51 protein-coding genes and 2 pseudogenes (1 of these 53 cut by a window edge) are annotated in these 57671 nt (G+C 68.8%); 24 read left to right on the top strand and 29 right to left on the bottom strand.

Features of this window, described 5'->3' with window-relative positions; all coding sequences use genetic code 11:
* From AC5W7N_RS19550 to AC5W7N_RS19560, 3 genes are all read right to left on the bottom strand, one after another.
* Positions 1–320, bottom strand: the 5' end (the start) of a protein-coding gene (locus AC5W7N_RS19550) for a hemolysin family protein (protein ID WP_163814068.1). Its footprint begins 1015 nt before the window's first position; the window shows 320 of its 1335 coding nt (coding positions 1–320); the start codon lies at positions 318–320; its stop codon lies off the left edge, out of view.
* Positions 317–865 carry an rRNA maturation RNase YbeY gene (gene ybeY, locus AC5W7N_RS19555; RefSeq protein WP_163814069.1) on the bottom strand — a complete coding sequence of 183 codons (549 nt, stop codon included), beginning with the start codon at positions 863–865 and terminating at the stop codon, positions 317–319. The genes AC5W7N_RS19550 and ybeY overlap by 4 nt, the downstream gene beginning before the upstream one ends.
* A gap of 65 nt (positions 866–930) precedes the next feature.
* Entirely contained in the window at positions 931–2019 is a 1089-nt protein-coding gene (locus AC5W7N_RS19560; protein WP_163814131.1) for a PhoH family protein, read from the bottom strand.
* A 582-nt stretch (positions 2020–2601) separates the two neighbouring features.
* On the opposite strand from AC5W7N_RS19560, the gene hemW reads away from it, so the two are divergent.
* Complete coding sequence (gene hemW, locus AC5W7N_RS19565; RefSeq protein ID WP_495924156.1) at positions 2602–3762, top strand: radical SAM family heme chaperone HemW; 1161 nt, start codon at positions 2602–2604, stop codon at positions 3760–3762.
* 232 nt (positions 3763–3994) lie between these two features.
* Here the strand turns inward: hemW and AC5W7N_RS19570 are convergent, their stop codons facing one another.
* Positions 3995–4972 (bottom strand): GlxA family transcriptional regulator, encoded by a 978-nt coding sequence (locus AC5W7N_RS19570; RefSeq protein WP_495924158.1) that lies wholly within the window; start codon positions 4970–4972, stop codon positions 3995–3997.
* Between the two features lie 70 nt (positions 4973–5042).
* Here AC5W7N_RS19570 and AC5W7N_RS19575 point away from each other — a divergent pair, with 70 nt between their 5' ends.
* Positions 5043–6008 carry an NADP-dependent oxidoreductase gene (locus AC5W7N_RS19575; RefSeq protein WP_163814071.1) on the top strand — a complete coding sequence of 322 codons (966 nt, stop codon included), beginning with the start codon at positions 5043–5045 and terminating at the stop codon, positions 6006–6008.
* 243 nt (positions 6009–6251) lie between these two features.
* Here the strand turns inward: AC5W7N_RS19575 and AC5W7N_RS19580 are convergent, their stop codons facing one another.
* Positions 6252–6725, bottom strand: coding sequence for a YbaB/EbfC family nucleoid-associated protein (locus AC5W7N_RS19580; protein WP_495921954.1), 474 nt, complete (start codon positions 6723–6725; stop codon positions 6252–6254).
* A gap of 254 nt (positions 6726–6979) precedes the next feature.
* On the opposite strand from AC5W7N_RS19580, the gene hrcA reads away from it, so the two are divergent.
* From hrcA to AC5W7N_RS19595, 3 genes are all read left to right on the top strand, one after another.
* Positions 6980–8011: a heat-inducible transcriptional repressor HrcA gene (gene hrcA / locus AC5W7N_RS19585; protein WP_138457013.1), complete on the top strand. Its 1032-nt coding sequence runs from the start codon at positions 6980–6982 to the stop codon at positions 8009–8011.
* A 174-nt stretch (positions 8012–8185) separates the two neighbouring features.
* On the top strand, positions 8186–9337 hold the full coding sequence (dnaJ, locus tag AC5W7N_RS19590; RefSeq protein ID WP_036534748.1) for a molecular chaperone DnaJ: 1152 nt from the start codon (positions 8186–8188) through the stop codon (positions 9335–9337).
* Positions 9338–10087 (top strand): 16S rRNA (uracil(1498)-N(3))-methyltransferase, encoded by a 750-nt coding sequence (locus tag AC5W7N_RS19595; RefSeq protein WP_194989778.1) that lies wholly within the window; start codon positions 9338–9340, stop codon positions 10085–10087.
* Positions 10088–10114: 27 nt separating this feature from the next.
* On the opposite strand, the gene AC5W7N_RS19600 is transcribed toward AC5W7N_RS19595, so the two are convergent.
* On the bottom strand, positions 10115–10543 hold the full coding sequence (locus AC5W7N_RS19600; protein ID WP_194989779.1) for an SgcJ/EcaC family oxidoreductase: 429 nt from the start codon (positions 10541–10543) through the stop codon (positions 10115–10117).
* Between the two features lie 211 nt (positions 10544–10754).
* Between AC5W7N_RS19600 and AC5W7N_RS19605 the strand changes: the two genes are divergently transcribed.
* The 6 genes from AC5W7N_RS19605 (at position 10755) to AC5W7N_RS19630 (ending at position 16616) form a co-directional block, all read left to right on the top strand.
* A complete protein-coding gene (locus AC5W7N_RS19605; RefSeq protein WP_369008998.1) occupies positions 10755–10847 on the top strand; it encodes an Ms4527A family Cys-rich leader peptide in 93 nt (30 codons plus the stop codon).
* 153 nt (positions 10848–11000) lie between these two features.
* Positions 11001–12782, top strand: coding sequence for a nitrite/sulfite reductase (locus AC5W7N_RS19610; protein ID WP_163814076.1), 1782 nt, complete (start codon positions 11001–11003; stop codon positions 12780–12782).
* A gap of 31 nt (positions 12783–12813) precedes the next feature.
* Positions 12814–13533: a phosphoadenylyl-sulfate reductase gene (locus AC5W7N_RS19615; protein ID WP_163814077.1), complete on the top strand. Its 720-nt coding sequence runs from the start codon at positions 12814–12816 to the stop codon at positions 13531–13533.
* Positions 13512–14459 (top strand): sulfate adenylyltransferase subunit CysD, encoded by a 948-nt coding sequence (cysD, locus tag AC5W7N_RS19620; protein ID WP_171048372.1) that lies wholly within the window; start codon positions 13512–13514, stop codon positions 14457–14459. The genes AC5W7N_RS19615 and cysD overlap by 22 nt, the downstream gene beginning before the upstream one ends.
* Before the next feature lies 1 nt (position 14460).
* Entirely contained in the window at positions 14461–15756 is a 1296-nt protein-coding gene (locus tag AC5W7N_RS19625) for a sulfate adenylyltransferase subunit 1 (RefSeq protein WP_194991441.1), read from the top strand.
* 2 nt (positions 15757–15758) lie between these two features.
* Positions 15759–16616 (top strand): sirohydrochlorin chelatase, encoded by an 858-nt coding sequence (locus AC5W7N_RS19630; RefSeq protein WP_495921955.1) that lies wholly within the window; start codon positions 15759–15761, stop codon positions 16614–16616.
* A 68-nt stretch (positions 16617–16684) separates the two neighbouring features.
* On the opposite strand, the gene AC5W7N_RS19635 is transcribed toward AC5W7N_RS19630, so the two are convergent.
* Positions 16685–17650 carry a helix-turn-helix transcriptional regulator gene (locus AC5W7N_RS19635; RefSeq protein WP_495921956.1) on the bottom strand — a complete coding sequence of 322 codons (966 nt, stop codon included), beginning with the start codon at positions 17648–17650 and terminating at the stop codon, positions 16685–16687.
* Positions 17651–17739: 89 nt separating this feature from the next.
* Here AC5W7N_RS19635 and AC5W7N_RS19640 point away from each other — a divergent pair, with 89 nt between their 5' ends.
* Positions 17740–18159, top strand: coding sequence for a VOC family protein (locus AC5W7N_RS19640; protein WP_163814081.1), 420 nt, complete (start codon positions 17740–17742; stop codon positions 18157–18159).
* Between the two features lie 66 nt (positions 18160–18225).
* Here AC5W7N_RS19640 and AC5W7N_RS19645 read toward each other — a convergent pair whose 3' ends face one another.
* The gene (locus AC5W7N_RS19645) at positions 18226–19029 is read right to left on the bottom strand and encodes an HAD family hydrolase (protein WP_194991444.1); all 804 of its coding nucleotides are present in this window, start codon (positions 19027–19029) and stop codon (positions 18226–18228) included.
* Positions 19030–19117: 88 nt separating this feature from the next.
* Positions 19118–19699 (bottom strand): QsdR family transcriptional regulator, encoded by a 582-nt coding sequence (locus tag AC5W7N_RS19650; protein ID WP_194991445.1) that lies wholly within the window; start codon positions 19697–19699, stop codon positions 19118–19120.
* A 159-nt stretch (positions 19700–19858) separates the two neighbouring features.
* Between AC5W7N_RS19650 and AC5W7N_RS19655 the strand changes: the two genes are divergently transcribed.
* Together AC5W7N_RS19655 and AC5W7N_RS19660 are read left to right on the top strand one after the other, a co-directional pair.
* Positions 19859–20830: a phosphotriesterase family protein gene (locus AC5W7N_RS19655; RefSeq protein WP_495921957.1), complete on the top strand. Its 972-nt coding sequence runs from the start codon at positions 19859–19861 to the stop codon at positions 20828–20830.
* Positions 20831–20868: 38 nt separating this feature from the next.
* Positions 20869–22410 (top strand): class I adenylate-forming enzyme family protein, encoded by a 1542-nt coding sequence (locus AC5W7N_RS19660; RefSeq protein ID WP_228816055.1) that lies wholly within the window; start codon positions 20869–20871, stop codon positions 22408–22410.
* Between the two features lie 230 nt (positions 22411–22640).
* Here AC5W7N_RS19660 and AC5W7N_RS19665 read toward each other — a convergent pair whose 3' ends face one another.
* Entirely contained in the window at positions 22641–24944 is a 2304-nt protein-coding gene (locus AC5W7N_RS19665) for an Hsp70 family protein (protein ID WP_495921958.1), read from the bottom strand.
* A gap of 497 nt (positions 24945–25441) precedes the next feature.
* On the opposite strand from AC5W7N_RS19665, the gene AC5W7N_RS19670 reads away from it, so the two are divergent.
* A complete protein-coding gene (locus AC5W7N_RS19670; protein WP_194992594.1) occupies positions 25442–26203 on the top strand; it encodes an SDR family NAD(P)-dependent oxidoreductase in 762 nt (253 codons plus the stop codon).
* Positions 26204–26389: 186 nt separating this feature from the next.
* Here the strand turns inward: AC5W7N_RS19670 and AC5W7N_RS19675 are convergent, their stop codons facing one another.
* The 3 genes from AC5W7N_RS19675 to AC5W7N_RS19685 all read right to left on the bottom strand — a co-directional run bounded on the left by AC5W7N_RS19675 (position 26390) and on the right by AC5W7N_RS19685 (position 30236).
* Entirely contained in the window at positions 26390–27976 is a 1587-nt protein-coding gene (locus AC5W7N_RS19675; RefSeq protein WP_495921959.1) for an FAD-dependent oxidoreductase, read from the bottom strand.
* 7 nt (positions 27977–27983) lie between these two features.
* Positions 27984–28994, bottom strand: a complete 1011-nt coding sequence (locus AC5W7N_RS19680) for an AurF N-oxygenase family protein (RefSeq protein ID WP_163814088.1) — start codon at positions 28992–28994, stop codon at positions 27984–27986.
* A 156-nt stretch (positions 28995–29150) separates the two neighbouring features.
* The gene (locus tag AC5W7N_RS19685; RefSeq protein WP_495921960.1) at positions 29151–30236 is read right to left on the bottom strand and encodes an Hsp70 family protein; all 1086 of its coding nucleotides are present in this window, start codon (positions 30234–30236) and stop codon (positions 29151–29153) included.
* Between AC5W7N_RS19685 and AC5W7N_RS19690 the strand changes: the two genes are divergently transcribed.
* Positions 30229–30585 (top strand): hypothetical protein, encoded by a 357-nt coding sequence (locus AC5W7N_RS19690; protein ID WP_194989916.1) that lies wholly within the window; start codon positions 30229–30231, stop codon positions 30583–30585. The two genes, AC5W7N_RS19685 and AC5W7N_RS19690, sit on opposite strands and share 8 nt — an antisense overlap.
* Here AC5W7N_RS19690 and AC5W7N_RS19695 read toward each other — a convergent pair.
* The 5 genes from AC5W7N_RS19695 to AC5W7N_RS19715 form a co-directional block, all read right to left on the bottom strand.
* On the bottom strand, positions 30543–31538 hold the full coding sequence (locus AC5W7N_RS19695; RefSeq protein ID WP_036534722.1) for a sulfate/molybdate ABC transporter ATP-binding protein: 996 nt from the start codon (positions 31536–31538) through the stop codon (positions 30543–30545). The two genes, AC5W7N_RS19690 and AC5W7N_RS19695, sit on opposite strands and share 43 nt — an antisense overlap.
* Positions 31539–31587: 49 nt before the next feature.
* Positions 31588–32394 (bottom strand): sulfate ABC transporter permease subunit CysW, encoded by an 807-nt coding sequence (gene cysW / locus AC5W7N_RS19700; RefSeq protein WP_194989914.1) that lies wholly within the window; start codon positions 32392–32394, stop codon positions 31588–31590.
* Positions 32391–33239, bottom strand: a complete 849-nt coding sequence (gene cysT, locus AC5W7N_RS19705; protein ID WP_178127973.1) for a sulfate ABC transporter permease subunit CysT — start codon at positions 33237–33239, stop codon at positions 32391–32393. Before cysT ends, cysW begins: the two co-directional genes overlap by 4 nt.
* A gap of 98 nt (positions 33240–33337) precedes the next feature.
* Complete coding sequence (locus AC5W7N_RS19710) at positions 33338–34384, bottom strand: sulfate ABC transporter substrate-binding protein (protein ID WP_163814091.1); 1047 nt, start codon at positions 34382–34384, stop codon at positions 33338–33340.
* A gap of 187 nt (positions 34385–34571) precedes the next feature.
* Positions 34572–34796 (bottom strand): Ms4533A family Cys-rich leader peptide, encoded by a 225-nt coding sequence (locus AC5W7N_RS19715; RefSeq protein ID WP_375139397.1) that lies wholly within the window; start codon positions 34794–34796, stop codon positions 34572–34574.
* Here AC5W7N_RS19715 and AC5W7N_RS19720 point away from each other — a divergent pair.
* On the top strand, positions 34731–35798 hold the full coding sequence (locus AC5W7N_RS19720) for a M48 family metallopeptidase (protein WP_495921961.1): 1068 nt from the start codon (positions 34731–34733) through the stop codon (positions 35796–35798). The two genes, AC5W7N_RS19715 and AC5W7N_RS19720, sit on opposite strands and share 66 nt — an antisense overlap.
* 66 nt (positions 35799–35864) lie before the next feature.
* On the opposite strand, the gene AC5W7N_RS19725 is transcribed toward AC5W7N_RS19720, so the two are convergent.
* Positions 35865–36140 carry a hypothetical protein gene (locus tag AC5W7N_RS19725; protein ID WP_194989912.1) on the bottom strand — a complete coding sequence of 92 codons (276 nt, stop codon included), beginning with the start codon at positions 36138–36140 and terminating at the stop codon, positions 35865–35867.
* Positions 36141–36235: 95 nt separating this feature from the next.
* Here AC5W7N_RS19725 and AC5W7N_RS19730 point away from each other — a divergent pair.
* Both AC5W7N_RS19730 and AC5W7N_RS19735 read left to right on the top strand, forming a co-directional pair.
* Positions 36236–36891 (top strand): annotated as a pseudogene (locus AC5W7N_RS19730) (class I SAM-dependent methyltransferase).
* Between the two features lie 80 nt (positions 36892–36971).
* Positions 36972–38942, top strand: coding sequence for a glycoside hydrolase family 15 protein (locus AC5W7N_RS19735; protein WP_163814095.1), 1971 nt, complete (start codon positions 36972–36974; stop codon positions 38940–38942).
* Positions 38943–39011: 69 nt separating this feature from the next.
* On the opposite strand, the gene AC5W7N_RS19740 is transcribed toward AC5W7N_RS19735, so the two are convergent.
* The 3 genes from AC5W7N_RS19740 to lepA form a co-directional block, all read right to left on the bottom strand.
* Positions 39012–40817 (bottom strand): dynamin family protein, encoded by a 1806-nt coding sequence (locus AC5W7N_RS19740; protein ID WP_163814096.1) that lies wholly within the window; start codon positions 40815–40817, stop codon positions 39012–39014.
* Positions 40818–40922: 105 nt separating this feature from the next.
* Complete coding sequence (locus tag AC5W7N_RS19745; protein ID WP_495921962.1) at positions 40923–43238, bottom strand: hypothetical protein; 2316 nt, start codon at positions 43236–43238, stop codon at positions 40923–40925.
* 223 nt (positions 43239–43461) lie between these two features.
* Positions 43462–45339 carry a translation elongation factor 4 gene (lepA, locus tag AC5W7N_RS19750; RefSeq protein WP_130919267.1) on the bottom strand — a complete coding sequence of 626 codons (1878 nt, stop codon included), beginning with the start codon at positions 45337–45339 and terminating at the stop codon, positions 43462–43464.
* Positions 45340–45501: 162 nt separating this feature from the next.
* Between lepA and AC5W7N_RS19755 the strand changes: the two genes are divergently transcribed.
* Complete coding sequence (locus AC5W7N_RS19755; RefSeq protein ID WP_163814098.1) at positions 45502–46083, top strand: type II toxin-antitoxin system PemK/MazF family toxin; 582 nt, start codon at positions 45502–45504, stop codon at positions 46081–46083.
* Positions 46084–46135: 52 nt separating this feature from the next.
* Here AC5W7N_RS19755 and AC5W7N_RS19760 read toward each other — a convergent pair whose 3' ends face one another.
* Positions 46136–46924: an aquaporin gene (locus AC5W7N_RS19760; RefSeq protein ID WP_163814099.1), complete on the bottom strand. Its 789-nt coding sequence runs from the start codon at positions 46922–46924 to the stop codon at positions 46136–46138.
* A gap of 395 nt (positions 46925–47319) precedes the next feature.
* Between AC5W7N_RS19760 and rpsT the strand changes: the two genes are divergently transcribed.
* Positions 47320–47580 carry a 30S ribosomal protein S20 gene (gene rpsT / locus AC5W7N_RS19765; RefSeq protein WP_014349721.1) on the top strand — a complete coding sequence of 87 codons (261 nt, stop codon included), beginning with the start codon at positions 47320–47322 and terminating at the stop codon, positions 47578–47580.
* A 135-nt stretch (positions 47581–47715) separates the two neighbouring features.
* Positions 47716–47961, top strand: coding sequence for a hypothetical protein (locus AC5W7N_RS19770; protein WP_163814100.1), 246 nt, complete (start codon positions 47716–47718; stop codon positions 47959–47961).
* 130 nt (positions 47962–48091) lie between these two features.
* On the opposite strand, the gene AC5W7N_RS19775 is transcribed toward AC5W7N_RS19770, so the two are convergent.
* A complete protein-coding gene (locus AC5W7N_RS19775; RefSeq protein WP_194989909.1) occupies positions 48092–49054 on the bottom strand; it encodes a helix-turn-helix domain-containing protein in 963 nt (320 codons plus the stop codon).
* Positions 49055–49172: 118 nt separating this feature from the next.
* On the opposite strand from AC5W7N_RS19775, the gene AC5W7N_RS19780 reads away from it, so the two are divergent.
* Together AC5W7N_RS19780 and AC5W7N_RS19785 are read left to right on the top strand one after the other, a co-directional pair.
* Positions 49173–50237: an aldo/keto reductase gene (locus AC5W7N_RS19780; protein WP_194989908.1), complete on the top strand. Its 1065-nt coding sequence runs from the start codon at positions 49173–49175 to the stop codon at positions 50235–50237.
* Positions 50238–50375: 138 nt separating this feature from the next.
* The gene (locus AC5W7N_RS19785) at positions 50376–50639 is read left to right on the top strand and encodes a DUF2798 domain-containing protein (protein ID WP_163814102.1); all 264 of its coding nucleotides are present in this window, start codon (positions 50376–50378) and stop codon (positions 50637–50639) included.
* Positions 50640–50759: 120 nt separating this feature from the next.
* Here AC5W7N_RS19785 and holA read toward each other — a convergent pair whose 3' ends face one another.
* The 5 genes and pseudogenes from holA to octT all read right to left on the bottom strand — a co-directional run bounded on the left by holA (position 50760) and on the right by octT (position 57538).
* On the bottom strand, positions 50760–51728 hold the full coding sequence (gene holA / locus AC5W7N_RS19790) for a DNA polymerase III subunit delta (protein WP_280499110.1): 969 nt from the start codon (positions 51726–51728) through the stop codon (positions 50760–50762).
* Between the two features lie 1032 nt (positions 51729–52760).
* Positions 52761–54638, bottom strand: a pseudogene (locus tag AC5W7N_RS19795) (ComEC/Rec2 family competence protein); the annotation flags it as partial.
* Positions 54635–55306 carry a ComEA family DNA-binding protein gene (locus tag AC5W7N_RS19800; protein ID WP_324191401.1) on the bottom strand — a complete coding sequence of 224 codons (672 nt, stop codon included), beginning with the start codon at positions 55304–55306 and terminating at the stop codon, positions 54635–54637. The gene AC5W7N_RS19800 and the pseudogene AC5W7N_RS19795, both read right to left, overlap by 4 nt.
* A 651-nt stretch (positions 55307–55957) precedes the next feature.
* Positions 55958–56797, bottom strand: coding sequence for a DegV family protein (locus AC5W7N_RS19805; protein ID WP_163814103.1), 840 nt, complete (start codon positions 56795–56797; stop codon positions 55958–55960).
* Between the two features lie 3 nt (positions 56798–56800).
* Positions 56801–57538, bottom strand: a complete 738-nt coding sequence (gene octT, locus AC5W7N_RS19810) for a diglucosylglycerate octanoyltransferase (protein WP_194989881.1) — start codon at positions 57536–57538, stop codon at positions 56801–56803.
* Between the last annotated feature and the right edge of the window lie 133 nt (positions 57539–57671).

Here is a 57671-nt window from a genome sequence, read left to right on the forward strand (position 1 = left end):
ATCACCACGTAATCGACCAGCACCATGATGACCGCCGTCAGCAGCAGTGCCATCGCGTCGGACAGCATCGTGGCCAGCGCGGCCGCGAGCAGCACCGTCGCGGTGATCTCGCACAGGATGCGCAGCAGCACCATGAGATTCACATAGCGCGGCCGGTCGTCGACGATGCGGCTCAACCGTGCCGCGCCCGCCCGTTCGGCGCGCACCATATCGTCGAGGCGAGCAGGGGAAATCGTGTTCAGCGCGGAATCGACGGCAGCGAACACACCACCGACGGGAACCAGCAGGACCGCCAGGACGATCAGAGTCAGCGCGTTCACGCCTGAGCATCACCCGGCGTCGTGAAGCCCGCTTTCCCCAGCAGGCGGGCATCGCGTTCGGCGAGTTCGGCGCGGCGCGCGGCCTCGCGCAGGCTTTCGTACCACTCCTCGAGCAGCCGGGCCTGCAACGCGAACATCTCCTTCTCCTCCTCCGGCTCGGCGTGGTCGTAGCCGAGCAGATGCAGCACACCGTGCACGGTGAGCAGCGCGAGTTCATGATCGAGGGAATGGCCGGCCTTGCGTGCCTGACCGAGCGCGAACTCGGGGCACAGCACGATATCGCCGAGCATGGAGGGGCCGGGTTCGGGACTGTCGGGCCGCCCACCCGGCTCGAGCTCGTCCATCGGGAACGACATCACGTCGGTCGGACCGGGCAGATCCATCCAGCGCATGTGCAGGTCGGCCATGGTGTCGAGATCGACGAGCACCATGGACAGCTCCGCGGCCGGGTGCACATCCATTCGCGCGATCACGAACCGTGCGACACCGACCAGATCTTCCTCGGGCACGTCCATGCCCGACTCGTTGGCGATCTCGATACTCACCAGGTCAGCCTAATGGGTGCGGCCGGTCACCGTCCGACCGCAACCCCGCGAGGTGCGCGAGAGGTTCAGCGGCGTCCGGTGCGGTTGGCGGCCCGGCGCTGGGCCCGGTTGCCCGGCATGTGCGGGCCGACCGGGCGGGTTTCGGCCTCGAACCGGTCGTAGGCGTCGACGATGTCGGAGACCAGGCGATGCCGGACGACGTCGCTGCTGGTGAGCTCGGCGAAGTGGATGTCCTCGATCTCGGTGAGGATCTCACTGGCCGCCCGCAGCCCGGAACGTGAGCCGTTGGGCAGATCGACCTGGGTGACGTCACCGGTGACCACGATCTTCGAACCGAATCCGAGCCTGGTCAGGAACATCTTCATCTGCTCGGCCGTGGTGTTCTGCGCCTCGTCCAAGATGATGAACGAATCGTTCAGCGTGCGACCACGCATGTATGCCAGCGGCGCGACCTCGATGACTCCGGCCGCCATCAGCTTCGGGATGGCTTCGGGGTCCATCATGTCGTGCAGGGCGTCGTAGAGCGGGCGCAGGTACGGGTCGATCTTCTCGTTGAGGGTGCCCGGCAGGAAGCCGAGGCGTTCACCCGCCTCGACCGCCGGCCGGGTGAGGATGATGCGGTTGACCTGCTTGGACTGCAACGCCTGCACGGCCTTGGCCATGGCGAGGTAGGTCTTGCCGGTGCCTGCCGGGCCGATACCGAACACGATGGTGTTGGCGTCGATGGCATCGACGTAGCGCTTCTGGTTGAGCGTTTTGGGGCGGATGGTCTTGCCGCGCCGGGACAGGATGTCGAGGCTGAGCACCTCGGCGGGCGATTCGGCGGTGCCCTCGGTGAGCATGGACACGGTGTGACGCACGGCCTCGGGGGTGACCACGCGGTTGCGGCCGGTCAGCGCGACGAGCTGTTCGACGACACGCTCGGCCAGCGCCACATCGGCGGCCTTACCGGTGAGGGTGACGGAATTGCCGCGCACGTGGATGTCGGCGTCGAGCAGGTCTTCGAGTTCGCGCAGGTTCTGGTCGGCCGATCCGAGGAATGGGAAAACGGACTCCGGTGCGAGTTCGATACTGGAACGTACGGTGCGTGCCGCGGGACCCGTGCTGCTGACGTCTGCACCATTGCCGGCCGCGGGGGTCGCCGGGTCGCCGATCTCACCTTGGGTTCTCACGTAGTGGCCTTAGCCTGCTTTCCGGTCTCGGAGCCGCCGCATCACCCGCCCCACACCCGTGCCGACCACCGCCCGTTCGGCGGCATCGGCGCTGCTCCGGCGCGGTGGAGATGATGCGCTGTGGATGACCAAAGTTTAACGCGCGGCACCGACACCCGCCCACCGATTAAGCGGGCCCCGGTTACCCTCAGGCGGCCTACCAGCAGCTATGGGGATGCTCCCCGCGGTTGGGCAGGGGTCGCACGGGCATCGCCAGGACCGGCGGCGCACCGTGGGACCCGTCCACATCGCGGAATCGCCGGAAGCCGAGATCGCCGGCGCGGCCCGGCTCAGCCGCATAAGCAGCCCAGCGTCGGCAGCGCAGGACGGCCTGCACGAGCGCAGCGCACGATCGGGCGGCGCGGCCGCATCCTGACCGCCCGCACTGATTCCCCGCCGGGCCCGATAGGTGGGGAAGTGGCGGTAAACACCCAGGTCCCGTGCGATGGCACGGACCGGGACGGGCACACTGGAGCAGTGAGTTCGCCCGCCGCCACCGCCAAGCACACCGATGCCGCCACCCCGGTGCTGCGCGATTTCGGCGGCGGACCGTTCGGCATCTACGTGCACGTACCGTTCTGCGCGACCCGCTGCGGGTATTGCGACTTCAATACCTACACCGCCGGTGAGCTGGGCAGTTCGTCCTCGCCGCAGTCCTGGATGACGGCGCTGCGCGGCGAGCTGGCCACGGCGGCCCGGCAGTTCGCGGCACTGCCGAGCGCGACGCCGGAAGTATCGACGGTGTTCGTCGGCGGCGGCACGCCCTCGCTGCTCGGCGGCGACGGCCTCGCCGAGGTGCTCGACGCGATCCGAGCCGAGTTCGCGCTGGCCGCCGACGCGGAGGTCACCACCGAATCGAACCCGGAGTCGACCTCGCCGGCGTTCTTCGAGCAGATCCGCTCCGCCGGGTACACCCGGGTATCGCTCGGCATGCAGTCGGCCGCCGAGCACGTGCTGGCCGTCCTGGACCGCACCCACACGCCCGGCCGGGCAGTCGCCGCCGCGAAGGAGGCCCGCGCGGCCGGATTCGAGCACGTCAACCTCGACCTGATCTACGGCACCCCCGGCGAACGCGACAGCGACCTGGACGCCAGCCTGGACGCGGTGCTCGAGGCCGGCGTCGACCACGTCTCGGCGTACTCACTCATCGTCGAGGACGGCACTGCCCTGGCCCGGCGCGTCCGCCGCGGCGAACTACCCGCACCCGACGACGACGTCCTCGCCGCCCGCTACGAACGCATCGACGCCCGCCTGTGCGGCGCCGGGCTCACCTGGTACGAGGTCTCCAACTGGGCGTCCTCGGACGCCGCCCGCTGCCGCCACAACCTCGGCTATTGGGACGGCGGTGACTGGCTGGGCGCGGGCCCCGGCGCGCACAGTCATCTCGGCGGAGTGCGCTGGTGGAACGTCAAACATCCGGCGCGGTACGCCGATCGGGTGGCCGACGGCGGACTGCCCGCGGCGGGCTGGGAATCGCTCACCGACGATGAGCGCTACCTCGAGCGGATCATGCTCGTGACACGGTTGCGCACCGGACTGTCGATGGAGGATCTGAACGAGACCGGAATCGCCGCGGCCGAACGGATTCTCGCCGACGGGCGGGCCGAACGGCACGGCGATCGTCTGGTGCTCACCGATCAGGGCCGGCTCCTGGCCGATGGTGTGGTGCGAGATCTCCTCGGGTGAATCCGGTTGCTCCGCTGGTCGCGAGCCGAATCGGACAGGCGAACCAGAACCTCGGTGCTCGCCGGTGCGCACCAGGTTCCAGCCCGCCGCGTAACCTCGCTACGGCCGGAGCCGCGTACGGCCGGAATCGACGCTGATCACAAATCCTCGTCTGATCTCCGACCCATGGTCGACAGCCGTGCGCCTGCCCAACTCGGCTGGTCGGAACCGAGTACCAACGGGGACCGACACCTCATGCCGGGGCGGTCGAGGTGGCAGTACGGAAGGTTCGGCGGTAAGCCAGCGGGTAGACGCCGATGGCGTCGTGCAGGTGTCGGCGCAGGGATGCTCCTGTCGCGAAGCCCACCTCGCCGGCGATGCGATCCACGGAAAGCTGCGTGGTTTCGAGGAGTTCACGGGCGCGGAAAATCCGTTGTTGCGTGAGCCAGCGGCCAGGACTCATCCCCACCTCCTCCTGGAATCGGCGGGCGAAGGTCCGGCCACTCATGTGAGCACGTTCGGCCAAGTCCGACATAGTGATCGGGTGGTGCAGATTTTCCAGCGCCCATTGGCGGGCGGAAACGGTGCCCGCCATCGCGACCGGAGGCACCGGCCTTTCGATGAACTGCGCCTGCCCGCCCTCACGCCATGGCGGGACCACGCAACGGCGCGCGACCATATTGGCGACCTCACTGCCATGGTCATTGCGGATCAGGTGCAGGCACAGGTCGACGCCGGCAGTCGCGCCCGCCGACGTGAGGATGTCCCCGTCGTCGACGTAGAGAACATTCGGATCGAGCTGCACCTTCGGAAACGCCCTGCGAAAGCGGTCGGCATAGTTCCAGTGAGTGGTCGCGGGACGGTTGTCGAGGAGTCCAGCCGCTGCGACCACGAATGCGCCCGTACAGATGGAGACCAGGCGAGCTCTCGGGCGGATCAGTGCCAGCGCGTCCGAGGTAGCGTCCGGCAGCCCACTGTCGAGGATCGGAGCAACGTCACACGGTGGAATCACCACGGTATCAGCGGTTTTCAACATATCTGCGCCGTGTGCGACCGCGATGTCGAAATCGGAGTTGCTGCGAACCGGCTGCCCGTCGAGTGAGCAGGTGATCACGTCGTATCGCCCATCCGCGGTCCCGAAGACCCGGTTCGGGATGCCCAGCTCGAAGGGATAGGCGCCATCGAGCACCAGAACGACAACTCGGTGTCGCTGCTTCGACTCGGACCGCATGGCATGATCGTATCGAATGATGGCAATTCTGCCATTTTGCGGCCGGGCGATCGGCGGCAAGCTGACAGCCATGAGCGATGACATCAGCATCCCCACCACTATGCGGGCCATTCGGCAGGATGTGCTCGGAGGACCCGAAGTACTGCATGAGGTGGAGATGCCCGTGCCGCAGCCGGGTCCGAGCGAGATCCTGGTGCGGGTACGTGCCACGGCACTCAATCCGACGGATTGGAAACACCGCGCGATCAAGGGGCTGTTCCTCCCGGACCCGCCCTTCACACTCGGCTGGGACGTCTCCGGCGAGGTGGTTGCCATCGGATTCGGTGTCACCGTGTTCAAGCCGGGTGACGAGGTCTTCGGCATGCTTCCCTACCCTCACGGCCACGGCGCCGCCGCCGAGTACGTCACCGGGCCGGCCCGGGCCTTCGCCCGCAAACCGACAACCCTCGACCACATCCGATCTGCCGCCGTCCCGCTGGCCGCTCTGACCGCCTACCAAGCCCTGGTCGACACAGCTGATGTACAAGCGGGGCACCGTGTTCTGATTCATGCCGCCTCCGGCGGCGTCGGTCACTTCGCCGTCCAGATCGCCAAGGCCCGCGGCGCACACGTGATCGGCACCGCCAGCGCCGCCAACCACGATTTCCTGCGCGGGATCGGTGCCGACGACGTGCTCGACTACCGCACAACCGATTTCGCCGAAACTGTCCGCGATATCGATATGGTTCTCGACCCGATCGGCGCCGACCACGCCATCCGCTCGCTGCGCACGCTTCGCCCGGGCGGCATCGTGGTCTCGATTCGCGCCGGCAGCAACGAGAAGCTGTACGCGGAGGCCGAAAAACTGGGTGTCCGAGCTGTCTCCATGCTCGTCGAGGCCGATCACGAAGGCATGAACGCCATCCGAGACCTGGCCGAATCCGGAGCGCTTCGCCCTACGATCGCCGGTACCTTCCCGCTGACCGATGCTGCGAAAGCTCACACCCTCGGTGAGACGGGCCGCACGGTCGGCAAACTTGTCCTCACCGTGGACTGATCGCCACGGGCGCTCGTCGGTGCGCGGAGTCTGCGGCCTCGGTGATCGGTGCACCCGATCCACCGATCGAGGTTCCCATGGCATTCGAACGGGCGCGGAAACGCGCCGGAACCCGTCATCGGCGGTCGCGATGTAGCTCGCGGCGTGCAACGCCGGCTCGGTGCGTTTCGGACAGGCCGGCCGCGGTCCGCGCGTGCCGTCGCACAATCATCGGGCTCGACGGTGAGAGCGGACCCGTCATCCTCACACCAACCAGGACCGGCCGCGGTAGAACTGATCGTCCGGATCATCGGAGTCCGGGCCACGGAGTTCCCCCGGCGGTCCCGACGGCGCGGGCGGCTCGGGTTCGCTCTCCTCGTCGGCGAACCGCTGCGTGTACTGCTCGATGATGCGTGCCCCGGCTTCGTCCTCGCCGACCACTTCCTGCACGGTCGCGGTGACGTCGCGGCGCAGCTTGGCCTGGGCCTGGTGCAGGCAGGACATCAGCTCGGCCGACAGTGCGGCGGGGCCGAGGCCGCGGATGCCGTCGGAGAAACGGATATCGGTCGGCAGGCCGTTACCGTCGACGGTCACGGTGACGCGCCCGCCCGGCGAGGTCTCGGTGACCGACATCGCCGCCATCCGGCCGTGCAGCGCCTGGTACTGCTGCGCCTTGCGCTCGAGATTCTGCGCCCACCGGTCGAGATCGCCGGCAGCCCCGGCAGCGTCGTCGAACATCCGGATCCCCCTCGTTCCGTGTCGTCATGGATTCGAAGCCGCCCAGGAAGTTACCACCCGGACCGGGGCGTCGACGGGCGCGCGGGACGCACTGGCCGCACCGGACGAGCGCCGCGCCGATGCGCAGCCAGGGACAACGCGCGGGCGGCCACTAAAATGGATGGGTGAGGTCCGGCGGAAGCCGGCCGGGCCCAGTATGGTGGCGCGCTGAAAGGCCGCGACTGCGTGCCCACGCGAGCGAGGAGGTGGGGCCGATGTCGAGCACCGAGGACAGACGGTTCGAGGTCCTGCGGGCGATCGTTGCCGATTACGTCGCGACCAAGGAGCCGATCGGCTCGAAAACCCTTGTCGAACGGCACAACCTGGGCGTGTCCAGCGCCACCGTGCGCAACGATATGGCCGTGCTGGAGGCCGAGGGCTACATCACCCAGCCGCACACCAGTTCCGGGCGGGTGCCCACCGACAAGGGCTACCGGCAGTTCGTGGACCGGATCGCCGATGTGAAGCCGCTCTCGGCCGCCGAGCGCCGCGCCATCCTGGAGTTCCTGGAGTCCGGCGTCGACCTGGACGATGTGCTGCGCCGCGGCGTGCGTCTGCTGGCCCAGCTGACCCGTCAGGTCGCTGTCGTCCAGTACCCGACGGTGTCGGCGTCGACGGTGCGCCATATCGAGGTGGTCGCGCTCAACCCGGCCCGACTGCTGCTGGTGGTGATCACCGACACCGGTCGCGTCGATCAGCGCATCGTGGAACTCGGCGCACTCGTCGACGACGAAGATCTGGCCGCCTTGCGCGGCATGCTCGGTGGCGCCATGGACGGCAAGCGGCTCGCCAACGCCTCCGCCGCGGTCGCGCAGCTGCCCGAGCAGGCGCCGCCGCGGCTGCGTGACGTGCTGGTGCGGGTCGCGACGGTGCTGGTCGAGACCTTGGTGGAACACCCGGAGGAACGGCTGGTGCTCGGCGGTACCGCCAACCTCACCCGCAATGCCGCCGACTTCGGATTCCCCGGCTCGCTGCGCGCGGTGCTGGAGGCACTCGAGGAGCAGGTGGTGGTGCTCAAACTGCTCGCGGCCGCGCAGCAGCCCGGCACGGTGACAGTGCGCATCGGCGAGGAGACCCAGGTCGAGCAGATGCGCGGAACCTCGGTGGTATCCACCGGTTACGGTGCGTCCGGGGCGGTCCTGGGCGGTATGGGTGTGCTCGGCCCCACCCGGATGGACTACCCGGGCACGATCGCTTCGGTGGCCGCGGTGGCCAAGTACATCGGTGAGGTCCTGGCCGAACGCTGACGACCGAGCCCGGTCCTCGCCTCCGCTGATACGCTCGAATCTCCGGCCGGATAAAGTTGAGTGAACCCGACTAATGCTGTGCGGTTGGAGCAGTACGGGCCAGGGACGAGCCCAACAGCCTCCGGCGGTACGCAGTCGGAACTGTGGACAGCGATCAAGGACTAGAGAACTCAAGTGGCACGGGACTACTACGGACTGCTCGGCGTCGCGAAGAACGCGACCGACCAGGAGCTCAAACGCGCATACCGCAAGCTGGCTCGCGAACTGCATCCCGACGTCAACCCCGACGAGGCGGCCCAGGCACGCTTCAAAGAGGTCTCGGCGGCCTACGAGGTGCTGACCGATCCGGAGAAGCGGCGCATCGTCGACATGGGCGGCGATCCGCTCGAGTCGGGCGGCGGCGGTGCCGGCTTCACCGGCGCCGGGTTCGGCGGCCTCGGCGATGTGTTCGAGGCCTTCTTCGGCGGCATGAGCGGTACGGGCGGTGCTCGTAAGCCGCGCGGGCGGGTGCAGCCCGGCGCCGATTCGCTGGTGCGCACCCGGCTCAGCCTCGCCGAATGCGCTGTCGGCGTCACCAAGCACCTGACCGTCGACACGGCCATCCTCTGCGACAGCTGCCACGGTGCGGGCACCAACGGCAATTCCAAGCCGGTGCGCTGTGAGACCTGTGGCGGCGCCGGTGAAGTCCAGTCGGTGCAGCGTTCGTTCCTCGGCCAGGTGATGACCTCCCGGCCCTGCCCCACCTGCCGCGGCGCCGGTGAGACCATCCCCGATCCGTGCCACAAATGCGGCGGTGACGGCCGGGTGCGCGCCCGCCGGGAGATCGCCGCGCCGATCCCGGCCGGCGTCGCGAACGGCATGCGGGTGCGGTTGGCGGCCCAGGGTGAGGTCGGTCCCGGTGGTGGTCATGCGGGCGATCTGTACGTCGAGGTCGTCGAGCAACCGCACGATGTGTTCGTCCGCGACGGTGACGATCTGCACTGCACGGTGCGGGTCCCGATGGTCGACGCGGCCCTCGGCACGACGGTCGTCATCGACACCATCCTCGACGGGCCCACCGAGCTCACCATCGCCCCGGGCACCCAGCCCGGCGAGGTGTCGGTACTGCGCGGGCACGGTATGCCGCGGCTGCGGTCGGGCGCGCGCGGTGACCTGCTCGCCCATCTCGACATCGTCATCCCGACCAAGCTGGACAGCAAGCAGACCGATCTGCTGCGCAAGTACAAGGGCATGCGCGACCGGGAGCGGGCCGAGGTGATGTCGGCGCAGTCCGAGCACAACAGCGGCCTGTTCGCCCGGCTGCGCGCCTCCTTCAGCGGACGCTGAGTGGCCGCGACCGTCTTCTATCTCGACGAGATCCCCGCACCAGGGGGTATCGCCGTGCTCGACGGACCCGAGGGCAGGCATGCCGCCACGGTGCGCCGCATCCGGGTGGGCGAGCAGATCACCCTGTCCGACGGACGTGGTTTGCTCGCCGAATCCGAAGTTGTTGCCGCACAGCGCGATCGACTCGAGCTCGCGGTCCGGTCCACCACGGTCGCGGCACCGGCGCAGCCGCCGGTCACCGTGGTGCAGGCGCTGCCGAAATCCGACCGGTCCGAATTGGCCGTCGAGCTGATGACCGAGGCCGGCGCGGACGTCATCGTGCCGTGGCAGGCCGCCCGCTGCGTCGCCAACTGGGAGGCCAAGGCGGACAAGGGCATCGGCAAATGGCGGGCCGCCGCCAAATCGGCGGCCCGGCAGTCCCGGCGGCCCTATATTCCCGAGGTCACCGGCCTGCACCGGACCGCCGATCTGCTGACGGCGGTGCGCGCGGCCAAGGCGGACGGCGCCGTGGTGGCGGCTCTGCACGAGTCCGGCGAGTCCCGGTTCACCGCGCTACCGCTGAGCGACGCGCCCGCGATCATGTTGATCGTCGGGCCGGAAGGTGGACTCGACGACGCGGAGTTGTCGGCATTGGCCGAGGCCGGCGCCGAGGTGGTGCTGCTGGGGCCGACCGTATTGCGGACCTCCACCGCAGCCGCTGTCGCCCTCGGAGCACTGGGGGCCTTGACGGCGCGGTGGAGTCGGTCATGACCGGCCGCCCACGCGGCTACGTCCCGATCACTCGGCGACGACCGACGTGTTCTGGTTCGCGGTGAGCATCCAACGCCCGTCCTCCTTGCTCATCACGTACATCGGGCTGCCCTCGCTATCGAGTTCGCCATCGAGGGTGAAGTAGCGCTGCCGGATCTTGACCGCCGCAACATCCGGTCGGATGAACATGATGTGCTCCACCTCGTAGCTCGCGGAGCCGTGCGCGGTGGCGCCGGGCAGCACTTTCGCGGTGAACTCGGCGATCGCCGCGCGCCCGAACAGGCGCTTGCCGTGGCCGGTGGTCCAGATGGCGTCTTCGCGGAACAGGCCGACGAATTCGTCGACGAGTTCGTTTGCCTGTGCGTGGGCGACGGTGTCGACCACGGCGCGGATCGCGGCGAGTTCGGTGTCGGTATCGGCAGGACGGTAGTGGGTCTGCGTTGTCTCGATGCTCATGCCGATGAGCCTGCGACCTCGAGCAAGGTCGAGGTCAATACCGTTGTGGGCCGAGTCACAGCCGACATCGGACACTTCCCCCATCCGGCCCGGATCGGAACTATGAGAGCGGTCACAATTGACCCTCGGATCCAGGGAATTTCCCCCTTGTGAGCGGAAAATACTGGCAGGACGGTCGGAACGTAGGTTCTGACATGGCACAATGAAGCCCATGCGCGAAATCGGAGTACGACTGGTGGCACGTCGCCACGTCGACTTCAAGCGCGTCTGCAGCGCCTGTTGTCTGCCCGGTTCTTCCCGGTAGCTCAGCTGCGCCCGTTCCCGGACCCCCGGCCATCCCCATTCTCCCGGCCATTCCGATATCGAGGACTTCGGCCCGCTGACACCGCGGGCGTGAGCACAGCCCATCTCACGCCTTCAGCACGGACGTACGACACACCCAGCAGGAGCAGCCCCCATGACGTCGAGCACCGACGCCGGCCCCGCCGATCAGCCCGAAACCGCCACGCCCGCTCGTGAGCGCCGGGTCCGCCCGGACCGCCCGCGCGCCGACGCGGCGGCCGCCCCGCGCGCCCGCACCGGTAAGCCGGTGAAGCGGCGCGCCGAGGGTCAGTGGGCGCTCGGGTACCGCGAGCCGCTGAACCCCAACGAACAGTCCAAGAAGGACGACAACCCGCTCAATGTGCGGGCACGTATCGAGAACATCTACTCCAAGACCGGCTTCGACGGCATCGACAAGGGTGATCTGCGCGGCCGGTTCCGCTGGTGGGGCCTCTACACCCAGCGCGAGCAGGGCTACGACGGCACCTACACAGGTGACGAGAACATCGACCTGCTCGAGGCCAAGTACTTCATGATGCGGGTGCGCTGCGACGGCGGCGCGCTCAATGCCGCGCAGGTGCGCACCATCGGTGAGATCTCCACCGAGTTCGCCCGCGACACCGCCGATCTCTCCGACCGGGAGAACGTCCAGTACCACTGGATCGAGGTGGAGAATGTCCCGGAGATCTGGCGGCGGCTCGAGCAGGTGGGCCTGCACACCACCGAGGCCTGCGGCGACTGCCCGCGCGTGATCCTCGGCTCGCCGCTGGCGGGTGAATCGCTGGACGAGATCATCGACCCGACACCGGCGATCGAGGAGATCGTGCGCCGCTACATCGGGAAGAAGGAGTACTCCAACCTTCCGCGCAAGTTCAAGACCGCGATCTCCGGCCAGCAGGACGTGGTGCACGAGATCAACGACGTCGCCTTCGTCGGCGTCGAACATCCCGAGCACGGGCCCGGCCTGGATCTGTGGGTCGGCGGCGGTCTGTCGACCAACCCGATGCTGGCCCAGCGCGTCGGCGCGTGGGTCCCGCTGGACGAGGTGCCCGAGGTGTGGGAGGCGGTCGTCGCGGTGTTCCGCGATTACGGCTACCGCCGCCTGCGCACCAAGGCCCGGCTGAAGTTCCTGATCAAGGACTGGGGCATCGAGAAATTCCGTCAGGTGCTCGAGGACGAATACCTGAAGCGCAAGCTGATCGACGGACCTGCGCCCGCCCAGCCGGACAAGCCCATCGATCATGTGGGCGTACAGCGGCTGCGTAACGGACTCAATGCCGTCGGCTTCTCCCCCATCGCCGGTCGCGTGTCCGGCACGATCCTCACCAAGGTCGCCGAGGCCGCCGAGCGCATCGGCTCCGACCGCATCCGCTTCACCCCGTACCAGAAGCTGATCATCCTCGACGTCGCCGACGACAAGGTCGAGGAACTGATCGCCGAGCTGGAACCGCTCGGGCTGCAGGCGCGTCCGTCGATCTGGCGCAAGAACCTGCTGGCGTGCAGCGGCATCGAGTTCTGCAAGCTGTCGTTCGTCGAGACCCGTAAGCGCTCCCAGGTGCTCGCTCCCGAGCTGGAGCAGCGGATGGCCGACATCAACGCCGAACTCGACGTGCCGATCACCATCAACATCAACGGCTGCCCCAACTCCTGCGGCCGGTCCCAGATCGCCGATATCGGCTTCAAGGGCCAGCTGGTCGACGACGGCGAGGGGAATCAGGTCGAGGGCTACCAGGTTCATCTGGGTGGCAGCCTCGGGCTCGACAGCGGTTTCGGCCGGAAACTGCGCCAGCACAAGGTGACCAGCGCCGAACTCGGCGACTACATCGAGCGTGTGGTGCGCAATTTCGTCAAGAACCGCGACGCGGGCGAGCGTTTCGCACAGTGGGCAGTGCGCGCCGACGAGGCCGACCTGCGATGAGCACGCCTGATCAGGTGACGGGAGATCAACAGTGACAACACAACTCGCGAACAAGCTGTCCGAGGACGAGCTGCGCGCCATCGCCGAACGCGGTGCCGCCGAGCTCGGCCAGGACGCGTCGGCGCTCGACCTGCTGCGCTGGACCGAGGAGACCTTCGGCACCGGCTACATCGTGGCCTCGAACATGCAGGACGGTGTGCTGGTCCATCTGGCCGCGCAGGTGCGTTCCGGCGTGGACGTGCTGTTCCTCGACACCGGGTACCACTTCGCCGAGACCATCGGCACCCGTGACGCGGTGGAGGCGGTGTACGGGGTGAACGTGATCAACGTGCGCCCCGAGCATTCGGTCACCGAACAGGATCAGCTGCTCGGCAAGGACCTGTTCGCGCGCGATCCGGGCGAATGCTGCCGGTTGCGCAAGGTGGTGCCGCTGAAGAAGTCGCTGGCCGGCTACAACGCCTGGGTGACCGGCATCCGCCGGGTGGAGGCGCCGACCAGGGCCAACGCACCGCTCATCTCCTTCGACGAGGCGTTCGGCCTGGTGAAGATCAACCCGATCGCGCCGTGGTCCGACGACGAGATGCAGGACTACATCGAAAAGCACTCGATCCTCGTCAATCCTCTGGTGGAAGAGGGATATCCGTCCATCGGCTGCGCTCCGTGCACGCGGAAGCCGGAGCCGGGATCCGATCCGCGAAGCGGCCGTTGGGCCGGCCTCGCCAAGACCGAATGCGGGTTGCACAGCTCATGACCGAAACAATCAGCGAACGTTCCCTCGGCCTCACCGATTTCGACACCCTCGCGGCGCTGGAATCGGAATCGATCCATATCTTCCGCGAGGTGGCGGGCGAATTCGAGCGTCCGGTCATCCTGTTCTCCGGCGGTAAGGACTCCACGGTCCTGCTGCATCTGGCGCTCAAGGCCTTCTGGCCCGCGCCGCTGCCGTTCGCGCTGCTGCACGTGGACACCGGGCACAATCTGCCCGAGGTGCTGGAGTTCCGCGACAAGGTGGTCGAGCGCTACGGCCTGCGCCTGCATGTGGCGAAGGTGGAGGACTACCTGGCCGACGGCAGGCTCACCGAGCGTCCCGACGGCATCCGCAACCCGCTGCAGACCGTTCCGCTGCTGGACGCGATCAGCGAGAACCGTTTCGACGCCGTCTTCGGCGGCGGCCGCCGCGACGAGGAACGCTCGCGCGCCAAGGAGCGGATCTTCTCGCTGCGCAATGCCTTCGGCCAGTGGGACCCGAAGCGGCAGCGCCCGGAACTGTGGAACCTCTACAACGGCCGCCACGCACCGGGTGAGCACGTGCGGGTTTTCCCGCTGAGCAACTGGACCGAGCTCGACATCTGGCGCTACATCGCCCGCGAGAACGTCGACCTGGCCAGCATCTACTACGCCCACGAGCGCCCGGTCTACCAGCGCGACGGCATGTGGATGACGCCGGGCGTGTGGGGCGGCCCGGCCGAGGGTGAGGTGCTCGAGACCCGCTCGGTGCGCTACCGCACCGTCGGCGACGGCTCCACCACCGGCGCCATCCTGTCCGACGCCGCCGACAACGAGGCGATCCTCGCCGAGGTCGCCGCATCACGACTCACCGAACGTGGGGCTACTCGCGGTGACGACCGCGTCTCCGAGGCCGCCATGGAAGACCGCAAGCGAGAGGGATATTTCTGACATGTCCGACCTATTGAGGCTGGCCACCGCCGGTTCTGTCGACGACGGTAAGTCCACCCTGGTCGGACGTCTGCTCTACGACACCAAATCCGTGCTGGCCGACCAGATCGACGCCGTCACTCGCGCGTCGGTGGACAAGGGTCTGTCCACGCCGGACCTCTCGCTGCTGGTGGACGGTCTGCGCGCCGAGCGCGAACAGGGCATCACCATCGACGTCGCCTACCGGTACTTCGCGACGCCGAAGCGTTCGTTCGTGCTGGCCGACACCCCCGGCCACGTGCAGTACACCCGCAACACCGTGTCCGGTGCGTCGACCGCGCAGCTGGTGATCCTGCTGGTGGACGCGCGTAAGGGCGTCATCGAGCAGACTCGCCGCCACGCCGCGGTGCTCGCGCTGCTCGGTGTGCCGAAGCTGGTGCTCGCGGTGAACAAGATCGACCTGGTCGACGACGCGGCAACGGTGTTCGCCGAGATCTCCGCCGAGTTCAACAAGCTCACCAGCACGCTCGGCTGGTCGAGCGAGGACGTGCTGGAGATCCCGGTCTCGGCGTTGCACGGCGACAATATCGCCACTCGGTCGGACAACACCCCGTACTACGACGGGCCCTCGCTGATCGAGCACCTGGAATCGGTGCCGGTCGACGCCGACAGCTCGGGCACGCATTCGCTGGGCCTGCGGTTCCCGGTGCAGTACGTCATCCGGCCGCGCACCGCCGAGTACCCCGATTACCGCGGCTACGCGGGCCAGATCGCGGCCGGTTCGGTCGCGCCCGGCGACGAGGTGGTGGTGCTGCCCTCCGGCATCCGCACCAGCGTCGAACGCATCGACACCCCCGACGGTGAACTGGCCGTCGCACAGCCCGGTCGCAGCGTCACGCTGATCCTGGCCGACGAGGTGGATATCTCGCGCGGCGATCTCATCGCCTCCCCCGCCGACGCGCCGGAGCCGATCGATACCTTCGACGCCACCGTCTGCTGGCTGGGTGACAAGCCGCTGCGCCCCGGCGCCCGGCTGCTGCTCAAGCACGGCACCAAAACCACCCAGGCGATCGTCGGTGAGCTGATCGAGCGCTTCGACGAGCAGCGGCTGTCGGCTGCGCCGAGCCCGGAATCGCTGGAGCTCAACGACATCGGGCGCATTTCCGTGCGAGTCGCCGAGCCGATCGCGGCCGACGACTACCGGGTCAACCGGCACACCGGCAGCTTCCTGCTGATCGATCCGGCCGGCGGCAACACCCTGGCCGCGGGGCTGGTGGGCGACGCGCTCACCGCGGTCGAGGTCGGAACCGGGGCCTGACGATGCCTGCGGCTACCCACGCGAGGATCGGGCACGGTGCGGGCTTCCGAGCGCCCGCACTGATCGCGGTCGCGCACGGTAGCCGCGACCCGCGCTCGGCCGCCACCATGACGGCGGTCACCGAGCAGATCGCGGCAGCCCGCCCGGATCTGGATGTGCGACTTGCCTTTCTGGATCTGAACGCACCGTCGGTGGATCAGGTGATCGATGCCGTGGCGGCGCAGGGGCATACGCGCGCGATCATCGTGCCGTTGTTGCTCGGCAACGCCTTTCACGCCCGGGTGGATCTGCCCGGGTTGCTCGCGGTCGCGGCCGCACGGCATCCGCGGCTCGAGCTGATCCAGGCCGACGTCCTCGGAGCCGACGCACGGCTCGTCTCGGCCTTGCGGGACCGGGTCATCGCCGCGGATCACGCGGTTGTCGGCGCAGCTCGGACCAGCGCTGTGCCCATGCGCGGCCCGCGCGGCAGTGGCGAGGGCACCAGTCACGCCGGCGCCCTGCCCGATTCCCGGCTCGGCATCGCCGTCGCCGCCGTGGGTTCGTCCTCGGCCGCGGCGAATGTCCGAACCGCCGAGGTCGCTCGATCGCTGGCGGCGATGACCGGCTGGTCGACCGAGATCTGCTTCGCCACCACCGGGCCCTCGGTCACCGAGGCGGCGGCCCGGTTGCGTGCACGCGGCGCGGAACACCTACTTGTGGCTCCGTGGTTCCTCGCACCGGGCCTGCTCACCGATCGACTGATGAAGCAGGCGCCCGACCTTGTGCACGCGCAGGTCCTCGGACCACATTCGGCGCTGATCGACATCGTGCTCGACCGCTACCACGCGGCGGCCGATGCGTCCGTTCTGCGCACAGCCTGAACCGCCCGGCAGTTCGTGCGGCAGAACGGCGCTTCGGTGGTGTCACGGATAGCCGCCTCGAGTAGCTCTCACGGCAGGGCGCCGGCACCGCCCCCGGCGTAGCGGCCGACCAGTTGCGCGCCGATCCGGGCCAGCTCGGCGCGGACGTCCGCAGGCCCGATCACCTCGATCGAATCGCCCCATCCGGCCAGCTGCTGAGCGACCATCCACGCCGTCGGCGCGGTGACCCTGGCCCGAACGCGCCCGTCCTCGATCGGGCCGTCGACCACGCAGTGCCGCCCCTGCTGGTCCTGCAGGATCGGGAGCAGCCGCTCGCTGATGAGCACGGTCGCGGCGACGGTCGAACGCTGCCGCTCCACCTCCTCGACCACCTGTTCCCAGGCCTCGGCAAGGTCGAAGTCCGCCGGCCGCTCGGCCGGCTCCGCGGTCACCACCATCGCGCCGATCCGGTCGACCCGGAAGGTGCGCCTGCCGCGTTCGGTGCCCGCGACGAGGTACCAGATGCCGTCCTTGTCGACGAGACCCAGCGGATCGACCGAGCGCTCGAACTGTTCACCGGTGCGGGTGCGGTAATCCAGGCGAACCTTGGTGCGCTGCACCACCGCTCGCTGCAACGTGCGGACCTCGGCGGGCAACGTCCGTTCGGTGGCGCCCCAGCGCGAGGGGTCGATGACGACGGCGTCGGCGGCGGCTTCGGCCTCGCCACGGAAGGTCTGCGGCAGGGCACGCACGAGCTTGCGCAGCGCGGCCTTCGCCTCGGGCTGCGCCCCCGCCGACGGTCCCGCGAGCAGGAACAAGGCTCGGGCCTCCCCTGCGGTCAGCCCGCTCAGGTCGGTACGCGCACCTCCGATCAATTGCCATCCGCCACCACGCCCCGGTTGCGGATACACCGGGATACCGGCCGCGGACAGAGCTTCGAGATCCCGGCGGGCGGTGGCCACCGATACCTCGAGTTCGGTGGCGATCTCGGCGGCGGTGACCCGCCCCCGGCTCTGCATCAGCAGCAGGGTCGCCACCAGTCGATCGGCTCGCATGAATCTCATTCTGCCGCTAAAAGTGCTCATTTGGTGCGCACTTTGACCGCGAGGATGGATTCATCGACACCGAACCGAAGGAGAAGACGATGTTGCGAGGCATGGCGACGGTGAATTTCTACGCCGACGATCTGGAGGCCGCGAAGGACTGGTACACCGAGGTGTTCGGCATCCCACCGTATTTCCACGTTCCCGGCGGCTACTACGAGTTCCGGATCGGCGATTACCAGCAGGAGTTCGGCCTCATCGCCGGGGCCTACGCACCCGGCGGCAAGCAGGCCCCCGGCGGCGCGATCTTGCACTGGCACGTCGACGATCTACAGGCCGCTTTCGACCGGCTGCTCGACCTCGGCGCCACCGTCTACGACCCGATCACCGAGCACGGCGACGGCAGCGGATTCATCACCGCGTCGGTGGTCGACCCCTTCGGCAATGTGCTCGGCATCATGTCCAACCCGCACTACCTCGAGGTGCTGGCCGAGACCGGGCCGGCGACGGCGCCGGCCTGACGCCGGGGGTCTCCCTACGCGGCGCCGGCTCGCGCTACTGATGGGTGCGGGCCGGGCCGCAGCGGTCTAGGGACGGAACCAGCGTTCGAGAATCTTCGCGACACCGTCGGCGGTGACGTCGGCGGTGACTTCATCGGCCATATCCCGGATTTCGGCGGGTCCGTTGGCCATGGCCACCGAATGCGCTGCCCAGCTCAGCATTTCCCGATCGTTGTAGCCATCGCCGATGGCCAGCGTGGCGCAGGCGGGCACGCCGAGTGCGGTGCGCAGCCGTTCCAGCGCCCAGCCTTTGGACACCCCGAGCCGCGAGACCGTCAGCCAGGGGCCGTATTCGCCGTACACCCAGCCGGCGTCGGGCACGCGCAGGAAGGTCAACAGCCGGCGCAGCTCCTCGGTGGAGCCTTCCGGCCACCAGCCGTTGAGCCGCGGGGTCGGTTCGCTGCACAGGGTGTGCTCGTCGACGACCAGGTATTCGCCGCCGACGTCGTATTCGCCGGGGCTGAATCCGGTGGCCCAGGTACCGATCCCGACCCGTTCCACAGCCAGGATCATCTCGGGGAACAGATCGCGCAGCGCCCGGACCGCGGGCCGGGGATCGAAGGCGTGCACGGCCACCGGATCGCCGGCGGCGACGTCGACATGCACGGCGCCGTTGGAGCACAGGGCGTGGCCCTCGGTCAGGCCGAGTTCGGCCAGTACCGGCCGGGTCTTGAGCACGGTGCGGCCGGTGCTGATGACGACGTGCGCGCCCGCGTCGACCGCTGCCCGAACCGCGGCGACGACCCGTTCGCTGATCGGCTCGCCGGTGGGCATGAGCGTGCCGTCCACATCCAGCGCGATCAGTTCCGGCGCTCCCCCATTGGCTTCCACTTACCTATTGTGCCGTCCGAGTACGCATTTGACATCCGAAATCGCACGGCAGTACCGAAACTCGTGACCCAGCAGCACAATCGGCCCTTCAGTCGGCAGACCCTTCGCGGGGCAGACGTTCGTACCCGAGGAGCAGGGCGACGATGTCGAGAGCGGTGTCGATCTGCGGCACGTCCCCACCCAGCAACGGCGCGTAGAGGTGCACATCGCAGATGCGGACGATGGCATCGGCCAGCACCCGGCTCGACATGCGCAACCGCAGATGCCCCAGCTGCTGCTGTTCGTCGAGCATCTCCGCGATCAACCGGGCCGAGGTGGATTCGATGACGCCGGGCAGCAGCGCCAGCCGGATGAACACCTGCGGTTCCCGGCGGGTCAGCGCGAGCAGTGGTTCCGAACCGGACACCGCCCGCATCAGCCGTTCCAGCACATCGAGGATGAGTTCGGCCCCGGTGCCGGAGCCGGCCGCAATCGCCTTGCGGTAGGTGCGCTCCGTGGCCTCGGCCAGCACCGTCGCGATCAGCTCGTCGCGATTGCCGACATGCCGGTACAGCGTCGCCCGGCCGATCCCGAGGGTGCGGGCCAGCACCGACATGTCCAGCGGTTCGCCCGCCAGATACAGCTTCGTGGCGGCATCGATCGCACGACGCCCTTCGGAAGTAGCGATCACCCGTCCATCTCCTCATATCCGGGGACAGACCGCGAACCAACGCCCCGAGTGGGGGTTGACGGATCCCGCCAGGTGAGACACACTCCTTCAGTGTCTCACGAAGCGTGGTGCGCATCACACCAGCACCCCTTCGACCGGCGATAGCGCAGAGGAATCCCGATGCCCACAGTTGAAACCGTCCGCGGCCCCGTCGACACCGAAGCCCTCGGTCAGGTGTTGATGCACGAGCACGTCTTCGTTCTCGGCAGCGAAATCCAGCAGAACTATCCGGACTACCCAAACCACTGGGATGAGGACGCGCGGGTCGCGGATGCCGTGGAGAAGTTGCGGCAGTGCAAGGCGCGCGGCATCGATACGATCGTCGACCCGACCGTGATCGGCCTCGGCCGCTACCTGCCCCGGATCCAGCGCATCAACGAGCAGGTCGACATCAATATCGTCGCGGCGACCGGCATCTACACCTACAACGAGGTGCCGTTCCAGTTCCACTACACCGGCCCGGGGCTGCTCTTCGATGTGCCCGAACCGATGGTGGAGCTGTTCGTCAAGGACATCCGCGAAGGCATCGCGGACACCGGCGTGAAGGCGGCTTTCCTCAAATGCGCGATCGAGGAGCAGGGTTTGACGCCGGGCGTGGAGCGCGTCATGCGCGCGGTGGCCCGCGCCCATGTCGAAACCGGTGCGCCGATCACCGTGCACACCAATCCGCACACCCGCTCCGGGCTGGTGGCACAGAAGGTCCTCGCCGCCGAAGGCGCCGATCTGACCAAGGTCGTCATCGGGCATTCCGGTGACAGCACCGACCTGGACTACCTGTGCGAAATCGCCGACGCGGGCTCCTATCTCGGAATGGACCGTTTCGGACTCGACGTGCTGCTGCCGTTCGAGGAACGGGTCGCCACGGTGGCCGCGCTGGCCGAACGGGGTTACGCCGAGAAGATGGTGCTCGCCCACGACGCGGCCTGCTTCATCGACTGGTTCAGCGAGGAAGGCAAGGCCGCCGCGGTGCCGAACTGGAATTTCACCCACATCAGCGATGACGTGCTGCCCGCCCTGCGGGCACGCGGCGTCACCGAGGAGCAGATCACCACCATGCTGGTCGACAACCCGCGCCGCTACTTCACCGCGTGAGGCCGCCGACCGGTCACCGACGAATTCCGGCAGACACCATGACCACTGAGACCACCGTGATCGAGATCCCGCGCGCCCACAACCCGTTCGACACCACAGGCGTCACCCTCGACGCCGACGGCGTGCCGCACTACACCGACCTACCCGCGACCCTGCTCGACCTGTTGCGCCATCGAGCCGAGACCAGCCCTGGCACCGAGGCGGTCGTGGAAACGGGCGCGCAACGCTTGACCTACCGCCAGTTGTGGGACCGGGCCACCCGCATCGCCGGCGGCTTACACGCGGGCGGGCTCACCCGCGGCGACCGGGTGGCCATCCGCTACCCGGCCGGCGCGGACTGGGTGCTCGCCTTCTGGGGCGTGGTGCTGGCCGGCGGGATCGCCGTCGCGGTGAACACCCGCTCGGCCGAGCCCGAAATCGAATTCGTCCTCGCCGACGCGGGCGTGCGGGAGGACCTGTCACCCGGCACCCCGCTACCCGATGGCGAGCCCTATGTCGCCGAAGGACTTCGCCACGACGATCTCGCCGCGCTGTTCTACACCTCCGGCACCACCGGAAAGCCGAAGGGTGTGCCGACCACCCATGAGGCGTTCCTGACCAATGCCGAGAACATGGTTCGCTGCCTGGGCCTGCCCCGCGATATCGGCGCACAGTTGCGGACACTGATCTCGGTGCCGCTGTTCCACGTCACCGGCTGCAATTCCCAACTGCTGGTCGCCGCGTATCTCGGCGGCACCTCGGTGATCATGCCCGGACGGGACGTGCCAGGGATGATCGCCGCCGTACCCGCCGAACGTATCTCGTTCATCGTGACGGTGCCCGCCATGTACGCACTCATGCTGCGGCACGCGGATTTCGCCACCACCGATATGTCCGCGGTGCGCTGGGTCGGTTACGGCGGTGCGCCGATCGCACCGGCACTGGTCCGGGACGTGCAGGCGGCGTTCCCGGCCGCGACCGTCTTCAACGGTTACGGCATGACCGAGACCGCCTCACTGATGACGCTACTGCCCGATGACGACGCCGTCGCCCACGCCGATTCGGTCGGCTACGCGGTGCCGTCGGTGCGGCTCGCGGTGGCACCGATCGATGGTGATCCCGCGGTCGGTGAGCTGCTGGCGCGCGGCGCGAATGTCACCGGCGGGTACTGGAATCGACCGGAAGCCACCGACGCGGCTCTGCTGCGGGGCTGGCTACGCACCGGTGACGTCGTGCGGGTCGACGATGCCGGGCGCGTGCACATCGTCGACCGGATCAAGGACATCATCAATCGCGGCGGAGAAAACGTCTCCAGCGTCGAGGTCGAGGCCGCCCTGCTGGCGGCACCGCGGGTCGCGGACGCGGCCGTACTCGCCGTACCCGATGACGTCATGGGTGAGAAGGTGGGTGCGGTGCTCTTCGCCGACGGCGCGGCGATCGATATCGACACCGTGATCGCGCATTGCCGGAAGCAGCTGGCCGACTTCAAAGTCCCGCAATACGTCACCGTGGTCGACCAGCCCCTCCCCCGCAACGCGGGCGGCAAATTACTCAAGGCGCAACTGCGCGAACAGGTTCGGTGGGGCGCGCCCCTGCGCTGACGCCTCAGCGGCAGCGCAGGCGCGCCGAACAGGGCTACATCACCGTCGACGGGGTCGATGCCGCGCGGCGGGTACCTACCGGGACCTGAGAAGGGTCCTGCTTCCCCGTTGTGGCGACAACCCGGCTGCCACAACCAGAACCCCTCGACGCTGGAGCCGGAGCCAGCGGCCGACGGTGCGCTACCGGAACCGGTGCGGCACCGTCGGCGCCTGCTGCGGGTGTTCAGGACTCAGCGGCCGCCCGAACCACCGCCCGAGCCGCCGGAACCACCCGACCCACCGGAGCCACCGGAGCCACCCGAACCACCCGAGCCGCCGCGTGAACCGCCGGAGCCGCCCTTGGACCCACCGCCGCGCGAACCGCCCGATGAGCTGCTGCCGTCCGAATCGCCGCCCGAGCTCCGCGACCCTCCGCTGCGCGATCCACCCGACGAGCTGCCGCCGTCCGAATCACTCGAGCCACCGCGCGCGCCGCCGCTGCTCGACCGGCCAGAACCGCCGCCGGAAGAGCTACCGCCAGTCGAACTTCCGCCGGTCGAGCCGCCTCCCGAGGCACCGCCGCCCGAGCCCGAGCCACCCGCTGCGCCACCGGAAGCCGCACCCCCGGAGGCAGATCCGCCGGTGGCCGAACCACCCGACGCGGACCCGCCGGAAGCAGAACCACCCGAGGTCGAACCGCCGGAGCTCGAACCGTCCGAACCCGATCCCCCGGACGTCGAGCCACCGGCGCCCGCACCCGACGCTGCGCCGGTCGAACCACCCGACGCCGCGCCGCCCGCGGCCGAATCACCGTCGGCCGCACCACCTGACGTGCCCGAACCGCCATCGGTGGACGCACCGCCGCCCGATCCGATGCCGCCGGAAGCATCGCCCGCTCCGCTCCCGGTGCCGGCCGAGCCACCCGGAACACCCGCCCCGCCGGCGGCGGGATCGCTCGCCGGAGTACCGGTCGAACCGCCGGGCGCGGTGCCGCCGGGCACCGTCGAATCGTCCGGCGCACCTGGTGTGGTGCCCGCAGGCGTTCCCGGCACTGTAGCGCCGGGATCGGTGGCCCCGCCGGGTGTCGTACCAGGCGTTCCGGGAACAGGACTCGACCCGTCGCCGACGCCGGGAACTCCCGGAATCGTTGGGGTGCCGTCGGCCGGATCGCTCGGCGGCCGCACCGTGCGGTCGGGCTGGGCGAACGGCAGTGGATTGCGGAACCGTGCGGGGTCGGCGTAGGTGCCGGGCGACTCGTCGGTCCGATGACGCCATTCTCGGGTGTCGGAGTGGGAATCGCCGCGGCTGCCACCGTGGCTCTCGGCCCTGGTCGGGCCGTGCGGACGGGAGTACGCCGAGGGCGAGACCATCGCGGCGTAGCCGGTCGACCGGGCGGGCGAACCCGAGACGGCCCTGGCGAGGCCGGACGCCGCGTAGCCGACGGCATGCAGATGCCGGGCGAGGCCGTGGTCGGTGAGGGCGCTGCCGTCGAGTTCCACGAGCAGTGCGTCGCGCGGGATGTCCAGGCGGGGGAACCGGTCGAGCACCGGGGAGAGCTGAGTGTCGACGGTGCCGCTGCCGAACATGGTGGCCGCCGACATGGCGATCGCCGAAACGATTGCGGCGCCGGAGAACACCGGCGGATGGAAGCTCGCGCCCGGCGCTGCCGGCGTCGCGGTGCGTGCGGCGAGATAGGCGGCGCCCGCCGCCACGGTCTGCCCAGGGTCGGCCGACATGATCACCGGCTTGCCGAGTTCGGCGAGCGTGCGCGCCACTTCCGGTGGCCGCGCCGCACCGCCGACGACCAGGATGCGACCGATGTCGGACATGCCGATTCCCGCGGCGCTCACCGCGGCCCGTACCACTTCCAGCGAATCACGGATCTGCTCGACCCGCAGGCCGTCGGTGTCGACGATGGAGGTCATCGCGACCGTGCCCGCCGCCTTGGTTCTACTTCCGGCGTAGCGGGCGATCATCGCGCCGAGCGGGCGGCCGCCGAAGTCATAGCAGCGCACCGGTTTCCCGACCATCGGATGATCCGGCCAGTCGGGGCCCACGCGCACGACGGTGATATCGAGGCTGTTGCCGCCGAGGTCGTAGACCAGTACGAATTCCGATGGCAGCGGGCCGTGTTCGCGTTCGAGCCATTCGGCGGCAGCCACCGGTTCGGGCACCAGCTCGACGTGGCCGATGCCGGACAGCTCCAGCGCCTGCCGCAGCAGGGCGACCTGCTTGTTCGAATACGCCGCCGGATAGGTGGCGACCACACCGGCCGAGGGCTCCGCGGCGGCGAGCAGGCTGTGCACCACGGCCGCGATCATGTTCGCCGGCGACCAGATCCGGCCGCCGATGGTCACCGAGTCTGGGTCGCGGGCCAGGTCGGCGAAATCGGTGACCGCTCCGGCGAATTCGGGGATCGCGCCGAGCCGGACACCGCTGCCGTCGAAGGCGGCGGTGGTGCGCCTGGTACGCGCCGATGGTCGTGGTTGCTCGGCGGTCGCCACCGCCGATACGGAGTTCACTGTGCCGATGCTGAAGCCCAGCCCTGTAGTCATTCGCTATCCCGTCAACGCACCGAGACCACGTCCCTCATGTGAAGAACCATGGGCCGCGGTCGTCTTCCAAACAGCTCCCACAGGTTAGCTGTTTCGACTCCATTCGGATGCCTGTTTGATATGAAAGATTCAACCGATCGCGACCTTTCGACAAAATTGCTGGTCACAGCATCGCGCTCGAGGAGTTCAGACCCCTGGATCGATGCGATTCGGAGATCTCGTGTCGCATTCCGCAATCATTCGGCGATCTCGACACCTGAACGCGCACAAGGGGACCGGGTGCACGGGTCGGTCGTTCGGTACACACCTACCAGTCGGTAACCACCGCGTTGCCCGGGCATCGAAATTCGACCGAGCGGTCGCTTCCGCCGTGTTGGGTGACACGTCAACGCAACGGCCGATTCCCGCCAGCAGAGGCCGCGGGCAGCGGGTTGACTGGTCATCACGACGTCGTAGCGCACATCAAAAGGCAAGTACCAGAAGGGAAACCGAATTCCATGGCACAACGATTCGCCGACCGGGTCGTCCTGATCACCGGAGCGACCTCGGGCGTGGGCGAGGCAGTGGCCCGGCGGGTGGCCGCGGAGGGTGCCGCGGTGGTCCTCGGAGCGCGCGGAAAAGAAGCGGGCATGCGGGTGGCCGAGCAGATCCGCACCGACGGTGGGCGCGCGGTCTTCGTACCCACCGATGTCCGGAATGAGGAGGAAGTCGCCGCGCTGACGCGGGCGGCCGCCGACGAGTTCGGCCGGCTCGACGCCGCATTCAACAATGTCGGAGCCGTCACCGCGTACGGGCCGGTCGCCGACATCGATGGCGCGGCCTGGCGCGATGAGCTCGAACTCAACCTGACCAGCGTCTTCTACGGTCTGCGCCATCAAGTTCCGGCCATGGCGGCCTCGGGCGGCGGCGCGATCCTGAACAACGCGTCCAACCTGGGCGTGGTGGGGATGGCGTCGGTGGCGCCGTACGTCGCCGCCAAGCACGGCGTCGTCGGATTGTCCCGCGCGGTCGCGCTGGAGGCGGCCGATCAGGGTGTACGGGTGAACGCGCTGGTTTCCGGGGCCGTGGATACCCCGGCTTTCCGCAACTCGATGGGCGCCACCCCGGAAGGGGAGGCGGCGATCGCGGCGCTGCATCCGCTGGGCCGGATCAGCCGGCCGGAGGAGATCGCGTCGCTGTGCGCGTACCTGCTGAGCCCGGAATCGAGCTTCGTCACCGGCGCCGCCCTCACCATCGACGGCGGATTCACGGCGCGGTGATCAGCGACCGCATCGCACGCACCGGCCCCTCATCGGCCGATGCGTGCGATGCGGGCCTCGGACCTCAGGAACGTGAAAGGTACGGCACCGCACCACGGGCCGCGTGTTCCGGCACTCCCGAGATCGACAACGAGCGCGCCGGAGCACACGGCTCCGGCACGCTCGTCGGTATCGGTTCGGATCGCGTCAGATCCGGTTGAGCAGGCGCCGCACCGGTCCGGCCGGGCGCAAAACCGCGCCCCCGGGCCGGAGATCGGGCTGCCTGCTGCGAACCAGGCGGTCGAATCCGTCCGCACCGCCCGACGGCGCGCGCAGCCGCCCGGCGTTGAAGTCGTCGGCCAGCTGCTGCACCGTCTGCTGGGCGCAGGACTTGTTGGTGCCGATGAATCCGGTGGGTCCACGCTTGATCCAGCCGGTGACGTAGGTGCCCGGCAGCACCGAACCACCCGGCTGATCGAGCACCCGGCCGTCCAGGTTCGGGATCACACCCGCCCGCTCGTCGAACGGCAGACCAGGCAGCGGCACGCCACGGTAACCCACCGAGGTGAGCACCAGCCCGGCATCGAGCCGCTCGGTCTGCTCGGTGGCCACCGCGCGGACGTTGCCCTCGGCGTCGGTGACCAGCTCATTGCGGACCACCTCGATACCGCTGACCTGGTCCGGGCCGAGGATCTCGGTCGGCGAGGACAGGTAGCGGAAGACGATCCGGCGTCGCTGCCCGACCGGTCGGTTGCGCACCGAATGCAGCAGGCGCAGCTTCTGCTCGACCTGGTACGGCAGATCGCCGGTGATCTCCGGCAGCTCGCCCTCGATGACGATGTCGACATCGGATCCGAGCAGGCCGACGAACTCCGGCACCGTGAACGCCGACTCCGCCGGACCACGCCGGCCGAGGATGACGACCTCTTCGATCCGGCTGTCGCGCAAGGCGTCCAGCGCGATATCCGAGATGTCGGTGCCGACCAGCGATTCCGGGTCGATGGTGAGGATGCGCGCCACGTCCAGCGCCACATTGCCGTTGCCGACGATCACCGCACACGTGCTGGACAGATCGAAGCCGCGGTTGACGTGATCGGGATGGCCGTTGTACCAGGCGACGAAATCGGTGGCCGACACATTGCCGGCCAGGCCCTCGCCCGGAATGCCGAGCTTACGGTCCGAGGAGGCACCGACGGCGTAGATCACCGCATGGTGGTAGGCCAGCAGCTCCTCGTGCGAGATGTGCTTGCCCACCTCGACATTCAGGTACGAACCGAAGCCGGGCTGGGCGGACATGACGTCGAAGAGCTTGCTGACCTGGCGGGTCTTGCCGTGGTCGGGGGCGACGCCGTGGCGGGCCAGACCGTAGGGCACCGGCAGCCGGTCGAACATCGTCACCGTGACGTCGGGCTGGGTGAGCAGCTCGTCGGCGGCGTACATGGCCGAGGGGCCGGAGCCGACGATGGCGACCCGCAGCGGTTCGCGTTCGGTGCGGATCTCGGGAGCCGGCACCGGCTTGGCCAGGATGGGCCGCGGCCGCGACTGCCGATAGAACTGCGCGTTGATCTCGATGAAGGGCTTCTGCTCTTCGGTCAGTTTCTTCGACGAGGTGATCGCGTCCACCGGGCAGGCCGAGGCGCAGGCACCGCAGTCCACGCACGCCTGCGGGTCGACGTAGAGCATTTCCGCGCTCAGGAAATCGGGCTCGTCGGGCGTGGGGTGGATGCAGTTGACCGGGCAGGCGTAGACGCAGGACGCGTCGCTACAGCAGGACTGCGTGACAACGTAGGGCATGGGTACCTCAGGCCGCCTTGCCGACCACGCGCAGCGGCTCGGAACGGTAACGGGTCGAGTGACCGTCGATACCGAGCAGCTTCCACACACGCTTGGAGATCGGGTTCATCAGGCCGATCTCCTTGGCCAGCGAACGGACGTCGGCGAAGTAGTCGCTGAAGACCTGCTTGGCCTCCTTGGAACCGTAGAACAGCTCCTTGCGCACCGATTCCGGGATGTCGAACTCGTCGAAGAAGCTGCGCGGCGGGGTCGCGATGGCGCGGCCGAGGATCCACATGATGATCGGCATCGCGATCGAGAGAACGAAGCGGTTGGCCGCGTTGCCCTCGGGCACGTGCTGCTTGAGGAATTCGTGCGCGAAGGAGATGTGGCGAGCTTCCTCGGCGACGTGGATGGCCATGACACCACGCATGATGGGGTGCACGTCCTCGCCGGAGCGCAGGATGTCCTTCTGGATGTGGTCGATCGGCTCCTCGCCGGCGAGCACGGCCATGAAGAACAGGTTCGGGGCCAGCACGGCGACCGGGACGGCCAGGTGGCGCAGCTGGCGAACCAGCGGGCCCATGCCGGGCACGTCGATGCCGATGCGGTTGACCATCTCCTGGAACATCAGGGTGTGGTTGTGCTCCTCGATCATCTCGTGGGAGCAGTAGCGGAACTCCGGCGAACCGTTGGGCAGGCCGAAGACGTGCTGCATCATGCCGCTGATGAGGATGGCCTCGAACTGGAGGCCGACCTTGGCCACGTTCGACTGGCGGTACTTGCCGACCGCGATCTTCTGCTCATCCGAGAGCGCCAGGTACCACGGATGGCGGCCGAGCGGATCGGCGGACTGGGGCAGGATCCAGCGCTCGGGCTTGGTATCCGCATCGAAGTCCGGGTTCTCCCAGTCGATGTCTTCGAAGGGATCGAAGTGCCGGTTCACCGAGCCCTCCGACAGCAGCAGCAGCTTCTGGGCGTACTCCTGGGCCTGCGCGACCACCGGGTCGGTGTCGGGTGTCGTGGTGGCTGCGGACATCGTCGTCACTGCCTCTCGGTCGGGAATACCTATTACTGTTCCCAATAGTTACATCAACCGAGAGTCACGTCAACATGGGCTGGTCCGGGCGGCGGGTCGGATCCGGTGACGCATTCTTCGGACCCGGTCGGTCGCCCAGAGGTCCCGCTTACCGCCCTAGCCCACGCCGAGCTGCGACAACGCCGCGAACACCGCGTCACCCGGCACGGCCAAGGTCAGCCCGATGGCCCCGGCGGATACCGCGGCCGCGGCCGCGACGCGCGCACTCCTGCGGGCACCGCGCCGGGAGAAAACCCACGGTCGAGCGGCGGAAACCGGCTCGGCCGGCGCCGCCGACGCGGCCGCCCGCCTGGCCATGAGCGCGGCGCCGGTGGCGATGGTGCGCTCCGGATCCGCGGCGATGACGATCGGGCGGGCCAGCTCATCCCCCAGCACCCGCGCCACCTCGGCCGGGCGGGCCGCGCCGCCGACCACCAGCACCCGGTCGACGTCGGCCATCGTCACATCGGCCAGCCGCAGGCACCGGTAGACCAACTCCAGCGACTCGCGGACATGCTCGCCGCGCAGCTCGCCCGCCAGATCCCGCGCCGGCGAACCGCCCGGATCCTCACCCGACCGGCCATGGACCGCTCGCGCGGTCATCAAGGCCCCGAACGCGCGCCCACCGAAATCCCGGGACCGCAGCGTGCCCATCACCGGGTTGTCCGGGCATCCGGCCCCGACCCGCACCAGCGTCACATCCAGGCTCGCGCCACCCAGGTCGTAGACCAGGGCCAGTCCGGGCATGAGCGGACCGTGTTCGGCCTCCAGCCATGCGGCGGCGGCGACCGGTTCGGCCACCAGCGTCACCCGTTGCAGGCCTGCGGCGTCGAGCGCGGCGCGTAGTTCGCCGACCTGTTGGTCGCTGTACCCCACCGGGTGGGTCAGCGTGATACCCGCGGGGTCGTCGTGCAGGTCGTCGCGGGCGTCCGCGATCAGGCAGTCGGCGACGACCGCCACCAGATCGGCGGGGGTCAAGGTGCGATTGCCGATCCGGGCCGCGCTCGCGCCGCGCTGGGTCAGATCCGCGAATTCGGTGACCACGCGGCCGTGCCGGGGAATGATGCCGAGCCGGGCCGTGCCCGTGCTGTCGAAGGCGAGGGTGGTGCGGTGGGTGCGGGCCGGTGGCCGGGCGGCCCGGCGACGGCGGCCGGGCGGCGCCTTCACCGAATCCTGCTGTGCTACTGCCGAAACCGTGTTCACCGTGCCGATGCTCAATCCGAGACCAAACGCCATCGAAATCCACCTGATCGCCGAGCGGACATGCTTCGAACGCCCATCAGGCAATCATTCCGCGATCGGCCTGCCAACCACCGGACACCAGGTTGTCCTCTATCGCCTCTCCCCCGCACCGGCCGATCCGCGCACCGCCGGCGCTCTCACCAGCGCCGTCGCTGACACCGCGCGGGCACGCCAGCGCGCGCACGGAAGCGGACCGGACACGCCGGATGACCTGATCCGGTTTGCCGAGCGGACACTGCCGCCACCGCATCGGAGGCCGAGATGCGCTCAGCTGGTGGGCAATTCCGGGATCCGGGTGGCCCGCGCGTAGACGGTCTCGCCCTCGGACAGTCGCAGCGCCTCGGCGTCGCCGCGGGTCACCTGCGCCGCGAACAGATCGCCGGTGGCGGCGTTGCGCATCTCCACTCGCACCTCGAAGCCGAGGTGCACCACCCGCTCGACGGTGGCGCGGGTGACCCCGGCCGATTCCGCGGTGCCCTCGTGCTCGGCCAGCGCCATGCTGGGATCGCGGCCCACGCGAATGTCGTGCGGGCGCACCAGATGGCCGTTGAGCCGGGCCACCGCGCCGAGGAAGGACATGACGAATTCGTTGGCGGGCCGGTCGTAGACGTCTTCGGGGGTACCGACCTGTTCGATGCGCCCGGCGTTCATCACCGCGATCCGGTCGGCCACGTCCAGGGCCTCTTCCTGATCGTGGGTGACCAGCACGGTGGTCACGTGTACCTCGTCGTGCAGCCGGCGCAGCCAGGTGCGCAGATCGGCGCGCACCTTGGCGTCGAGCGCACCGAACGGTTCGTCCAGCAGCAGCACCTGCGGGTCGACGGCCAGTGCCCGCGCCAGCGCCATGCGCTGACGCTGACCGCCCGACAGCTGCGCCGGATACCGGTGCTGGAAACCGTCCAGCCCGACGATGCCGAGCAACTCGTCGACCCGCTTGGCGATCTCGGCCTTCGGCCGCTTACGGATCTTGAGCCCGAACGCGACGTTGTCGCGCACGGTCATGTGCTTGAACGCGGCGTAGTGCTGGAAAACGAAGCCGATATCGCGCTTCTGCGGGGGCACCCGGGTGACGTCGCGATCGGAGATCACCACCACGCCCGAATCCAGCGTCTCCAGACCGGCGATCGAGCGCAGCAGCGTCGACTTGCCGGAACCGGACGGGCCGAGCAGCGCGGTGAGCTCCCCGGAGGGGATGTCGATGCTGACGTCGTCCAGCGCGGCGAACGATCCGTAATTCTTGCGCGCGTTGGTCACGGTGATCATTGGTTGCCTCCGGCAGTCGACATCGGTGCCCTGCGCGCGGCAGTGCCGATCATTTGTTGCCCCGCTTGCGTTCGAGCAGGGTCATCAGCAGCAGGGTGACCAGGGCAATGCCCATGAGCAGGGTGGCGGCGCTGTAGGCGCCGAAGGTGTTGTGGTCGTCCATGTACCTGGCGTGCACCAGCAGCGTCAGGGTCTGGGAGACGCCGGCGAAACCGGAGGACACCATGATCACCGCGCCGAACTCGCCGAGCGAGCGAGCCACGGTGAGCACGATGCCGTAGGTCAGGCCCCAGCGGATCGCGGGCAGCGTGATCCGCCAGAACGTCTGCCAGCGGGAGGCGCCGAGGGTCGCCGCGGCCTGCTCCTGATCGTCGCCGATCTCGTGCAGCACCGGCTCGACCTCGCGCACCACGAACGGCAGCGTCACGAAGATCGTCGCGATGATCATGCCGGGCAGTCCGAAGATCACCCGGAAGCCGGCCGAGTCGAGGCCGCCGAACCAGCCGCCCGCGCCCCACAGCATGATCAGCGCGACGCCGACCACCACCGGCGACACCGCGAATGGCAGGTCGACGATGCCCTGTACCAGACTGCGGCCGGGGAACCGGCCGCGCACCAGCGCGATCGCGGTGATCACGCCGAAGACGACATTCACCGGGACCACGATCGCCACGATGATCATCGACAGGTTGAACGCCGAGATCGCGGCAGGCGTGCTGATGGAATCGAGGAACGGACCGATCCCGTCGCCGAAGGTGCGGTAGAGGATCACCCCGAGCGGCAGTACGAGCAAGATGAACAGGTACCCGAGCGCGACGACGCGCAGCGAGAGCCGCACCGGTGTCGAGAGCTTCATCGCGCCTCCTGCTCCTTCCTGGCCGTCCGCTCGGCGAACAACCGCAGCACCAGCAGCGAGACGAAAGCGATGGCAAGCAGCGCCACCGAGACCGCGGCGGCCGCGACCGGCCGGTCGATCTCGATCTGCTGCTGGATGTACTGCGAGGCCATCTGGGTCTCGCGCGGGATATTGCCGCCGATCAGCACCACCGAGCCGTATTCGCCGATAGCGCGGGCGAAGGCCAGGCCGCCACCGCTGATGATCGCGGGCGTCAGGGTGGGCAGCACGATCCGCCGGAAGGTGGTCCAGTTGTCCGCACCCAGCGACAGCGCGGCCTGCTCCACTTCCTTGTCCACCTCGATCAGCACCGGCTGCACCGAGCGCACCACGAACGGCAGCGTGACGAACGCCAGCGCCACCACCAGACCCGGCTGGGTGGCGTTGAGGTGGATGTTGATCGGGCTCTCCGGCCCGTACAGCGACAGCAGCACGATGCTGGCCACGATGGTCGGCAGCGCGAACGGCAGATCGATCAGCGCGTTGACGATGCCCTTACCCGGGAAATCGTCGCGCACCAGCACCCAGGCGATCAGGGTGCCCATCACCACGTTGATCAGCGCGACGATCACCGAGACGAACACGGTGACCCGCAGCGAGGCCAGCGCGACCGGCGAGGTGACCGCCTCCCAGAAGCCGGACCAGCCCTCGTCGAAGGCGCTGACGGTGAGCGCGGCCAGTGGCAGCAGCACGATGATGCTGAGCCACAGCACCGCCGTGGCGATGCCGAGCGGGCCCACCGAGCCCGTCACCCGCAGCCACGACCAGTTCGGTCCCCGCGAGCCCGCGGCGGCGGGTTTGCTCAGCTCTGTGGTGGCGCCGGAACCGGGCGCGGGTTCGGTTCCGGCGCTGTTACTACTGTCTGTCACGGTGTCGAGTATCGCGTGTGTGCCGGCTCACCCGTCTACTTGGTGGCGTTGTCGTAGATGATGGCGATCTTGCCGGTACCCTGCGCGAACAGTTCGGCGTCGACCGTTTTCCAGCCACCGAGGTCGGCGATCGTGTACAGCTTCTCCGGTTGCGGGAAGTCGGCGGCGAATTCGGCGGCGACACCGGGATCGACCGGACGGAACCCGGCCTCGGCCCAGGCGCGCTGGCCCTCGGTGGTGAACAGGAAGTCGCGGAAGGCGGTGGCCTTCTCCTTGTTCTTGCTGTTGTTGAGCACCGCGACCGGGTTCTCGATCTTGAAGGTGTCGGCCGGGACGATGTGCTCGACCGGGTCGCCGTTGCGTTCGATGAAGATCGCCTCGTTCTCATAGCTCAGCAGCACGTCGCCGGTGCCTTGCAGGAACGTCTCGGTGGCGTCGCGGCCGGACTTGGGCTGTACCCGCATGTGCTCGGGCGAGATCAGCTTCGACAGATAGTCCAGGCCGGCCTGCGGGTTCTTGCCGCCCTCGCTCTTGGCCGCGTACGGGGCCAGCAGGTTCCACTTGGCCGAGCCGGAGCTGAACGGATTCGGGGTCACCACCTCGACGCCGGGCTTCAGCAGATCGTCCCAGGTCTTGATGCCCTTCGGATTGCCCTCGCGGACGACGATGGTGACCACCGAGCCGAACGGAATGCCCTTGGTGGCATCGGCATTCCAGCTCTCGTCGACCAGTCCGGCGTCCACCAGCCTGGTGACATCGGGCTCCACGGAGAAGTTCACCACATCGGCCTGAGCGCCGTCCTTGACCTTGCGGGACTGGTCTCCGGAGGCACCGTAGGACTGCTGGACCGCCACGCCCTTGCCCGCTTCGGTCGCGTTGAACGCCGGGATCACCTTGTCGAAACCGGGCTTGGGCACCGCGTAGGCGTACAGGTTGATGGTGCCGCCACTGCCGTCGGCGACCTGGCCGTCGACCGAATCGCTGGCGCCGCCGCTGCACGCACTGAGCGCGAACGCCGCGATCGCGGTGAAAGCGATGGCGGCGCGGCGTCGGCGTGCGGTGAGCCGGCTGGTGCGTGACATGGGTTGGACCTTTCTCGGGGCCGCCATGAACTCGGGGTGTCTGGCGGAGAACATCGGGATCGACAACAGACCTGCCCTGACGGCAGTGGCGCGACTTACCGGCCGGAAGGGCCGCTGGGTTCGGGCAACGCTGCGAAAAAGGTGCGCACCAGTCTAGGAGGAGACGCGCAGAACTGCCCGGATCCGATCACCGACAGTGAATATCCGCGACAACGAGGCAGCCCACCGCGATCAACGCCAATTCATGGCGGACCTGCGGCACAACACTCGTCGACACCCGGCAGACTGTAGCAGAGCACTCGAGCCGATTCGAATCGACGAATCCCAGATCGACGGGGGAACCACCATGACCACCAGCCCGGACCGGCTGCGCACCCGGCTGCCCGAAATCAGCACGCGCGCCTGGGAACATCCGGCCGATCGCACCGCTCTGGTGGCGTTGCGCTCGCTCGGCGGCTTCGACCTGGTCCTGCGCACCCTGTCGGGGCTGCTACGCGAACGCCAGTACCGGCTGATGTATCTGGCGACGGCGGTACGCGTCGATGAACGCCAGTTCCGTTCCCTGCACCAGCTGCGGCAGGACTGCGTCGAGATTCTCGACGCGCCCACCACACCCGAACTGTTCGTCGTGCAGAGCCCGGAGGTGAACGCTTTCACCATCGGCATGGACAAGCCGTTCATCGTGCTGACCACCGGGCTGGTCGATCTGCTCGACCACGAGGAGATGCGCTTCACCATCGGCCATGAGCTCGGCCACGCGTTGTCCGGGCACGCGGTCTACCGCACGATGCTGATGCATCTGCTGCGGATGGCCGATGGCATGGGCTGGATGCCGATCGGCGGCTGGGCCCTGCGCGCCATTGTCGCCGCGCTGATGGAATGGAGCCGTAAATCCGAACTCTCCGGCGACCGGGCCGGCCTGCTGTGCGGGCAGGATGTGGAGGCCTCGGTGCGCGTGCATATGAAACTGGCGGGCGGTGCGCGGGTCGGTGAGATGAATCTCGGCGCGTTCCTGGCCCAGGCCGAGGACTACGAGCGTTCCGGTGATCTGCGCGACGGCGTGCTCAAGCTGCTGAACCTGGAGCTGCAGAGCCACCCGTTCTCGGTGCTGCGGGCCGCCGAGCTGCGCCGCTGGATCCAGAGCGGTGACTACGAGCGCATCCTCGGCGGTAATTATCCGCGGCGGGCGCACGATAAGGACGCCAAGATCAGCGATGAGATCAAAGAGGCGGCGCGCAGCTATCGCGACACCTTCGATCAGTCCGAGGATCCGTTGATCCGGACGGTGCGCACGCTGGGGCGCGATGTGGGCGCCGCGGTGAACACCGTCGGCCAGGAGGTCGGCGGCGCGGTGGCCGATCTCGGCAAACGGTTCACCGAATGGCGACGGGGTTCGGACTCGGTCAGCGAGTGAAGAACCAGGCCACCAGCACCAGCACCAGCAGGGCGACCAGGGCCAGCTGAACCCGCGAGCGTGGCATCAGCGGGCTCCGCTCTGCGCGTGCTCGCGGGTCTCGACCAGCGGTTCCACCGGAGCCGCCTGCGCCAGCCGAGCCGAACGATAGCGGCCCGCCCGGACCCGATGCTGAGCCAGCGCGACCCGATGCTGGACCACCTTCAACGAGCGGTCGAGCACGTAGGCGATGGCGAAGCTGATCGGCACCATGCCCACCAGCACCACCAGGAACTGCGGGATGAACGGAAGTCCCGCCACCCACAGTTCGAAGCCGTCCCACCAACCCGCTATGCGATCCACGATCACCAGCCTAATCGACGCCGGGCAGCGGCCTCCGTCCTCGGCACGGCCCGAGCGTTGACCTCAACCGTGGTTGAGAGTGCAACCTGGAAGGCATGACACGAGCAGCGGAATTCTGGAACACCGTCTACGACAACGACACCGCCCCCTGGGTGATCGGCGAACCGCAGCCCGCGATCGTCGAGCTCGAACGCACCGGGGCGATCCGGGGCCGGGTGCTCGATCCCGGCAGCGGCGCCGGTGAGCACACGATTCTGCTCACCACACTCGGGTACGACGTGCTCGGCATCGACCTGTCGCCGAGTGCGGTCGACTACGCCCGCCGCAACGCCGCCGCCAAGGGCGCGCCGAACGCGCGGTTCGAGGTGGTCGATGTACTGGCCATCGCCGAGCACCGGCCGGATGATTTCGGCCCCTTCGACACCATCGTCGACAGCGCACTGTTCCACGTCTTCGGCGAGGACCCCGAGGCCAGGGCCACCTACGTGCGTGGTTTGCAGGCGATCTGCGCGCCGGGCGGGACGGTACACATCCTGGCGCTCTCCGATGCCGAACCCGGATTCGGTCCGCGGATCAGCGATGCGATCATCCGGGACGCCTTCACCGACGGCTGGGAGGTCGAGGAGCTGCGTCCGGCCAGGTACCGCGGCCCAATACCGAGGTCGTGGCCGATGAGGTCGCCCGGCTCGGGCTGCCGCAGGACGGCCCGATCGATACCGCGGCCTGGCTGGCCCGCATCCGCCGAGTGTGAGAGCCGACCGCGCCGGTGGCGGGTTCGGTCACCGGCGCGGTGCGGTGGACGCACCCCGGCTCGGACGCGATCATGAGGTTATGGCGATCTCCGAGGAGCAGGTCCAGCAGACGGCGCATTCGCTCATCGAATCCCGGCACCGCTCGAATTTCCCGCCGATCGACGACTACGCCTTCCTGTCGGACTGCGAAACCACCTGCCTGATCGCCAGCAACGGCTCGGTCGAGTGGATGTGTGTGCCACGCCCGGATTCGCCGAGTGTGTTCGGTGCGATGCTCGATCGCAACGCAGGCCATTTCCGGATCGGCCCGTACGGACGCAATGTGCCGGCAGCGCGGCGCTATCTGCCGGGCGGCATCATCCTGGAAACCACGTGGCAGACCGCGACCGGCTGGCTGATCGTGCGCGACGCGCTGATACTCGGGCCGTGGCACAACAACTTTCAGCGCAGCAAGACCCACCGGCGCACGCCGATGGACTGGGACGCCGAGCATATGCTGCTGCGCACCGTGAAATGCGTCAGCGGCATCGTCGAACTGGAGATGAGCTGCGAGCCCTCCTTCGACTACCACCGGGAGACGGCGCACTGGGAGTACACCGGCAAGGTGTACGAGGAGGCCACCGCGCAATGCGCCGCCGACCCGAGCGCGGGCCCGACGCTGGTGCTCACCACGGATCTGCGCCTGGGCATCGAGGGCCGGGAGGCGCGCGCCCGCACCCGGATGGAAGAGGGCGATCAGGTGTATGTGGCCTTGACCTGGTCGGAACTACCGGCGCCGCAGACCTTCGACGAAGCGGCGCAGAAGATGTGGACGACCACCGAATGCTGGCGGCAATGGATCACGCTCGGCAAATTCCCCGACCATCCCTGGCGTAGCTACTTGCAGCGCAGCGCGCTCACGCTCAAAGGCCTGACCTACGCGCCCACCGGTGCGCTGATGGCGGCGCCGACCACGTCACTGCCGGAAACGCCGGGCGGGGAACGCAATTGGGACTACCGCTACAGCTGGGTGCGGGATTCGACCTTCGCCCTGTGGGGCCTGTACACCCTCGGCCTCGACCGCGAGGCCGACGACTTCTTCGCCTTCCTCAACGACGCGACCACCGGCCCGGACGGTGAACCCGTTCCGCTGCAGGTGCTCTACGGGATCGGCGGCGAACGCACACTCACCGAGACCACCCTCGACCACCTGTCCGGGTACGACTCGGCGCGACCGGTGCGCATCGGCAACGGCGCCTATGCCCAGGATCAGCACGATATCTGGGGCACCATGCTCGATTCGGTGTATTTGCACGTCAAATCGCGCCAGCATGTGCCGGAGACATTGTGGCCGCTGCTGGAACGTCAAGTGGGAGCGGCGATCCGGCACTGGCGCGAACCCGATCGCGGCATCTGGGAGGTGCGCGGCGAGCCGCAGCATTTCACCTCCTCGAAGATCATGTGCTGGGTGGCGCTGGACCGCGGTGCGAAACTGGCCGAGCTGCACGGCGAGCTGGAGATCTCGGCCCGCTGGTACGCCATCGCCGAGGAGATCAAAGACGATGTGCTCACCCACGGCGTCGACGCCGACGGCGTGCTCACCCAGACCTACGGCGGCAGCACTCTCGACGCTTCCCTGCTGCTGGCGGTGCTGACCCGTTTCCTGCCACCCGATGATCACCGCATCCGCGCCACCGTCCTCGCCATCGCCGACCGGCTCACCGAGAACGGCCTGGTGCTGCGCTACCGCACCGAAACCACCGACGACGGACTCTCCGGCACCGAGGGCACCTTCACCATCTGCTCGTTCTGGCTGGTGTCTGCGCTGGTGGAGATCGGTGAACTACCGCGGGCCAGGCAGCTGTGCGAACGGCTGCTCGGCTACGCCAGCCCGCTGCGGCTCTACGCCGAGGAGATCGAACCGCACAGCGGCCGCCATCTCGGCAATTTTCCGCAGGCCTTCACCCATCTGGCGTTGATCAACGCGGTCACCCACATCATCCGCGCCGAGGAGGCGGGTGAGGCCGGACGGTTCCGGCCCGCGCATACCCCGGCCACCCAGCACGGGTAGCGCGTCCTCCGGCTTGGTCGTCGCACCGGCCGGGATGCCAGGTGGGATGCTTCGCCGGGCCCGACCGGCTCAGGCGGTGACCAAGGCGTCGGCGCGTTCGCGCACCGCGCGCAATGTCGCCATATCGGCGTCGATCCGGTCCAGCCGGTCACGCCCGCCCTCGCCGTACTTGGCGCCCGCCTCCTCGGCGACCCGCAACGCTTCGTCGGCGCTGCGCAGCACGTCGGTGGCGATCTCGGTGAAATGGTCGCGCAGCGCGCGCTGAGTGGCACGCAGGCGATTACGGGATTCCTTGCTCACCTGGAACACGACATCGTCCATCAGGCGGGCCACCGCCACCTTGGCCTCGGCCTGCCGCCGCTGCTTACGGGCCCGGCGGTCGTCCCACAGCGCGTTGATACCCAGCAGCACACCGGCGCCGGCCGAATACCAGTTCACCAGCGACATTCCGAGCAGGCTGGTGGCAAGACCGACCATCAGGATGCCGCCGTAGGAACCGCGCAGCGCTGAAAGGAACTGCTGGGTGAGGCTGGTCTTCGCACTTTCCAACGGCTCCAGCGGCGCCACCTGTTCGAGCACCTCACCAGGCTGCTCCAACCGCACCTCCGGTAGCTGCGGGGCACGATGATCGGCCGGGAATTTCGCCGCCACCTGCTCCGACAGCTCCACCGAACGGTAGTGCGCCATCGCGAAGTTTTCCTCGACGGCCTCGCAGATGCGAGCGTCGAGGTCGGCGCCGAATTCGTTCCAGCGCCGGGCCGGGTCGGTCTGGGCGATCTCGGCCTCGGCGTCGCGGACCAGGCTGCGCAGGCGGTGACGTAGATCGTGTTCGATATCGGCCATCAGCTCGGTACTGCCGTCGGCCAGGGTGACCTGCCAGTTGGCGGTCCGTTGACGCAGCTGATCGGCCTCGTCGCGGGCGGCCGCCAGCTGTGCGGTGATCTCCGAGCGCCGACGTGGATCACGCAGGGTTTCCGCTTCGGTGCGCAGCGAAGCGGCCAGATGGTCGCAGACCAGCCGGATATCGCCCGCCGCCGCTTCGGTGGCCACCTCGTCGGCGCGGTTGACGATGAAATCGCGCAGATGATCGACCAGCTGCGGCACACCGGATTCGATATCGCGCTGGTAGTTGCCCACCAATCCGGCCTGCCGATGCATCTCCGCCGATACCGGGGCGACCGCGAATCCGAGGCCGGCGGCGTCGAGCAGATCCCGGTTGCGCTGCTGAGTATGTGCCCAATGCGAGTGCACGTCGATCTTGTTCAGCACGCAGACCACGGTCGGGCAGATCTGCTGGATGCGCTGCAGATGGCTGATCTGGTCGGGTGTCAGCTCGGCGGCGGCGTCACCGACGTAGAGCACGGCGTCGGCGGCGGCGATCATCGACCAGGTGGTGTTGTCCTCGCGGGCCGCGCCCGGCGCGTCCATCAGCACCACGCCCTCGGCCAGCAGCGGGCTCGGCTGGGTGAACTCGGCCCGGATGACGCCCTTGGCATTGAGTGCGGGCGCCGGATCGAGCGGGTCGACCGGCTGACGTTCGATCCGGCCGCCACCCAGCGACCGCACCAGGGTGGCCGTCGGCTCCGGGCCGTGCTCGATGATGACGGGAACGCTGATCGGGCTGTCGGTGGCGCTGATCTTCGCCCCGACGAGGGCGTTGACCAGGCTGCTCATCCCGCTCTTCGGGTCACCGACCACCACGAGCCGCACCCGTGGATCGCTCACCCTGCCCCGGACCATGCTCAGCCGGCCGCCGAGATCGTCACGGCCGGCGGACCGGGTCAGCTCCCGCAGTTCGTCGATGATCCGGATGAGCGGGGCCATGGCGTCCGGATGTTTCACGGTCGCGGCCTCGAGTCCGGCTGCGGCAGACAACCCTGCTCCTTACTATCGTCGCTGTCGTCGAATCTCTCGCACGCTGTCGGCTCTCATTCGATCATGGCGCCCGCGAGCGCCGTCAACCCGTCCCGCTTCGCCCGGTCACATCATCGCGGGGTCCACGTGCGCGACCACATGGTGGGTCTGCGCCATGGCGGACTCCGGCAGCAGGGCGCCGCTGAGCTCACCACCGGCCAGACCGTAGGGGCTGTGATCGGCGAACGAGGCCACCGCGAGCAATGCCGGATCATGCGAACCGGAGTCGTAGTCGGCGATCGGCTTGACGCCGACCTGCGGTTTCATCGTCGGAGCCGGGTTGTTCGGCTGGATGTCCACGGTCGGCGCCTGGGTGGGCGGATCGTAGGTCGGTGCCGTGGGCCGAGGGGCGCTCACCGTCGGAACATCGGCGGTGGGCACGTCCGCGGTGGGGACATCGGCGGTGGGCACGTCGGCGGTGGGCCGGTCCACCGCCGAGGGCAGATCCGCCGTGGTGGGGGCGTCGACCGTCGGCTGCGGCCGAGTGCTCGGCTCCGGAGCGTCGGTGGTCTGCGGGCGGGTGGTGGCGCCGCCGGTGCTTCCGGGCGTGGTGACGTCGTCGTCCGGATCCGACGTGGACGGGCGGGTGCTCGGCTGGCTGCCGCTCGCGCCCGGGGTCTTGGTGATCGGATCGTCGGAGGTCGAGCTACCTGGCCGGGTGGTGACGCTCGCGCCAGGCAGCTTGGTCACGCTCACATCGGACGTGGAGGTGCTCGGGTCCGGCGAGGTGGTCTTGCCAGGCGTGGTCGGGGTCGGCAGCGTCGAGGTGACCGTGGTCGTCCCGCCAGGGGTGGTGCCGGGTGTCATCTGGGTCGGATCGTCGATTCCGGTGCCCGGCGGCGTCGGCCGCTCGGCAGGCACCGAGCGTTCGAAGATCGCCGGGACCGCCGCTGCGGGGGCGGTGAGCGGGGACGGGCCCGGCGGCGGCGCGATCACATTCGCGATCGGCGACGTCGCGGCGTCGGGCTGGATGGTCGTTTGCAGTGGCGTCGCCACCACCGGCTGGGCTACCGCTGCCGGGGCGACGGCCGCGGGGGCGGGCGCCGGAACCGGGGCGATCGCGGCCGGCGCGACGGAGGCGGCGGGTGCGACCGGCGCGGGCGCGGGAGCGGGCGCCACGGGAGAGACCGGGGCCGCGGCCGCAGGAGCCGAATGCGGGGCGGCCGTCGCCGAATGCGTGGCTCCGTGCGACGCCGACTGCGCGGCCGAAGCGCCGGTCGCGGCCGAACCCGCACCGCCGGCGTGCGGCATGGTGACACCGCCGACCAGGCCCTGATGCGCGCCGCCCGGCTCCCCTGCCTCGGCAGCGGAACGCGAACCGTCCGGTACCCGGATACCGTCGGCCAGCCAGTCGGTGTACTGGTCGAGCTCATCGCCGACATTGCCGATGCCGAAGTCGACCTTCATCGCGGTGTTCAGGTAGATGCCATCCGCACCGATGCCGAAGTCGACGCTCAGCTCGGTGCCGAGGAACACCCCGAGATTGTCGCCGTTGCCGATACCGTCGAACGGGTCGCCCGCGCTGGGCGCCCCGGGAGCGGCGGCGTCCGGCTGGGCCACGGGCGAGGCGCCCGGCAGCCCGAAGGGGTTGGAGCCGGGGGCGACGAAGCCATTGGTGCCGGGCAGCCCGAAGCCGTGCCCGGCCTGGCCGAGCCCGTGCCCTGGCAGGCCGAAGCCCTGCCCACCGGGCTCCGCGAGCTCCTCCCCGCCGGTGCCAGGCAGCCCGAATCCGTTCGATGGCCCACCGGTCCCCGGGATTCCACCGAGACCTGGCACGCCCTCGGACGTCGAACCGGGCAGACCACCGAGACCGGGGACGCCCTCGCCGGAGGCGCCGGGAATGCCACCGAGCCCGGGCACGCCGTCACCGCCGGCGCCGGGGATGCCACCGAGCCCAGGAACGCCCTCACCGCTCGAACCGGGCACGCGCATACCGTCGGAACCGTTGCCGGGCAACGACGGCAGTCCCAAACCCGCGTCGGTACCGCCGCCCGCGCCGCCGCTGCCGACACCGCCGTCCAGCCGGGGCAGCGGCATGGTGACCCACGGGTCGGCCCCGGGATCGTCGACCGCGGGCCCCTGATCGGCGACCGGAGTCTGGGTGTAATCGCCGGGAGCGGGATCCGGGAAGGTGAGCACCGGGCTCGGAACATCGGGATCGGGATCACTGTTGCGGGCCCAGCCGGCATTCCAGCTGTCCAGGTGGTGTTCGTTGCCCGGCTGAGCCGGAACTCCACCGCCGTTGGCGGCCACCAGTGCGCCGCCGGTGACGTATGCGCCGCCCCTTGCTACCCGCGCGACACCACTCGCTACACGGTAGGCAGTGTCGCCGCCACGCTCGTCGGCATCGAAATCGCCGTCGAAGGGCAGGTCACGCGTCATACGACAACTCCACTCTCGGGTCTTCCAGCATCCTCACCACGCCGGAACGACCGAGAGTGAAGATCAGGTACCACCATATTTGTGCAGAACCCAGCTGTCACATCCTCCGGGACGCTGAAAAAGTTAACAACGCCACGCGAATTGCTCCAGCCCCCAGTTACCGGGTGGCGACGCCGGCACCGGCCGACGCGCCATTATCCCTGAACAGACCCGAGATCGCGCGCTATTTCTTATCTTTCGGTTTATCCGACTGCGCGTCCGAGGACAGTGCCGCGACGAAGGCCTCCTGCGGGACGTCCACCCGGCCGATGGTCTTCATCCGCTTCTTGCCTTCCTTCTGCTTCTCCAGCAGCTTGCGCTTACGGCTGATGTCACCGCCGTAGCACTTGGCGAGCACGTCCTTGCGGATGGCGCGGATGTTCTCCCGGGCAATGATTTTCGAGCCGATGGCGGCCTGGATCGGCACCTCGAACTGCTGGCGCGGGATCAGCTCGCGCAGCTTGGTGGTCATCTTGTGGCCGTAGGCCTGCGCCGCATCGCGGTGCACGATGGCACTGAACGCGTCGACGGCCTCACCCTGCAACAGGATATCCACCTTGACCAGCTGCGATTCCTGCTCGCCCGCCTCTTCGTAGTCGAGGCTGGCATAGCCGCGGGTGCGCGATTTCAGCGAATCGAAGAAGTCGAAGATGATCTCGGCCATCGGCAGCGTGTAGCGCAGCTCCACCCGGGTCTCCGACAGGTAGTCCATGCCGCCGAGTTCGCCGCGACGCGACTGGCACAGCTCCATGATCGAGCCGATGAACTCGCTCGGAGAGATGATGGTGCACTTCACGACCGGCTCGAAGACGCGGCGCACCTTGCCTTCCGGCCAGTACGACGGGTTGGTGACGACCTGCTCGCTGCCGTCCTCCATCTCCACCCGGTAGACCACGTTGGGCGCGGTGGAGATCAGGTCCAGGTCGAATTCGCGCTGCAACCGCTCGCGGGTGATCTCCATGTGCAGCAGACCGAGGAAGCCGCAACGGAATCCGAAGCCCAGCGCCACCGACGTTTCCGGGGTGTAGGTCAGCGCGGCATCGTTGAGCTGCAATTTCTCCAGGGCATCGCGCAGATCCGGGTAGTCGGAGCCGTCGACGGGATACAGGCCGGAGTACACCATGGGGCGCGGTTCGCGGTATCCCGTGAGCGGTTCGGTGGCGCCGCCGCGAGCCGCGGTGACGGTATCGCCGACCTTCGACTGGCGCACATCCTTCACGCCGGTGATCAGATAACCCACCTCGCCGACGCCGAGGCCCTGCGTCGGTTTGGGCTCGGGCGAGACGATGCCGATCTCGAGCAACTCGTGGGTCGCGCCGGTGGACATCATCTTGATCTTCTCGCGCGGGGTGAGCTTGCCGTCCACCACGCGGATGTAGGTCACCACACCGCGATAGGTGTCGTAGACCGAGTCGAAGATCATCGCGCGCGCCGGTGCGTCGGCCTCGCCCTGCGGCGGCGGGACCTGCGCGATCACCTCGTCGAGCAGCTCGGCCACCCCGACGCCGGTCTTACCGGAGACGCGCAGCACGTCCGAAGGCTCGCAGCCGACGATGTGCGCCAGCTCGGCCGCATAGCGGTCGGGATCGGCGGCGGGCAGATCGATCTTGTTGAGCACCGGGATGATCGTCAGATCCTTGTCCAGCGCCAGGTACAGGTTGGCCAGGGTCTGCGCCTCGATCCCCTGCGCGGCGTCCACCAGCAGGATCGCGCCCTCACAGGCCTCCAGCGCGCGCGAGACCTCGTAGGTGAAGTCGACGTGGCCAGGGGTGTCGATGAGGTGCAGCACGAAGTCGGTGCCCTCGTGTTCGCCGCTGCGCGGGGTCCACGGCAGCCGGACGTTCTGGGCCTTGATGGTGATGCCGCGTTCGCGCTCGATGTCCATCCGGTCCAGATACTGAGCGCGCATCTGCCGCTCCTCGACCACTCCGGTCAGTTGCAGCATCCGGTCGGCCAGCGTCGACTTGCCGTGGTCGATGTGCGCGATGATGCAGAAGTTCCGGATCCGCGACGGATCGGTGAACGTCGTGTCGGCGAAGCTGGCGGGCACTCCACTCCTCATTCGGGTATCGGCGAACTGCGCTCCATCGTCCCATGGGTAGGGGCAGGCACCCTCCGCTGGCCCGTGCATTGCCGCAATTACCGGCGGCCACACGATGATCGGGGGCCCGCGGACCGCTTCGGTGCGGATGTGATCGCGGCGGCTCGCCGTTATATTCCAGTGATGGCCCGCAGTTGGAACTCTCTCGGCAAGCAGCTCGGCCTCATCGCGAAGGAGCAGGGTCCCAAGATCGTCAAGTCGCAGGCGCCGAAGCTGGTCGGCAAATTGCAGCGCTCCAGCCTGCTGGAGCGGGCAGTCGGATCGCTGGCGCCACCGCGCAAAGCCGCCGCCGTGCCGGTTCGCCCGGCCGCCTCCACCCCCGTGCCCACCGCCGAGCGCGCCCGCCACATCGTCTACGCCCCGCACCTGGACGGGCGGGCCGACCCGGGCGAGATCGTGTGGACCTGGGTGCCGTTCGAGGAAGACCCGGCCAATGGCAAGGACCGGCCGGTGCTCGTGGTCGGCCGCGACCGCCGCACCCTGCTCGGGCTGATGCTGTCGTCGAATCCGGTGCGCGCCCACGATCGCAACTGGGTCGGGATCGGCAGCGGCAGCTGGGACCACGACGGCCGTCCGAGCTGGGTCCGCCTCGACCGCGTGCTCGATGTTCCGGAAGCTGGCATCCGCCGCGAGGGCGCCATCCTGCCGCGCAAGACCTTCGACGTGATCGCGCACCGGCTGGTCATCGAATACAACTGGAGCTGAACGGCGACAGCCCCCGCGCCGATCCGGTCGCGGGGGCTGCCGATTGCGGGGATCAGCTGATCATCTCGCGGGACCGGCCGAACAGCATGCCGTAGATCAGGGCGCCGAGGCAGCCGCCGATCAGCGGGAAGACCACGAAGGCCCAGGACTGGGCCATCGCGCCATCCTGATAGGGCGCGACACCGAGGCTGCGGGCCGGATTGACGGAGGTGTTGTCGACCGGGATGGAGATCAGATGGATGACCGCCAGCGTCACACCGATCGACAATCCGGCCAGCGGGACGTCGGAGATCTGGTCGGTGGAGGCCAGCACCACGAACACCAGCAGCGCCGTCAACATCACCTCGACGATGATCATGGCCGCCATGCCGTAACCGTCCTGGATCACCACCTGCCCGAGCGGGCCGGTCTGCGCGGACGGACTGTGCTCACCCCAGCCGTTGGCACCGAGCCCGTCGACCGAGCGGTCGTAGGACGGCAGATTCTTCGCGATGGCGAACAGCACAAGGCCGGACAGGAACGCGCCGATCAGCTGGGCGATGACGTAGCCGACCGCGCTCACCGTGGACAACCGGCCCATCAGCAGCTGACCGATCGTCACCGCCGGGTTCACGTGGCACCCGGAGATCGGGCCGATGGCGTAGACGAGGAACATCAGGGTGAGACCGAAGGCCAGCGCCACCCCGAGCGCACCGACTTTATCGCCGGCCAGAACCGCGGTACCGACACCGCCCATGACCAGAATGAAGGTGCCGAGCGCCTCCGCGGCCCATTTCTTGGGCTCGGGTATCGGCTTCAGCTCGGCGGCTTCCTCGACGACTTCCTGCGCAGTAGGTGACATGGCATCCGCCTTCCGAGAGGATCGTCCCCGCCACGGCGGAGAACACACCGGGTAGTCCTGGGTCCTGCTGGAAAAACTGGTACGGCCGAAGTGAAACGGAACGTTACGCGAGGTAATCGACCTGCACAATGATTTCGCGGATGGTTCGGTGCGGTGTCGATGCGGGTCGGCCGCGCTGAGCCCGCGCCCGCCGCGTTGCCGGTACCCGCGAACCGCGTTGCCCGCGCCCGCGTACCCGGCCTCGGCTCGGGGACCGATTTCGTGTGCCGCGAGCGTGCTGGTACCCTCGATCTTCGGCGCAGCGTTACCGATGCCCGGCGTAATCGCAGGGCGCGATGCGCGCTACCAGACTTCAGAGACATCCATCAGCGACAAGGAAACCAGAGGATACAGGCGTGGCCAACATCAAGTCCCAGATGAAGCGGATCCGGACCAACGAGGAAGCGCGTCAGCGCAACCAGTCGGTGAAGTCCGCGCTGCGCACCGCCATCCGTAGCTTCCGCGAAGCCGCTGCCGCCGGCGACAAGGATGCCGCCGCCGAGCGTCTGCGCTTCGTGAGCCGCAAGCTCGACAAGGCCGCCTCGAAGGGCGTCATCCACGCCAACCAGGCCGCCAACAAGAAGTCGGCCCTCTCGCTGGCCTTCAACAAGCTCTGATCCACCCGGTACCGCTCGGTACCGTCTCGACGCTCCAGCCGCCGCGGCCACGACGACCGCGGCGGCTTTCGCTGTCTGCCCGGCGCGCCCCCAGCGGTCGCGCTGCTGTCGGCCGGCTGCCGTACGATTCGCCCCATGGTGACCCTGTATGCGAATCAGACCGTGGTGCGTGCCGAGGATCTCCCGGAGGTGATCCGCGCCGCCGAGGTGCTCAATATCGGGGTGAAGATCGAGAACGTGGCCGTCCCGCTCGGTGACGACACCTACTCGATGGAATGGATCGTCACCCGCGAGGAGGAAGCGCCCGCCTACGAGGAGTGGGACGGCCGCTACGAGGAATCCGACGACGAAGAACCGGCCGAGCTCACCGCCGTCGACTAGCGCGAACCCGCCAGACCATCCCCCGGCCCGCTGCCTCGCGCAGCGGGCCGATCATCAGCGCCGCCGAGAACGCCGGCCAACCACCCGGAGCACCGGTTGGACCGCCGCGCTCGAGACACCTGCGTCCACTTCAGGAGCTGGATCCATCAGCGGCTGCGCCGACGGCGGCGCGGCTCTTTCCGGGGCCGCCTCCGTTCACGCTGTGCGCCCGGTCCGGCGGTGCGTCCGTCGGTGCGGTACGCCCGGAGCCCGTTGGCGTGCGGTCGCGGGCGGCGAGGCGGTCGAGAGCCTGCTGGGACGCGGCGTCGGCGGCACGGTAGATGATCAACCGCTGATCGGTCTCCTGTAACGGCATCAGCACCTCGAAATCAACCGTCACCAGGCCGGCCACCGGGTGCTTCATCCGCTTACGACCGCGACCGCGCACCCGCACGTCGTGTTCGGCCCAGGCCATGGCGAACTCGGGGCTGCGCGCGCTGAAGTCGGCCACCATATCGGCCAGGGCCCGATCATCGGGATGCGCCGCCCACGCCGCCCGCAGATCGGCGACGCCCTCCCGGATGATCTGCTCTCGATCGAGGTAGAAATCGCGCATACCGGGATGCATCAGGCACAACCACATGGTGTTGCGGTGCGTCGGCGGCAGCCCATCGATATCGAGCAGCAGCCGCGACATCTCCCGGTTCCAGGCCAGGATGTCGTAGCGGTGATCGACCAGCATCGCCGGCAGTGGCGCCAAGTCCTCGACCAGCATGACCAGCGTCGCGGACGGGACGGTGCTCGCCGTGTCGCAGTAGGGCAGCCGCTGCTGCGCCAGATCGAAGAGGTAGGCCGTCTCGTCGAGAGTCAATCGCAGCGCCCGCGCCAGCGCCTCCAGCACCTCCACTGACGGCCGCAGTCCGCGGCCCTGTTCGAGCCGAACGATGTAGTCGGTGCTCACCCCGGCCAGTTCCGCGACTTCCTCGCGGCGCAGCCCGGGCGTGCGGCGCGACTGTTTGCGGATGGCCAACCCCAGGTCGGCGGGTCGCAGCCGTTCCCGGCGGGCGCGGAGGAAGGCGCCCAGTTCCCGCGTCGCGTCGATCGTCCCGGTCATCGGCACCGATCTTACGGCGCGGCCAGGGTGGGACCGGTTTTCCCAGGAAGAACCTTCCCTTACCAACCAGGCGCCAGCGCCACAGACTTGCTGTCGACGCACGACGACAGGAGTTTCCATGAGCACAACCCTCGACACCTACCGGACCCTCGGCCGTTCGGGCCTGCGGGTCTCGCCACTGTCGCTGGGCACCATGACCTTCGGCGCGGACTGGGGCTGGGGCGCCGACAAGGACGAAGCGCGCAAGATCTTCGACACCTATACCGACCGCGGCGGCAACTTCATCGACACCGCCAGCCAGTACACCGACGGCAGCTCCGAACAGCTGCTCGGTGAATTCACCGCCGCCAACCGTGAACCGCTGGTGCTGGCAACGAAGTACACGATGCTGCGCCGCGCAGGCGATCCGAACTCCGGCGGCAACCATCGCAAGAGCATGTTCGCCTCGGTCGAAGCCAGCCTGCGGCGTTTGAACACCGACTACATCGACCTGCTCTACCTGCACGCCTGGGATTTCCTCACCCCGGTGGAGGAAATCTTGCGCGCCATGGATGATCTGGTGCGGGCGGGCAAGGTGCTCTACGTCGGCATCTCCGACGCTCCGGCCTGGCAGGTTTCGCGCATGCAGACCATGGCCGACCTGCGCGGTTGGTCGCCGCTGATCGCGTTGCAGATCGAGTACAGCCTCATTGAGCGCACCGTGGAGCGCGACCTGATTCCGATGGCCCGCGAACTGGGGCTCGGCGTCATTCCGTGGTCGCCGCTCGGCAGCGGAGTCCTCACCGGCAAATACTCGCGCGCCGATCTGGCCGACGCGGCCTCGGCCTCGCCGAGCGGCACGCGGAAGAACGTCGCCGTGGCCAGCGGTGCGCTGACCGAGCGTGGGCTGGCGATCGCCGACGTGGTGGGCGCGGTAGCCGATGAGCTCGGCCGGTCGCCTGCGCAGGTGGCCATCGCGTGGACGCTGCGGAATCCGGGCGTGGCCTCGCCCATCGTCGGGGCCCGTACCGCCGCGCAGCTGGAGGACAATCTGGGCGCGCTGGACATCGAGTTCGACGCCGCGCAGCTGGCCCGGCTGGAACAGGCGAGCGCCATCGAACTCGGCTTCCCGCACGACTTTCTGGCCCGCCCCATGACCCGCGAGGTCACCTTCGGCGACCTGAAGATCGAGGGCGCCGCCTGAGGTACGCGGTTGCGTCGCGGCGCTGGGTCTGGTTAGGCTCGGCCCGCGACATCCGTTCGCCGTAAGCGTTCACGTGAATCAACGCACCGGCCTCGCCATCCGGCGTGGTCGTTGCCCGCGAATGTTTATGGAGTACCGATGAATTCCGCGAATCCCACGCCTCGCGTCAGCGTCGAGCGTTGCAAACTGCCCGCCCGCGCCGCGTCCTTCGTGTTGCCTCTGCTGTTGTCGCTATTGATGACCTGCATCGTCTCGTTGATCAGCACCCTGATGAGTGACGGCCTCGACGTCGGGCTGTGGCTGCGGTCGTGGGCGGTGTCCTGGCCGATCGCTTATCCGACGCTGCTGCTGGTGCTGCCGATCGTGCGACGGATCACGACGCTGGTGGTGCGGGCGGCGTAAAGCCTTGGTGCGCGGGCGGTTCCGGCTGCCGCCGGCGCATTCGGTGGCGCGGGCGGGCAGGGGATCGACGCCGATGAGGTGACGGCCATCGGCTCGGCGAGCGGGTCCTTCGGATGATGATCAGCGGCCGTGCAGGTCGAGAATCTGCATCAGCGCATGCTCGAGCGCGAAGGCCGAATCGGCCGCACCGCCCTTCACGTCCGCGTTCAGCGTCGCGACGACTTGCAGGGCGGAGCCGATGGTGGCGGGGGTCCAGCCACGTGATTGGGCCTGGGCCTTCTTCACCTTCCACGGCGGCATACCGAGCGGACCGGCCAGTTTGAACGGATCGCCGCGGCCCGCCGAGCCGACCTTGGCGATGGTGTGCACCGAATCGGCCAGCGCGTCCGCCAGCAGGACGTGCGGCACGCCGCGGTCGTTGGCCCACCGCAGGGCCTCCATGGCGCCGGGACGGTCACCGGTGACTGCCAGCTCGGCGACGTCGAATCCGGTCACCTCGGCCTTGCCGGAGTAGTAGCGGCGCACCGCCGCGACGTCGATCTTTCCGCCGGTGTCGGCGGCCAGCTGGGAGCTGGCGGCGGCCAGCTCGCGCAGGTCCGAACCCACGGCTTCGATCACGGCCTGCACGACCTCACCCGAGACTCGTGCACCCGCGGCCCGGAACTCGGCGCGGACGAACTCGGCGCGCTCGGAGGCCTTGGTGAGTTTGGCGCAGTTGTGCACCACCGCCCCCGCCTTCTGCAGCGCGGGCGCGAGCGCCTTGGCGCGGCCACCGCCGGAGTGCACCACCATGAGCACCACGCCGTCGGGTGGTTCGGCCGCCGCCTCGGTGATCACCGCGACCGCATCCTTACCTGCCTCGGCGGCGGACTCCAGGATGATCACTCGATCCTCGGCGAACAGGGACGGACTCAGCAGCTCGGCCAACTCGGCGGTACTCGCCTCCCCTGCCCGCAGCCGGTCCACCGGCACGCCCTCCGGATCCGGCGCCCCCGCCCTGACCTGCGCGACCACGCTCGCGATGGCACGCTCGATCAACAACTCCTCGTCCCCGAGCACCAGGTGGACCGCCGCAGGCCGTTCGCTCACGCCCCCGATCCTACGGTCGAGGCCCGACAGGGTTCGGCCGGCGGTGGGCACCCCGGCTCGCCGAGGGCTGCTCCCTCCTCCCGGATCGAGCCCGCGCCGCACTCCCCGCCGACGCTGCGGCGGTCTGCGCGATCTGTGCGTGGGCGTGGCACCGGTGGTGCGGATTTCCAGGTTGCCGTCAACGGCGCGGAGGGTGATGCTGCCGTCACGGTCGGTGCGGGCGATGACGGTTCCCATGGATTCCAGGTCGGACAGGATGCCCGGGTGCGGGTGGCCGAAGGTGTTGGTGGCGCCCGCGCTGATGATGGCCAGGCGTGGGTGTACCGCGCGCAGGAATTCGGGCGTGGTGGTGCGGGAGCCGTGGTGCGGGACTTTGAGGATGTCGGCGTGGATCGGCGCGCGGGAGGCCAGCAGCGACCGCTGAGTCGCGGCTTCGATATCGCCGGTGAACAGGATGCTGCCGACCGCTGTGTGTGCGGCGAGCACGATCGAGCGGTCGTTGGCGGTATCGAGATCGAGCGGAGCTCCGCGGGGTGAGCGCGGCGCGGCTGGTGCGAGCACGTCGAGCACGAGGTCGCCGACGGTCAGCCGACAGCCCGCGACGAGCTCCACCACCGGGATGCCGGTGTCGTGAAGAGTTTGCGCGACCTCGGCCGGACCAGCTCTGCTGCGGTCACGGTGACTTCCGTGGCCCTCGGCCAGGGCACCGTCATCGCGATCATCGACCCCGTCGTCGCGCGCTCCACGATCCGCGTCGGCCCCGTCGAACCCGCTTCGCCCCAGATCGTCCCCACCAGTGAGACTGCGAAAACCAGCGGGCCGGCCGAATGCCACCCCGATGCCGGGACCCGGCGACGGCGCCGACATGTCTCCGATAGCGCCCGATGGCTGCGCGTCGGCAGCGCCGAAATGGGCCGTAGTGCCGGGCGTCGGGCCGCATCGCGTGGGCGCCGGCCGGTGTTGATCACCAGGAACCCGGCTTGCCCGGCCGGATGCCGGATCGCTGCGGTGCGTGGGCAATTCGCCGGGGCCGACGGCAACCGCACCGACGTCGCGCCCGTGCAATGCTCCATCGAGTCCGGCGATGTGGTCGGCGTGCGGGTGGCTGAGGATCAACAACGGTATGCGGGTGATGTCGAGGCGGTCCAGACACGCCCGCATGGCGCGGGAATCGGGACCGACATCGATGACGACGGCACTCCCGGCGCCGGCGGCCAGCGCCAAGCCGTCTCCCTGCCCGACATCACAGGCGGCGAGGGCCCAGCCGTCGGGCGGCCAGCCGGAGAACCACAGCCGGACCGGAATCAGCACGGCCGCCGCGGCGATCAGCACGGCCGCCGCCAGTCGGCGCACGAGGGCCGAGCGCAATAGCCAGATCCCCGCTGCGACCACCGCACAGACGATCAGCCCACCGCTCGAACCGCCGGGCACCGCCACCATCGCGCCGGGCATGGCGGCGAAGTACTCGGCCACCGACAGCAACCACCACATCGGCGGCGTCGCGCAACGTAACACGAGCTCCGCCAATGGCATCCACACCGTCGCCGATACCGCACCGGCGGCGCCGACCACGGTGATCGGCGCGATGACCGGCGCGACAAGAACATTCGCGACAACGGCCACCAGGCTGATCTTGCCTGTCAAGGCCACCACGATCGGCGTGGTCACAACGAACGCCGCCGCCGAGACCGCGAGGACCTCCGCAGGCAATCGCCACATCCCCTTCGCCCGTAGCCAGTCCGTCCAACTGGGCGCCAGCAGGATCAACGCGCCGGTCGCCAGTACCGAGAGGGCGAAGCCCGCCGACATCGCCAGCTCGGGCCACAGCGCGAGCAGCCCGATCACCGCGGCACACAGGGCGGGCAGAGCTTGCCGACGGCGGCCGGTCAGCAGCGCCAGCAACGTCACCGCCCCCATCGCCGCCGCCCGTAGCACACTCGGATCCGGCCTGGCGATGACGACGAACATCACCAGCGCCCCGGCCGCGACCCCCGCGGTCATTCGCGGACCGAGAGTGAGCAATCGGGTGAGAAACAGTGCGACGGTGAGCAGAATCGTGAAATTCGCCCCGCTGACGACAGTCAAGTGAGTAAGTCCGGCTGTTTCGAAGTCGCGGCGAACATCGTCGGACAGCGCCGAGGTGTCCCCCACGACGAGCGCCGGCAGCGATCCGGCGGCCGCATCCGGTAGCGCCGCGGCTGAAGCGGTGACCAGGTCCGCGCGCACCGAACCCGCGAGCCGCTGCCACCACGGCAGGGGCCCCGCGGGCGCCGGGGCACCGAGGGGCCGCAAGGTCGCCACGGTGAGATCGCGCAGGCGCGGCGGTGCCACACGAGCGCGAAACTCGACGGGCTGCCCGGGCGGCAGCGTCGCCCATGCCGAGCCCGTGGCCAGAATGACGACCGCTCCCCCGCTCCGCACGATGGTCGAACCGTGCTGATACTCCCGCAGGCCCGCCCGCACCAGCCAGGTCCGTTCGCCGCCGAACGCCGCACCGCGCACCGGTTTCGGATCATCGACCGGTGTCACCACCACCCGCACGGACATCCCCGCCGGGACCGCCCGCAGCGGATGGGTCTGCACCCGATGTTCTCGCCAGGCCCCCGCCACGGCGAAACCGGTACCCAACACGATCGCGCCCAACGCGACCACCGCGACGGCCCGCCACCGTTCCCGCCGATGCGCCACCGCCCACATCAGTGCCATCCACAACCCGATCGCCGCCACCGTCGCGCCCCCGGCGATCATCACCCCGACCCGCCACCCGGCACCGAGCACCAGCACGGTCGCCACCCAGCAGCACACCGCCGCAGGCAGCAGCCGCCCATCGAGCCGGGCGTCCGGCGCACCGTCCTCGCTCTCCGCGCGCCCGATGCCGGGCTCGGTGGCGGCAGCCGATTCTCGGCTCATACCGTCACCAGGTCCCGCAGCCGCGCGAGGCGGGCGGGGCCGATGCCCTCCACATCACCGAGTTGTTCGACGTCGGTGAATCGGCCGTTGGTGGTGCGCCAGGCAATGATGGCCCGAGCGGTGACCGGCCCGATTCCCGGAAGCGCATCCAGGTCGGATTCGGTGGCGGAGTTCAGGTTCACCCGAGTCCCCGGCTCGGCGCTCGATCCCGGTGCGGTAGGTCCAGCCGTGCCGGAGGGTCGTCCGGACGCACCGATGGTGGTGCTACCGAGCCGGGGTACGCCGGGTTCGCCGCCTGCCGTGCCGACGATCACCTGGTCGCCATCGGAGAGCCGTTGAGCGAGATTGATACCGGTCAGATCGGCGCCGTCACGAGCACCGCCGGCCGCGGCCACCGCGTCGGCAACCCTGGATCCGGGTGGCAGGCGCACCAGTCCGGATTCGTGCACCAAGCCGACCACGCTCACCACCAGCTCGGCGCCGGTACTGTCGGGTGCGGGGACGGCACCGCCGGGTGTAGCAGCCGGGCCGACCACGGCGGGAGGAGTGTGCTGCGCCGGAGCCGCGGTGTAGACCGCCGCCACCGGCGGAACCTGTTGTGCGGTGGGACGTTCCCACAGCACCACACCGACCGCGACCAAGACGGCGACCAGACCGACTCCGGCCATCGTCATCACACCGCGCCGACCGGGGTCCATCCGCGCCCGACGAAAACGTGGCGGCACCAGCCGGTCTCGCCATCGACTCCCGGCACGGTCCGGTTCGTCCAACCAGCCGGGAGCACCAACCTCACCGGCGTCGTCGGGCTGATCGAGACGTCGCGGTGGGTCATCGGGCGGCAACTCCGTCAGATGCCATCGCCCGGATTCACGTGCTGTGTTCGAGTCCGGAAGGCCCCCTGCGTCTTCCGGACCTCGACCGACCGAAGGTGGCCGCCCGGTCAGCTCCGCTGCGTCTTGCGGCTGCCGGATCGGCAATTGTTCGGCCCGCCCGGGATTCCCCTCCGTTCCCGGCCGGGATGTCGCGGCCGATCGCGCGACGATCCCCGGTCTCTTCGTTGTGGCCGACCCGGCGACTGCCCGCGTCGCGCCGACCCGTGCGGTCAGCACGCCGAGTCGTTCCCGGATCCGTTCGCGCTCCTCGTGTCGTGACATGGCGGCAACGCTAGGGCCGCCGGCCGTCTCGCCGCCGACGCCGACCAGGGACTTCGACAAACCTGTGGATAACTGCGGGCCTGTGGACAACTCACGCGGACACGCCGCGGTGGCGAGCCCGAACCAGGTCTCGGACCGATGGCCGGATGCGACTATTCGACGGTGTCAGCAGCCACCGGGCAAGACCAGCACACCCACCGCCCCGACGCCGAGATGGACGGCCAGCGCCGGACCGAACTCGGCGGTGATGACCTCGTCCACCCCCGGGACTCGTTCCCGCAGTTGGGCGGCGAGGCTGTCGGCGGCATCGGGAGCGCCCAAATGCTGCACCGCCACCGCCGCACCGTCTTCGCCAGCGGCGTCCACCGCGGCGGCGACCAGCTTCGCGTAGGCCTTGGAGCGAGTACGCACTTTCTCCCGCAGCTCCAGCCTGCCACCGACGATCTGCAGCAGCGGTTTGGTGACCAGCTCGCTGCCGAAGAACGAGGCGGCGGAGCTGAGCCGGCCACCGCGGCGCAACTGTTCGGTGCGGTTGACCAGGATGAACGTTCTGGCTCTGGCCGCTGCGGCGACGGCCGCCTCATAGACCACATCCAGCGCCGCACCGGCACACGCGCGCCGCGCCGCCGCCAACACCGGCAAACCGGTCGCCAATCCGGCACCGAGCGAATCGACCAGGCGCACCGTGTCATCGGCGCCCATATCGCGCACGGCCTGTCTGCCCGCCTCCCAGGTACCCGAGAGCTGACGCGACAGGTGTACGGCCACCACGCCGTCGCCGTCACTGCGGTCGAGCGCCGATTCGTAGACGGCACGCAGCTCACCCGGCGACGGCGCCGAGGTGGTCACGGTGTCGCTGGTGTAGTCGATGTCGAGGTCGTCGACGCCCTCGCGCACTGCCCGGTCACCGATCAGGACATGCAGCGGCACAACACCGATGCCCAGTTCGCCGACGAGATCAGCGGGCAGACTCGCCGACGAATCGGTGACGACCACGACGGACACGGACTACCGAACCTCCTGCAAGATCTTCACCATCGCGTTCGCGACGGCGGTGTGCCCATCCCAGCCCCAGTGGATGCCGTCCGGGTTGGCGGCATCGGAGAAGATGTTCTCGCGCACCGCTTCACCGAGGTCGACCAGTGGCACCGAGGTCCGTTCCGACCAGGCGCGCAGCGCTCGCACGGCACGCTCACGGCCACGGTGGACCCGTCCGTAGGCGGCACAGTTGTGCACCGAGGGCAGCACCGCCACCACGGGCAGATCCGGACGCAGCTGCGCCAGCGCCTCACGCGATTGCTCGAGGTAGCCGACGCTGACCTTCGGCGGAAGCGCCACGGGCCGACCGAGTTTCGACAGTTTCGGCTGCAGCCACTGATAGGTGGCCCGTACTCCGCGCCGTACGGCGGGCGGACGCACGTAGCGGATCAGCTCGCGCAGCGCGGTCGGCAACGGCGAGGGCAAACTGTCCATGCCGCCAACGGCGAACACCACCGCGCCCGCACGCGGAACCGCGGCCCAAACGCGCGGATCACCGATCAGCGCCCAGTAACCGTCACGGCAGGTCCAGCCGATCCGGGCAACCAGCTCCACATCCCAATCCAATTCCGCGCCGACGAGGTTCGGCCAGATGCGGGGATGGTCGGCGGGCAGGCCGCCTTCGGGCCCGAAGTAGGCCAGCGAGTCCGCGATCACCAGCAGGACCGGCCGCTGCTCCGGGGCAGGTGGAGCGACTTCCTTCGACACGGCCGCGACCGGGGTCCCGGCGGGGATTCCGGGCTCGGCGGCAGCGCGATCCCCACCGTCCGCGGGTTCTACCCCAGAAGCGACCGATTCCAGCGCCGAGCCGAGCTCGCCGGATTCAACGGATGCGCTCCGA

This window comes from Nocardia sp. CDC519, from assembly GCF_059509835.1.

What these genes read in the sequence shown, in the direction of transcription:
- AC5W7N_RS19570 (WP_495924158.1), bottom strand. Translation starts at nt 4,972, where the DNA reads ATGCGGTCCGAGTCGAAGCAGCGACACCGAGTTGTCGTTCTGGTGCTC.
- AC5W7N_RS19575 (WP_163814071.1), top strand. Translation starts at nt 5,043, where the DNA reads ATGAGCGATGACATCAGCATCCCCACCACTATGCGGGCCATTCGGCAG.
- AC5W7N_RS19580 (WP_495921954.1), bottom strand. Translation starts at nt 6,725, where the DNA reads ATGTTCGACGACGCTGCCGGGGCTGCCGGCGATCTCGACCGGTGGGCG.
- hrcA (WP_138457013.1), top strand. Translation starts at nt 6,980, where the DNA reads ATGTCGAGCACCGAGGACAGACGGTTCGAGGTCCTGCGGGCGATCGTT.
- AC5W7N_RS19600 (WP_194989779.1), bottom strand. Translation starts at nt 10,543, where the DNA reads ATGAGCATCGAGACAACGCAGACCCACTACCGTCCTGCCGATACCGAC.
- AC5W7N_RS19605 (WP_369008998.1), top strand. Translation starts at nt 10,755, where the DNA reads ATGCGCGAAATCGGAGTACGACTGGTGGCACGTCGCCACGTCGACTTC.
- AC5W7N_RS19610 (WP_163814076.1), top strand. Translation starts at nt 11,001, where the DNA reads ATGACGTCGAGCACCGACGCCGGCCCCGCCGATCAGCCCGAAACCGCC.
- cysD (WP_171048372.1), top strand. Translation starts at nt 13,512, where the DNA reads ATGCGGGTTGCACAGCTCATGACCGAAACAATCAGCGAACGTTCCCTC.
- AC5W7N_RS19625 (WP_194991441.1), top strand. Translation starts at nt 14,461, where the DNA reads ATGTCCGACCTATTGAGGCTGGCCACCGCCGGTTCTGTCGACGACGGT.
- AC5W7N_RS19630 (WP_495921955.1), top strand. Translation starts at nt 15,759, where the DNA reads ATGCCTGCGGCTACCCACGCGAGGATCGGGCACGGTGCGGGCTTCCGA.
- AC5W7N_RS19635 (WP_495921956.1), bottom strand. Translation starts at nt 17,650, where the DNA reads ATGCGAGCCGATCGACTGGTGGCGACCCTGCTGCTGATGCAGAGCCGG.
- AC5W7N_RS19640 (WP_163814081.1), top strand. Translation starts at nt 17,740, where the DNA reads ATGTTGCGAGGCATGGCGACGGTGAATTTCTACGCCGACGATCTGGAG.
- AC5W7N_RS19655 (WP_495921957.1), top strand. Translation starts at nt 19,859, where the DNA reads ATGCCCACAGTTGAAACCGTCCGCGGCCCCGTCGACACCGAAGCCCTC.
- AC5W7N_RS19660 (WP_228816055.1), top strand. Translation starts at nt 20,869, where the DNA reads ATGACCACTGAGACCACCGTGATCGAGATCCCGCGCGCCCACAACCCG.
- AC5W7N_RS19665 (WP_495921958.1), bottom strand. Translation starts at nt 24,944, where the DNA reads ATGACTACAGGGCTGGGCTTCAGCATCGGCACAGTGAACTCCGTATCG.
- AC5W7N_RS19670 (WP_194992594.1), top strand. Translation starts at nt 25,442, where the DNA reads ATGGCACAACGATTCGCCGACCGGGTCGTCCTGATCACCGGAGCGACC.
- AC5W7N_RS19675 (WP_495921959.1), bottom strand. Translation starts at nt 27,976, where the DNA reads ATGCCCTACGTTGTCACGCAGTCCTGCTGTAGCGACGCGTCCTGCGTC.
- AC5W7N_RS19680 (WP_163814088.1), bottom strand. Translation starts at nt 28,994, where the DNA reads ATGTCCGCAGCCACCACGACACCCGACACCGACCCGGTGGTCGCGCAG.
- AC5W7N_RS19695 (WP_036534722.1), bottom strand. Translation starts at nt 31,538, where the DNA reads ATGATCACCGTGACCAACGCGCGCAAGAATTACGGATCGTTCGCCGCG.
- cysW (WP_194989914.1), bottom strand. Translation starts at nt 32,394, where the DNA reads ATGAAGCTCTCGACACCGGTGCGGCTCTCGCTGCGCGTCGTCGCGCTC.
- AC5W7N_RS19710 (WP_163814091.1), bottom strand. Translation starts at nt 34,384, where the DNA reads ATGTCACGCACCAGCCGGCTCACCGCACGCCGACGCCGCGCCGCCATC.
- AC5W7N_RS19720 (WP_495921961.1), top strand. Translation starts at nt 34,731, where the DNA reads ATGACCACCAGCCCGGACCGGCTGCGCACCCGGCTGCCCGAAATCAGC.
- AC5W7N_RS19715 (WP_375139397.1), bottom strand. Translation starts at nt 34,796, where the DNA reads ATGTTCCCAGGCGCGCGTGCTGATTTCGGGCAGCCGGGTGCGCAGCCG.
- AC5W7N_RS19735 (WP_163814095.1), top strand. Translation starts at nt 36,972, where the DNA reads ATGGCGATCTCCGAGGAGCAGGTCCAGCAGACGGCGCATTCGCTCATC.
- AC5W7N_RS19745 (WP_495921962.1), bottom strand. Translation starts at nt 43,238, where the DNA reads ATGACGCGTGACCTGCCCTTCGACGGCGATTTCGATGCCGACGAGCGT.
- lepA (WP_130919267.1), bottom strand. Translation starts at nt 45,339, where the DNA reads ATGAGGAGTGGAGTGCCCGCCAGCTTCGCCGACACGACGTTCACCGAT.
- AC5W7N_RS19755 (WP_163814098.1), top strand. Translation starts at nt 45,502, where the DNA reads ATGGCCCGCAGTTGGAACTCTCTCGGCAAGCAGCTCGGCCTCATCGCG.
- AC5W7N_RS19760 (WP_163814099.1), bottom strand. Translation starts at nt 46,924, where the DNA reads ATGTCACCTACTGCGCAGGAAGTCGTCGAGGAAGCCGCCGAGCTGAAG.
- AC5W7N_RS19770 (WP_163814100.1), top strand. Translation starts at nt 47,716, where the DNA reads ATGGTGACCCTGTATGCGAATCAGACCGTGGTGCGTGCCGAGGATCTC.
- AC5W7N_RS19775 (WP_194989909.1), bottom strand. Translation starts at nt 49,054, where the DNA reads ATGACCGGGACGATCGACGCGACGCGGGAACTGGGCGCCTTCCTCCGC.
- AC5W7N_RS19780 (WP_194989908.1), top strand. Translation starts at nt 49,173, where the DNA reads ATGAGCACAACCCTCGACACCTACCGGACCCTCGGCCGTTCGGGCCTG.
- AC5W7N_RS19785 (WP_163814102.1), top strand. Translation starts at nt 50,376, where the DNA reads ATGAATTCCGCGAATCCCACGCCTCGCGTCAGCGTCGAGCGTTGCAAA.
- AC5W7N_RS19800 (WP_324191401.1), bottom strand. Translation starts at nt 55,306, where the DNA reads ATGGCCGGAGTCGGTCTGGTCGCCGTCTTGGTCGCGGTCGGTGTGGTG.